This is a genomic window from Psychrobacter sp. JCM 18902 (assembly GCF_904846615.1).
Lineage (GTDB): Bacteria > Pseudomonadota > Gammaproteobacteria > Pseudomonadales > Moraxellaceae > Psychrobacter.
Window position 1 is genome coordinate 807401 of record NZ_CAJHBK010000001.1, and the last position, 57671, is coordinate 865071.

At 43.7% G+C, this 57671-nt stretch carries 43 protein-coding genes and 1 tRNA gene (2 of these 44 running past the window's edge); 19 read left to right on the top strand and 25 right to left on the bottom strand.

Annotated elements, in window-relative coordinates:
* The 4 genes from dld to JMY05_RS03365 all read left to right on the top strand — a co-directional run.
* Positions 1 to 1584, top strand: the 3' portion of a protein-coding gene (gene dld, locus JMY05_RS03350) for a D-lactate dehydrogenase (protein WP_201614164.1). Its footprint begins 234 nt before the window's first position; the window shows 1584 of its 1818 coding nt (coding positions 235–1818); the start codon falls outside the window, past its left edge; it ends in the stop codon at positions 1582 to 1584.
* Positions 1565 to 2971, top strand: coding sequence for a YjiH family protein (locus tag JMY05_RS03355; RefSeq protein WP_045445628.1), 1407 nt, complete (start codon positions 1565 to 1567; stop codon positions 2969 to 2971). The genes dld and JMY05_RS03355 overlap by 20 nt, the downstream gene beginning before the upstream one ends.
* Positions 2972 to 3164: 193 nt before the next feature.
* Positions 3165 to 4700: an aldehyde dehydrogenase family protein gene (locus JMY05_RS03360; RefSeq protein ID WP_227678089.1), complete on the top strand. Its 1536-nt coding sequence runs from the start codon at positions 3165 to 3167 to the stop codon at positions 4698 to 4700.
* Between the two features lie 185 nt (positions 4701 to 4885).
* Positions 4886 to 5497 (top strand): TetR/AcrR family transcriptional regulator, encoded by a 612-nt coding sequence (locus JMY05_RS03365; protein ID WP_201614165.1) that lies wholly within the window; start codon positions 4886 to 4888, stop codon positions 5495 to 5497.
* 193 nt (positions 5498 to 5690) lie between these two features.
* Here JMY05_RS03365 and JMY05_RS03370 read toward each other — a convergent pair whose 3' ends face one another.
* From JMY05_RS03370 to JMY05_RS03415, 10 genes are all read right to left on the bottom strand, one after another.
* Complete coding sequence (locus tag JMY05_RS03370) at positions 5691 to 6344, bottom strand: DsbA family protein (protein WP_045445634.1); 654 nt, start codon at positions 6342 to 6344, stop codon at positions 5691 to 5693.
* 200 nt (positions 6345 to 6544) lie between these two features.
* The gene (locus JMY05_RS03375) at positions 6545 to 7099 is read right to left on the bottom strand and encodes a carboxymuconolactone decarboxylase family protein (RefSeq protein ID WP_201614166.1); all 555 of its coding nucleotides are present in this window, start codon (positions 7097 to 7099) and stop codon (positions 6545 to 6547) included.
* Between the two features lie 239 nt (positions 7100 to 7338).
* Positions 7339 to 8148 carry a sterol desaturase family protein gene (locus tag JMY05_RS03380; RefSeq protein WP_045446270.1) on the bottom strand — a complete coding sequence of 270 codons (810 nt, stop codon included), beginning with the start codon at positions 8146 to 8148 and terminating at the stop codon, positions 7339 to 7341.
* Between the two features lie 24 nt (positions 8149 to 8172).
* On the bottom strand, positions 8173 to 8808 hold the full coding sequence (locus JMY05_RS03385; RefSeq protein WP_201614168.1) for a CDP-alcohol phosphatidyltransferase family protein: 636 nt from the start codon (positions 8806 to 8808) through the stop codon (positions 8173 to 8175).
* A 64-nt stretch (positions 8809 to 8872) separates the two neighbouring features.
* Positions 8873 to 9529 (bottom strand): ATP-binding cassette domain-containing protein, encoded by a 657-nt coding sequence (locus tag JMY05_RS03390; protein WP_201614169.1) that lies wholly within the window; start codon positions 9527 to 9529, stop codon positions 8873 to 8875.
* Between the two features lie 99 nt (positions 9530 to 9628).
* Positions 9629 to 11416, bottom strand: coding sequence for an ABC transporter permease (locus tag JMY05_RS03395; protein ID WP_227678090.1), 1788 nt, complete (start codon positions 11414 to 11416; stop codon positions 9629 to 9631).
* Complete coding sequence (locus tag JMY05_RS03400) at positions 11413 to 12732, bottom strand: ABC transporter substrate-binding protein (RefSeq protein ID WP_201614170.1); 1320 nt, start codon at positions 12730 to 12732, stop codon at positions 11413 to 11415. Before JMY05_RS03400 ends, JMY05_RS03395 begins: the two co-directional genes overlap by 4 nt.
* Before the next feature lie 51 nt (positions 12733 to 12783).
* The gene (locus JMY05_RS03405; protein WP_045446273.1) at positions 12784 to 14970 is read right to left on the bottom strand and encodes an FAD-dependent oxidoreductase; all 2187 of its coding nucleotides are present in this window, start codon (positions 14968 to 14970) and stop codon (positions 12784 to 12786) included.
* A gap of 260 nt (positions 14971 to 15230) precedes the next feature.
* A complete protein-coding gene (locus JMY05_RS03410) occupies positions 15231 to 15635 on the bottom strand; it encodes a hypothetical protein (RefSeq protein WP_055125000.1) in 405 nt (134 codons plus the stop codon).
* 377 nt (positions 15636 to 16012) lie between these two features.
* Positions 16013 to 16546 carry a DUF2058 domain-containing protein gene (locus JMY05_RS03415; protein WP_045446279.1) on the bottom strand — a complete coding sequence of 178 codons (534 nt, stop codon included), beginning with the start codon at positions 16544 to 16546 and terminating at the stop codon, positions 16013 to 16015.
* Between the two features lie 36 nt (positions 16547 to 16582).
* Between JMY05_RS03415 and JMY05_RS03420 the strand changes: the two genes are divergently transcribed.
* From JMY05_RS03420 to JMY05_RS03430, 3 genes are all read left to right on the top strand, one after another.
* Entirely contained in the window at positions 16583 to 16780 is a 198-nt protein-coding gene (locus JMY05_RS03420; RefSeq protein WP_045446282.1) for a hypothetical protein, read from the top strand.
* A gap of 62 nt (positions 16781 to 16842) precedes the next feature.
* Positions 16843 to 17706 (top strand): universal stress protein, encoded by an 864-nt coding sequence (locus JMY05_RS03425; RefSeq protein WP_045446285.1) that lies wholly within the window; start codon positions 16843 to 16845, stop codon positions 17704 to 17706.
* Positions 17707 to 17830: 124 nt separating this feature from the next.
* Positions 17831 to 18499, top strand: a complete 669-nt coding sequence (locus JMY05_RS03430) for a cupin domain-containing protein (RefSeq protein ID WP_045446288.1) — start codon at positions 17831 to 17833, stop codon at positions 18497 to 18499.
* A 194-nt stretch (positions 18500 to 18693) separates the two neighbouring features.
* On the opposite strand, the gene JMY05_RS03435 is transcribed toward JMY05_RS03430, so the two are convergent.
* Both JMY05_RS03435 and JMY05_RS03440 read right to left on the bottom strand, forming a co-directional pair.
* Positions 18694 to 19437: a siderophore-interacting protein gene (locus JMY05_RS03435; protein ID WP_045446292.1), complete on the bottom strand. Its 744-nt coding sequence runs from the start codon at positions 19435 to 19437 to the stop codon at positions 18694 to 18696.
* 105 nt (positions 19438 to 19542) lie between these two features.
* Positions 19543 to 21771, bottom strand: a complete 2229-nt coding sequence (locus tag JMY05_RS03440) for a TonB-dependent siderophore receptor (protein ID WP_227678091.1) — start codon at positions 21769 to 21771, stop codon at positions 19543 to 19545.
* A gap of 352 nt (positions 21772 to 22123) precedes the next feature.
* On the opposite strand from JMY05_RS03440, the gene JMY05_RS03445 reads away from it, so the two are divergent.
* Positions 22124 to 23638: a PepSY-associated TM helix domain-containing protein gene (locus tag JMY05_RS03445; RefSeq protein WP_201614171.1), complete on the top strand. Its 1515-nt coding sequence runs from the start codon at positions 22124 to 22126 to the stop codon at positions 23636 to 23638.
* A gap of 121 nt (positions 23639 to 23759) precedes the next feature.
* On the opposite strand, the gene JMY05_RS03450 is transcribed toward JMY05_RS03445, so the two are convergent.
* From JMY05_RS03450 to JMY05_RS03470, 5 genes are all read right to left on the bottom strand, one after another.
* Positions 23760 to 25472, bottom strand: coding sequence for a multidrug ABC transporter permease/ATP-binding protein (locus JMY05_RS03450; RefSeq protein ID WP_045446295.1), 1713 nt, complete (start codon positions 25470 to 25472; stop codon positions 23760 to 23762).
* Positions 25473 to 25584: 112 nt separating this feature from the next.
* Entirely contained in the window at positions 25585 to 27873 is a 2289-nt protein-coding gene (locus JMY05_RS03455) for a TonB-dependent receptor (protein WP_201614172.1), read from the bottom strand.
* A 322-nt stretch (positions 27874 to 28195) separates the two neighbouring features.
* Positions 28196 to 29335 carry a siderophore-interacting protein gene (locus tag JMY05_RS03460; protein WP_201614173.1) on the bottom strand — a complete coding sequence of 380 codons (1140 nt, stop codon included), beginning with the start codon at positions 29333 to 29335 and terminating at the stop codon, positions 28196 to 28198.
* A gap of 349 nt (positions 29336 to 29684) precedes the next feature.
* On the bottom strand, positions 29685 to 30959 hold the full coding sequence (locus JMY05_RS03465) for an HmuY family protein (protein ID WP_201614174.1): 1275 nt from the start codon (positions 30957 to 30959) through the stop codon (positions 29685 to 29687).
* Between the two features lie 102 nt (positions 30960 to 31061).
* Complete coding sequence (locus JMY05_RS03470) at positions 31062 to 33242, bottom strand: TonB-dependent receptor plug domain-containing protein (protein WP_201614176.1); 2181 nt, start codon at positions 33240 to 33242, stop codon at positions 31062 to 31064.
* Between the two features lie 477 nt (positions 33243 to 33719).
* Here JMY05_RS03470 and JMY05_RS03475 point away from each other — a divergent pair, with 477 nt between their 5' ends.
* From JMY05_RS03475 to JMY05_RS03510, 8 genes are all read left to right on the top strand, one after another.
* Positions 33720 to 34853, top strand: coding sequence for a ChuX/HutX family heme-like substrate-binding protein (locus tag JMY05_RS03475; protein WP_201614178.1), 1134 nt, complete (start codon positions 33720 to 33722; stop codon positions 34851 to 34853).
* 150 nt (positions 34854 to 35003) lie between these two features.
* The gene (locus JMY05_RS03480) at positions 35004 to 35861 is read left to right on the top strand and encodes a heme/hemin ABC transporter substrate-binding protein (RefSeq protein ID WP_265089048.1); all 858 of its coding nucleotides are present in this window, start codon (positions 35004 to 35006) and stop codon (positions 35859 to 35861) included.
* A 47-nt stretch (positions 35862 to 35908) separates the two neighbouring features.
* Positions 35909 to 36895: a FecCD family ABC transporter permease gene (locus JMY05_RS03485; protein WP_045446303.1), complete on the top strand. Its 987-nt coding sequence runs from the start codon at positions 35909 to 35911 to the stop codon at positions 36893 to 36895.
* Positions 36896 to 36910: 15 nt separating this feature from the next.
* Positions 36911 to 37768 (top strand): ABC transporter ATP-binding protein, encoded by an 858-nt coding sequence (locus tag JMY05_RS03490; RefSeq protein WP_201614180.1) that lies wholly within the window; start codon positions 36911 to 36913, stop codon positions 37766 to 37768.
* 331 nt (positions 37769 to 38099) lie between these two features.
* Positions 38100 to 39341 (top strand): efflux RND transporter periplasmic adaptor subunit, encoded by a 1242-nt coding sequence (locus JMY05_RS03495; RefSeq protein WP_201614181.1) that lies wholly within the window; start codon positions 38100 to 38102, stop codon positions 39339 to 39341.
* Positions 39338 to 40621, top strand: coding sequence for an ABC transporter permease (locus tag JMY05_RS03500; RefSeq protein ID WP_227678092.1), 1284 nt, complete (start codon positions 39338 to 39340; stop codon positions 40619 to 40621). The genes JMY05_RS03495 and JMY05_RS03500 overlap by 4 nt, the downstream gene beginning before the upstream one ends.
* 76 nt (positions 40622 to 40697) lie before the next feature.
* A complete protein-coding gene (locus tag JMY05_RS03505; protein WP_045446479.1) occupies positions 40698 to 41405 on the top strand; it encodes an ABC transporter ATP-binding protein in 708 nt (235 codons plus the stop codon).
* Between the two features lie 465 nt (positions 41406 to 41870).
* The gene (locus tag JMY05_RS03510) at positions 41871 to 43553 is read left to right on the top strand and encodes an NAD-dependent malic enzyme (protein WP_045446305.1); all 1683 of its coding nucleotides are present in this window, start codon (positions 41871 to 41873) and stop codon (positions 43551 to 43553) included.
* Positions 43554 to 43796: 243 nt separating this feature from the next.
* Here JMY05_RS03510 and JMY05_RS03515 read toward each other — a convergent pair.
* The 7 genes from JMY05_RS03515 to JMY05_RS03545 form a co-directional block, all read right to left on the bottom strand.
* Positions 43797 to 43873 (bottom strand) — tRNA-Ile (locus JMY05_RS03515).
* Between the two features lie 95 nt (positions 43874 to 43968).
* Entirely contained in the window at positions 43969 to 44154 is a 186-nt protein-coding gene (locus tag JMY05_RS03520) for an SDR family oxidoreductase (protein WP_045446308.1), read from the bottom strand.
* Positions 44148 to 45335: a tRNA nucleotidyltransferase gene (locus JMY05_RS03525; protein WP_201614182.1), complete on the bottom strand. Its 1188-nt coding sequence runs from the start codon at positions 45333 to 45335 to the stop codon at positions 44148 to 44150. The genes JMY05_RS03520 and JMY05_RS03525 overlap by 7 nt, the downstream gene beginning before the upstream one ends.
* Before the next feature lie 207 nt (positions 45336 to 45542).
* Positions 45543 to 47864 (bottom strand): NADP-dependent malic enzyme, encoded by a 2322-nt coding sequence (locus tag JMY05_RS03530; RefSeq protein WP_045446314.1) that lies wholly within the window; start codon positions 47862 to 47864, stop codon positions 45543 to 45545.
* A gap of 374 nt (positions 47865 to 48238) precedes the next feature.
* Positions 48239 to 49705, bottom strand: coding sequence for a protein adenylyltransferase SelO (locus JMY05_RS03535; RefSeq protein WP_045446317.1), 1467 nt, complete (start codon positions 49703 to 49705; stop codon positions 48239 to 48241).
* Between the two features lie 323 nt (positions 49706 to 50028).
* The gene (locus tag JMY05_RS03540; RefSeq protein WP_201615329.1) at positions 50029 to 51207 is read right to left on the bottom strand and encodes an acyl-CoA desaturase; all 1179 of its coding nucleotides are present in this window, start codon (positions 51205 to 51207) and stop codon (positions 50029 to 50031) included.
* Positions 51208 to 51656: 449 nt separating this feature from the next.
* Complete coding sequence (locus JMY05_RS03545) at positions 51657 to 52385, bottom strand: glycerophosphodiester phosphodiesterase (RefSeq protein WP_201614183.1); 729 nt, start codon at positions 52383 to 52385, stop codon at positions 51657 to 51659.
* Between the two features lie 438 nt (positions 52386 to 52823).
* On the opposite strand from JMY05_RS03545, the gene JMY05_RS03550 reads away from it, so the two are divergent.
* On the top strand, positions 52824 to 53759 hold the full coding sequence (locus JMY05_RS03550; protein ID WP_045446320.1) for a hypothetical protein: 936 nt from the start codon (positions 52824 to 52826) through the stop codon (positions 53757 to 53759).
* 169 nt (positions 53760 to 53928) lie between these two features.
* Here JMY05_RS03550 and JMY05_RS03555 read toward each other — a convergent pair whose 3' ends face one another.
* Positions 53929 to 54525, bottom strand: coding sequence for a cob(I)yrinic acid a,c-diamide adenosyltransferase (locus JMY05_RS03555; RefSeq protein WP_045446323.1), 597 nt, complete (start codon positions 54523 to 54525; stop codon positions 53929 to 53931).
* 226 nt (positions 54526 to 54751) lie between these two features.
* Between JMY05_RS03555 and cysS the strand changes: the two genes are divergently transcribed.
* Both cysS and JMY05_RS03565 read left to right on the top strand, forming a co-directional pair.
* Complete coding sequence (cysS, locus tag JMY05_RS03560) at positions 54752 to 56212, top strand: cysteine--tRNA ligase (RefSeq protein WP_201614184.1); 1461 nt, start codon at positions 54752 to 54754, stop codon at positions 56210 to 56212.
* Between the two features lie 239 nt (positions 56213 to 56451).
* A protein-coding gene (locus tag JMY05_RS03565; RefSeq protein ID WP_227678093.1) for a mechanosensitive ion channel family protein crosses the window boundary here: on the top strand, positions 56452 to 57671 show its 5' portion. It continues 793 nt past the right edge of the window; 1220 of the gene's 2013 nt are visible here — the first part of the coding sequence; the start codon lies at positions 56452 to 56454; its stop codon lies off the right edge, out of view.

Below are 57671 nucleotides of genomic sequence, written 5' to 3' on the forward strand. Positions count from 1 at the left end.
ATTATTATTGCACAGGCTGCTAACACAGGGTTGACCGGAGGCTCGACACCGTACGGAGAGTACGATCGAGCAGTCGTTGTGATTTCTATGCAACGATTGGGCGGTGTTCATCTGCTCAATGACGCAGCAGAGCTAGTTGCTTTGCCAGCGGCTAGCCTCCAGCAATTAGAATGCAAGCTTGCACCTTTGGGGCGTGAGCCGCATTCAGTGCTGGGCTCAAGTTGTGTTGGTGCTTCAGTGATTGGCGGTATTTGCAACAGCTCTGGCGGTATGTTGGTGCAGCGTGGTCCGGCGTATACCGAGATGTCGCTATTTGCCAAACGTAATGCCATGGGTGAGTTTGAATTAATCAATCACTTAGGCATTGATTTAGGCGCAGCTCCAGAAGAGATGCTTGGAAACCTACAAGCTGGCACGTTCAATAAAAATCCAGATAGTGCCAACAGCAAGTCCTGTACAAACCATCATTATCAACATAAGGTGCGTGATTGCGAGGCAGACACACCTGCTAGATTTAATAATGACCCTAACGGATTATATGAAGCCTCTGGTTCAGCAGGCAAAGTCATCGTCTTTGCGGTTCGAGTCGCGACATTTGCCAAACCGACGCAAGAGCAAACGTTTTATATCTCGACCAATGACGCCGATACTTTGACCACACTCAGGCAACAGTGGTTAAAAAGCGAGCTAAACCTGCCTATTTTGGCAGAATATATGCATCAAGATTACAACGATATTACCATGCGCTATGGCCGCGATACTTGCTTAAGTATGCGAAAACTGCCAGCCAGTAAGATAGGAGCATTGTATCGGTTACAAGCCAAGATTGGCTATTATTTGGATAAATGGCGACTGCCTCAGACTTTACCAGATCGTATGCTACAAATAGCTAGTACTTTTATGCCGCCGTCATTACCCAATTCTTTGGCTGAGCAGGCGTGCTCCTATCGTTATCATTTAATCATTAAAGTTGCGGATGGTAATAATACGGACGATGATAATAGAAATGGCAATAATAGCGGCAGTCATGGTCATATTGCCGCCGCTCAAGCATTTCTACAGTCCCATATGCAGCAGCATCAAGGCGTCGTGCATCTCTGTACAGCAGCAGAATCCCAAGCATTATTGGTGTTTCGTAGTGCGGCAACCGCTGCCATGTTTCGTTATCACAATCTTAACCACACAAGATTTGGCGAGCTGTTGTCTACCGACATTGCCTTACCAAGGAATGCCGTAGATTGGAATGAAGTGCTACCTATTAACTTACAAAAGCAAGTCAGTAAAACCTTTTATTTGGGACATTTTTTTTGCCATGTCATGCATCAAGATTATCTGCTACACCCCGAGGTGGATGCAAAAAAATTCAAGAATGAGCTATTGGCGTTTTATGATCGCCGCCGTATAGAGTACCCTGCTGAACACAACGTGGGTCATGTCTATACCGCAAAACCTGCACTACATACTTTTTATAAAAAACTAGATCCGACCAATTCGCTAAATCCAGGCATTGGTCAGACAGCAAAATGGAAAAATTGGCGATCGTCGCCCATCAAGGAGGAATTAAATGACGAATTATCTCGATAAGTCGCAGCAACCGATATTAGGAAATGATGTTGTCGATTCAGAAACGCCGCAAGGAGAGCAGTGGCGTGCGTCAATGTGGAAGTTTTTATTGTTTTCAGCATTGGGCATTGCACTATTTATAATACCGTTTCAATGGGACGGAAAGGTTACGATTTTATTGGGTGTGTTAACGGACGCTTTGCAAGCTTTGTTGGGTGGTTCTGTCGTTTATGTAGCAATGGCAATCGTGACGACATCCTTTCTTGGGGCATTGGCTGTGAAGGTGTTAAAGCCCAACCTACATGAAGAAGCTATGGTCAAAAAACTCTTCGATGTTGATTGGTTTTGGCTCACTGCCCGATTGTTAGGGATGGTGTTTGTCTGGATGATTTATCTGCAAGTCGGTCCTGAGTTTATTATTAATCGTAATACAGGCGGCGTCATTTTCGAAGATTTGATTCCGATTTTGATTCCTTTGTTTTTCTTCGCCATTTTATCGTTGCCGTTTTTGACAGATTTTGGTTTGATGGAGTTTTTGGGCACACTGGCGAGCAAAATATTTGTCAAGCTGTTTAAGTTGCCAGGACGCTCAGCGGTAGATGCGATGTCCTCTTGGTTTGGCGCGGCTTCTATCGGTCTACTGGTGACCATGCAGGAGTATGATAAAAGCTACTATAGCCAGCGTGAAGCGGCGATTATCGCGACGACTTTTTCGGTGACTTCGATCGCTTTTACTTATGTCGTCGCCAAAACCATCGGCGTGGACGATAACTTTGTTTATTTTTATCTGACCATTGCTTTAACAGGTTTTATCGCTGCGATTATTATGCCGCGTATACCGCCACTTTCCTTAAAGCCTGATACCTATCATTCTGGCAAAAGTATGCTTGATGAAGGGATTCCTGCTCAGTACACGACCTACCAATGGGCAGTCAATCGTGCTGTGACGCGCGCGCACTCAATGCCAAGTCTGGGTCAAGTGTTCAAACGTAGTGTAAAAAATCTATTCGATATCTATTTTGGGCTAATCCCCGTGATTTTCGCAATTGGTACGATTGGTCTAGGCTTAGCCGAGTACACGCCTGTGTTTAAATGGTTGTCTACACCGTTGGTACCGCTGCTTGATTTGTTACAGATTCCAGAGGCAGCAGAGGCGGCTCCAGCGATGATTATGGGCTTTGCGGATATGTATTTGCCAGCCTTGGTCGGCAAAAGTATTGAGAGTGAGATGACAAGATTTATCGTTGGTGCATGTTCTATTACTCAGATTATTTACATGTCTGAAGTGGGCGCGCTGATTTTGAAATCAAACATCAAGCTTAATGTGTTAGAGCTGTTTATGATTTTTATTCTTCGTACTCTGATCAGTTTGGTGGTGATTACCTCAGTGGCGCATCTACTTTATTAGCCATGTAGCCAATATCAACCCATCCTTATCAGCCCAGCCTCTAGCATCACGATAATGTGCCAAATAATAGGTTTATTCTTTAGTTAGATAAACCGATTATTTAACCAATGATTGACAGAGACACTTATAAATACAGTTAAAGACAATAGGTATAACAACAATTATATCAAACCATATAAGGTGATTGACCATCATGGAAATGACGAATGCTAACATTTTAACGAGAGAAAGCGCCATCCAAACGGTTCAAGATGAAGTGATGTTAAATGCAGCCTATATAGATGGCAAATGGATGACTATTGAAGCGCCTGCTACCGATACTGCTGATGCTGATAGCTATGATTCGAATCATGATTCAAGTTATGACTTATATGATTCAAATTCGGGAACAATCATCGCTACCACTCGATTGTGCACCAAGACACAGGTAGAAATGGCAGTCAATGCGGCTTCTGCGGCGTACCCATCTTGGTCGCAAACCGCCGTAAGCGAGCGCGCATCGTATCTCAATGCCATTGCCGAGACGATGGAGCAGCAGTTTGACAAATTGGTGGGATTGTCTGTATTAAATAATGGTAAGCCCATTGAAGAGGCAAAAATAGACGTGAGCGATGCCATTGCCTGCTATCGCTATTATGCCAATCTCATCACAGAACAAGCGACTTGGTCGGAGGTATCCACCAGCGAGTCAGGCATACGTTTGCTAAAAACGTATGCGCCTGTTGGTATTTGCGCCCTCATTGTCCCGTGGAATTTTCCAATGGTGACCACTGCTTGGAAGTTAGCCCCTGCATTGGCTGCAGGCTGTACGGTGCTATTAAAGCCCTCCGAGGTGACATTATTGCCAGAGTTGATGCTAGGCAATATATTGTCTGCTATTAAACTACCGAAAGGAGTCGTTAATATTTTATCGGGTGCGGCCGAAGTGGGCGCTGCCATGACCTGCCATCCATTAATCGACAAAATTTCTTTTACTGGTAGCAACGCCGTTGGTGAAAAGGTAATGAGCCAAGCGGCAAAAGGTATCAAAGATATCAGTCTAGAGCTGGGCGGTAAGTCAGCCATCGTCGTATGTGCAGATGCTGATATCGACCATGCTTGTGATTTAATCATCGGTGGCATATTTACCAATGCTGGTCAGATCTGTTCAGCCACCTCAAGACTGCTCGTTCATGAAAGCATTGCTCAGTCGTTGTTCGATACATTAAAAGTTAAGACAGAAAATTTGCAAATGGGTGATGGCTTTGACACTGACACGCAAATGGGCCCAATGGTTAGTGAGCAGCAGCTGAATCAAGTAAAAAAATATTTCGACATTGCTGCTGCCGAAAACCTGACTTGTCTCACAGGTGGTGAGGTCTTAAATCGGCAAGGGTATTTTGCGATGCCGACGATTTATACCAATGTTCCAGTGACCAGTCAGTTATGGACAGAAGAGGTTTTTGGGCCGGTCTTAGTGAGTCAAACGTTTACCGACCATGCAGAGGCGATTGCTTTAGCCAATGATAGCCAGTTTGCTTTGGCCGCGAGCATTGTCAGCGCTGATGAAACGGCGGCCGTAGAGATGGCGCTACAGATTCAAGCAGGTCACATCTGGATCAATGAGCAACAAATTGTACTGCCAGAGTCAGGGTGGGGCGGGTTTAAGCAAAGCGGTATCGGTCGTGAGCTGGGTGTAGATGGCTTGTCTGCGTATCAAAAAAGCAAGCATGTACTATTGAGTCATTAAACGTTGGGCGCTTTCATATCTTATTTAGCCATTAATATTGCTACCAATGGCTAAATAAGATATTTGCTTTGTAAACTAACTTTACTGGACTAAGAATGCCATTCGATATAAAATTGAGCAATCATTCAAATTTTATCGCTGTGCTTATTTTTATATGAGATTACAGCTTTTGGGATGGAAAAACTATGTCACGTACCGCACTTTATAACCGTCAGGATGCCTTAGAACGCGCGTTACAGCTTTTTTGGCAAAAAGGCTTTCATGCTACTTCGTTAAAAGACATAGAAGAGGCGCTCGATATGCGTCCAGGAAGCATTTATGCTGCGTTTGGCAGTAAAGATGGATTATTTCAAGAAGCGTTAGACTACTATGCTCGCCTAGGTTTGAGTGAGCTTGAGCGGGTAATGGGCGCTTATCAATCGCCGCTGTTGGGGTTAGCCGCTTTCGTGCGTCAGCTGGGCGGTATTCGTGATAAAGGGCTGCCGAGTCAGGCTTGCATGCTGGTCAAAAGCTTACTGGAGCTTGGTGCTCGTGAGCAGACAGCGCTACAAAAAGTTGAAATGCTGCTGGCAGGTATGGAGCTGCGTTTTATAAATTACTTTACCGAAGCACAGCGGCTGGGTGAGCTTGACACTGAGCTCGAGGCAACTAGGCTTGGACGACGACTACAGGCGGAAATCATGGGGCTGCGTGCTTTTGCGCAGCGTGATGTCGAGAGCGCAGCGGTGCAAGCGTTGGCTGAAGATATGGCGCTCTCTATAGAAGCGCTGCGTATTGATAAGCCTGTTGGCGTGTAGTTCATGTTGACTATTTGCAAATAAGCACTGCTAAAGGGTTATTGCCGATTAAGTAAGGCTGATTGCTAAGATATTTTTGGTATAAAAAAAAGGGTTTTAGAGTTACTGTATAGTCTCGGGCTATACAGAAACTCTAAAACCCTTAGCTTTTCTAAAACCCTTAGTCTTGAAAACTCAACCATCAATAGATGATTTAGTCTGGCATGTCAGCCAACTGCTGCAATATGCTTTTATAATTCTCAACACCTTGAGCACCGCTAATTAAATGACGCTCATTGAAAACCATAGAAGGCACACTTTGAATGCCTTGTTGCTGCCAATGCTGCTTTTCTTTTTCTACCGCTGCAGCAAATCGCTGATCTTTTAAGATCGCCAGTGCTTCGCTACGATCCAGTCCGATTTCTGCTGCCACATCTGCAAGTACGGTACTGTCAGCTACATTCTTATTATCAACGAAGTGCGCAATGAACAATGCTTGTTTTAGATCGTGCATACGTCCTTGCTGATCAACCCAATACAGCAACTGATGCGCATTAAAAGTATTGTAAGTACGAAAGTCATCGGTAAACTGAAAATTAAATCCAGCTTCAGCACCTGCTTCGGTCATTCTAGCTCGGTTCTCTTGAACGTCCTCAGCAGTCGTACCGTACTTCTCCATGATATGCTCACGATAGTTTCGTCCTTCGTGCGGCGTATTAGGATTTAACTCAAATGGATGCCAGTGAATCTCGTGCGGAGTGTTGGTTTGTTTTAATGCCTCGGCTAGTTGACTATAGCCGATAGCGCACCAAGGGCAGACCACGTCTGACACGATATCTATTCGTAATGGCTTTTTTAAATCACTCATAGTGGCTCCTTATTGTATGCTTAGATAAATGGTCTTCTTATATACTGTACTTACTTGTATATGACGTTTTCTTATAGGCCTTATACAATTAGTCAGCTTCAATTAGTCAGCTTCAATTAGTCAGCTTCAATTAGTCAGCTTCAATTAGTCAGCTTCAATTAGTCAGCTTCAATTAGACAGCTTCAATTAGACAGCTTCAATTAGACAGCTTTATGCCATTCAAACTTTTCGAAAGGCTTGTCGATTGGCGTGTTGGCCAAATGGTTGGTGTAGTTGCTCATCACTTTTTGAGCCGCTGCAAGAACCACTTCCAAAATCTGACGTTTAGTAAAGCCTGCATCTAAGAACGCTTGCACTGCGTCATCATTTACATTACCACGATCACGAACGACTGATAGCGTAAAGTCGCGTAATGCTTCTAGTTTTGCAGTTGGTAGAGGTGTCTCATTACGTAATGCTTCAGTAATGGCGTCATCCACTTTCATACTTTTTGCGATACCAGTATGAGCGGGTACACAGTAATGGCACTCATGTTCGACGTTGATGGTTTGCCATACGACCGTGACTTCCTCATCATCGAAACTGCTGTCTAAAAACAGTTGATGTAGCTGTTGGTAGCCTTCGAGCAAGCCAGGCGCTTCAGCCATGACGGCATGTAGATTAGGTACCATGCCAAACGCTTTGATAGAAACGTCAAGTAAGTCTTTGCTTGCTGCTGGGGCTGTGTCTTTGTCGTGTAGGGTAAATTCAGTCATGTGAAAGTCCTTAGGATAATTATTAGTGAATTGTTGTAAAAGTAAGTGTGTAGAAGCGACTTGAGAACCTATTATATAGTTGAGTGAGTACTCAATTTAATAAGTGAGATTTTTGTGAGTCGCTTAACAACTGCAGCCACTATAATCCATTTTGAGCAATCGTTCAAATAATACTTGAGTGAATACTCAAGTTGTTTGTAAATTTCGTTTACATTCAAAGCTAGGCGGCATCACGACAGTTATTTGTTTTTCTTAACCAAGTCATTGCGAAATGGCATGGTTAACAATCCCCATAGCGAGGCATTTTGTTTGGCTGCTGGGTATTCTTTTAGTCCAATATCTAGCTCATTATCAGACTGCTTTGCTTCACCCTTATAACTACCAAAAATCCAATCCCACCAGATGACACTAAAACCATAATTTGAGTTGGTCTCACTAACGCGTTGGCTATGGTGAATACGGTGCAAAATCTGCGTCATCAATATTAAGCGTAGCGGTTTTTCAAGCGCAGGTGGCAGGCGAATATTGGCATGGTTAAATATCGCTAAGCCATTTAACGCAATCTCAAATATCAATACGGCGATGGCAGGAACACCCAATAAGCTGACGGCAACGAGCTTTACTAGAATGCTTAAAACGATTTCAATGGGATGAAATCTAAGTCCTGTACTGGCATCGACATGTGCATCAGCGTGATGGACTTTATGTAAACGCCATAGAATAGGTACGCGGTGAAATAATCGATGCTGCCAGTAAATGATGATGTCGAGCAATATCAAGCTTAGTATGACGACGACGATGCTTGGCAAATTGATGATATTAAATAGACCAATCCCATGCTGCTGATTATAAAGCGCTACAGCCGTTAGACCGACAGGCACCGCTAGACGAGCAATAACTGACGAGATAAAAACCAAGCCAAAGTTAGCGAACCAGCGTTTGCTGCTTTTGATCGGTGCTTGACGTGCAGGCATGCGCCATTCTATCAGCATCATAATCACCAAAATGCTTAAAAAGAACCCAAGCCGCCACCATACTTCGTTAGTCATTAGCTGCCTCTTAACTTATTCTATTTATATACTGTTTTTATCTATTTCTAGCTGCTTAAGGGTATGGTAGCCGCCATGGATACGGGTAAAAATCGTAATCGCGCAGGCAGTGGCAAAAATGCTGGCGAGTAATACAAAGTGCTGTGGCCACAGGCAAAAAGCGACAAACAGCGCAATGGTTTCGGTGCCTTCCGTCAAACCATTTAAATAATAAAAGCTTTTATATTTAAACTGTGGTTTATCCAGTGTAAACTTTTCGGCAGCAATGGCAAACGCTAAAAAGCTAGAGCCTGTGCCAATAAAGGTCGCGAGTAATAAAGCGCCAGCAATGGCATTCTGTTCAGGATTTGCCAAGATAAAACCCAGCGGGATGGCGGCATAAAATAAAAAGTCGAGCGTAATATCTAAATAGCCGCCTGCGCTTGAGCTTTGCTTTGCGTGGCGCGCAAGCGCGCCATCAAGGCCATCAAAAATACGATTTAATGCAATGGCTACGAGTGCGCCATACCAAAGCTCAAATGCAATTAATGGCAAAGCTAACATGCCGATGAAAAAACCCATCACCGTGAGTTGATCAGCCGTAATGCCGCGTTTATGCAAGACAACGACGACAGGGCTTAGTATCGGCTTAATCATGGGCGTAATAAATTTGTCTAGCATGCGCTTGCCTTTTGGATTTCGCTTTGACGTTTAAGATTTTATATATAAAACGATAACTCTAAAACTACAGTTCTAAATGAATGATTTTACCGTTTGCGGCCTCGGCATCGCTATAATCGTGGGTGACCATGATGGCGGGGAGCTTATGAGTGCGGATTTGCTCAAACACCAGTTGCCGCGTATCTACTCGAAGTTGGGTATCAAGCTTGCTAAAAGGCTCATCGAGTAGTATCGCTTTTGGTGCGCTGAGCAAAGTTCGCAGCAGCGCCACGCGTGCTTGTTGTCCGCCTGATAAATTATCGGGATGGCGATTTTCCATACCTGCTAGACCAACTTGTTCAAGTGCCTGCTCTATTTTTTCACGGCGCTGTTTTTTATTGAGCTTCTCAGCGCTATTTTTATTGTCTTGAGGCATCGCAAAAGCAATATTACCTGCGACCGATAAATGCGAAAACAGTAGGGCATCTTGATACAATACCCCAATATGACGCAAGTGCGTCGGCAAATGACTTACATTTTTATCATTTAACCAAACCTCACCAGTAGCGGTGAAACCATTTGGCAATATACCTGTGAGCCAGTTCAACAAGCTCGATTTACCACTGCCAGATGGGCCCATGACAGTCAATATTTCACCACCAGTAATCTGCTCATCTAGGCTCAGCAATAGCTCGCCTTGTCGATATAACTGCAAGTTTTTTATCTGTAAAGAGGATTGCATCAAGAGCCCTTTATCTGCGTTTTTATAGTGAGTTGTTTTTCAAAATCAGTGCTATTTAGAGTCAGTGCTCTTCAAAACGAATGTATTTCAAAAAACGTTTTAACGGCTGCTATTTTTACCACTTTTAAAGAAGTACTTTGGCAATATCCACGCCAATATAAACCCAATTAACGGTAGCACCATTTGGATGATGGCATACACCGCACTGGTGCGCCTACTGGCACCATTGGCAAGGGTTACGGCTTCTGTGGTAATGGTGGCGATACGTCCGCCGCCTGCTAATAATGTCGGCAAATATTGACCGAAGCTAATCGCCAAACCAAGAGCGATAGCAATTAACAGTGGCGCAAACAGTTGTGGTAATTTCACCTGCAAAAATACTTTGGCTGGCGTCGCACCAAGGCTTGCCGCTACATGAGCAAAACGAGGGTCTAGACGTCGATAACTGCTAGCAAGCGATAAAAATACATAGGGCAGCACAAAGAGCAGATGGGTAAATGCCACATTAAAAAACGCCGTTTGGTTATTTACCAATTGTTGTAGCCACACCAAACCAAATAAAAAAGCAATACTGGGCACTAACAACGGCAAATAGATAATGAAACTGGTAAATTTTGAAAGCAATTTTTTACTTAATTGCTCAGCTTCCAAACATAATAAAGTCAGCACAATGGCAAATACGGTACTCACGATACCGATTGTAATGGTATTAAATAACGGCGTACTCATTTGCGTAAAAGCACTTTGAAAATGTAATAACACCAACTGCTCTGGCAATACGGCGGGAAAGCGCCAAAAACCAGCCACTGACCACATGACCAGACCAATGAGCGCCAACAATATAAAACCAATCACCACAGTGGTCAACGCAGCGGTGATTTTTTGCCATAGTGCATCGGCATAGTTGCGCTTGCCATTGACCAACGTACCATTAAAACAAGTTTTAAGGATTCTCTCAGCGCCTAGCCACAAGGCGATTAAACCACCCGTCAACGCCAATTGTAATAACGCGCCTGCCGAGGCTTTTATACGTAAGTTTAAATCTACATCGTTAAACCATTGCATGATAGTGACCGCCAGCGTTGGCGGTGTATTTGGACCAAGTATCAATGGCATCTCTACGCTGGCACTGGCATAGGCCAGCACGGCTAAGATAGGCAAACGTAAAAAAGGATAGAGAATTGGGAGGACGGCTTTAAAAAAGGCAGTGATGGGATAATATCCGAGATTTAGCGCAACTTTATATTGCTGACGTAATTTTTTACCAAGCTCAGGTTGTGCCAAAGCGCCTAATGCCATGAGTAGTAAAAACGGCAGCTCTTTTAAGGTTAAACCCAAAATGATACTGATGCCGTAGGGGTCATGTGGAAATATACCATCTGGAGCCAATTCCCAGCCACTTAGCCATGGTGATATAAGGCGTGAAAACATACCAGAAGGCGCAATTAAAAAACCAACTGCAATGGCTGCTGCTGCATGAGGAATGACCAAGATTGGACTAAGCAAACGCTCAATACGAGTCAGCCAAACGCTATTAAAAAAAGCCGCCAAAATCATTAAGGTCATGACAAAAGCGAGTAACGTACTTATCAATCCAGTAGCGATACTTAAAGCGACCATTTGAGTAAGACCAGGCGTCTGCCAAAGATCATGAAAGCCTTGTAGACTAACAGTCGTTTGCTCAAGTGCAGGCACCCAGCTAAAGGCAGGTAACAGCACGCACACCAAACCACCGAGTACCGGTAATATCAGTAGCAGCAGTAAAAATATCGGACTCAAGGAGACGATACGCGTAAATAGATCTGTTTTATCAGGCGCGGTTATGCCAGTAATTGTTGCAGAATGGACTTTTTCTTTTGCCGTTTTATTATTAGTATTTTTACTCATGGGCTGACCCCATAACGCGCTTGCCAGCCTTGCATAATGGCATCAACCCAGCTTGGATGTGGTTCACTCACAGTACGTTTGATGCTATCAAAGGGCAGGGAGCTAGGGTGTGGTTTATTGTCTTTGAATAGCGCTTGTTGTTCAGGATTGAGCGTAGAGGGAACGAGTACGGTTTTATCACCCCATATATCAGGGGTTTGCTTTTTGGCTTGTGCTTCTGGGCTCAGCAAAAAGTTTGCCACTAGCTGTGCGGCTTGCGGATGGCTGGCGTTATAAGGAATGGCCACAAAATGGGTGTTGCTTAAGCTGCCATCACTCATTGCATAGCTACGAATACTCTCGGGTAAATCATAACGTTGCACGGCTGCTGGCACTTCAGGTGCAGAAAAAGTAAAGGCCAAGCTCAGCTCGGTATCATCGACCAAACGCCGCATGTGCGCGCCCGTTTGCACAAATTGCTCACCCTTACGCCATAGAGTGGGATGCAAGTCATCTAAAAATGCCCATAAAGGGGCTAATACCATTTCTGTATTTTGCTCAGTGGCTGGCAGGTTTAGCTGTGCCTTGATGTTTTTGCCTGTCTTAGCATCATTTTGCTCGTGCAGCATGACTAAGGCGTATTTTAAAAAGCTCATGCCTAAAAAGTCAGGCGGCTTTGGATAGCTAAAACGCCCAGAATTTTGCGCGGTCCAATTGACTAGCTCATTCAGGGTCTTTGGTGGCTTGTCAGTTGATAAACTGTCGTAATAAAAGGTCAGCGAGGCTTGACCCCATGGTGCTTCCATGCCGTTGGTCGGTACACCAAAATCAAAGTTAACGGCAGGATTATTCTCTGGATCAGTCAAGGGAAAGTTAGGCAGCTTGTTCGCCCATTGTTTCAGTAATAATGAATTCTCACTCATGGTGGCAAAGTTTGCGCCATTTATCCAGATGAGATCAACGCTGCCTTTATCGTTGTTATTGGCAGATTTTTCTGCAAGTACACGGCTAACGGCTTCACTGGTGTCGCTCAATTTCACATGAACTAAATTAATATTATATTTATCATCGACTTGTTCGGCTGCCCACTGTAGATAGGCGTTGATCTGTGGATCACCGCCCCATGCATAAAAGTAGACGTCTTGATTGCTACCTTGCGCCTCTATTTGCTGCCAAGATGATAAATTTTGATTAAGGTTACCAGTAGTGGGTGAGGCAGTGCTTGCTGATATGCTTGAAGAAATAACTGCACAAACGCTAAGCGCTATAGCATAGGCGCTACAGCGGCTTAGGTTTTTTAACGTGGTCAAAGCGGGCGGAGATTTGATAACGTACATTTAAGTTTCCGTTATGATGATATATTTTTAGCGCAGTGAATAAAAAACCAGCTAACCTCGACGCCATGTATGGTATTTCTCAAGCCAGTTTAATACCGTTTCGGGCGCATGATTACGTTTCCATTCACCAGCAGCGTACTTATTCCCCTCTGCCCATGTTGGATACATATGGATAGTGCCAAGTATTTTATTCAGCCCTAAGCCATGCTTCATCGCCAGTATAAATTCTGGCATTAAATCCCCAGCATGCTCAGCGACGATGGTCACGCCAAGTATTTTATCTTTGCCTTTAGGCGTAATGACTTTGATAAAACCATGATTGGCACTTTCCGTCACCGCGCGATCTAAATCTTTAAAGTCGTAGCGGGTAATCTCAAAATCGATACCTTTTTCGATAGCTTCTTGCTCATTTAAGCCCACGCGTGCGACTTCTGGATCGATAAAGGTTGTCCACGGAATCACGCGGTAATCTACTTTAAACTTCTTTAGATGTCCAAATAAACCGTTTACGGCAGCGTACCATGCCTGATGGGAAGCCACATGAGTAAATTGATAAGGGCCGACGACATCACCTGCGGCGTATATATTGGGGTAGAGAGTTTCTAAATAGTCATCCGTATCGATGGTACGTTCCGTTTCGATGCCCAAATCTTCAAGACCATAACCTTCTAAGCGAGCACTACGTCCAACGGCACAAAGCAATTCGTCATATTCAATCGCGATTTCTTGCTTGTTTTGACGGTCTTGCTTAACGGTACTGCTGCCTTCCGCTTCAACGATAATGAACTTTTTACCATCGCGCACTTCACAACGAATCGCTTGATGCGAGGTTAAGACATTTACGCCGCTCTCAACGAGGACTTTCTGTGCAAATTCAGAGACTTCCACGTCTTCTTTTTTCATAAGACGCGCGCCTCTTTCGATCTGGGTCACATCGGAGCCTAAGCGGGCAAAGGCTTGCGCCAGCTCAGAGCCGATTGGCCCGCCGCCAAGGACCACCAGCTTTTTCGGTGCTGCTTCTAATTCGGTAAATTTATTCCATATAGTATCGCTAGTCACATAACCCGTTTCTTCCAAACCCGGCAAGTCTGGGATAAATGGGCGCGCACCAGTAGCGATAACGATGGAACGCGCAGTTAGTGTTTGCGTGCCGCCATCGTTTAGCGCAATTTCTACTGTCCACGGGTCGATGAATTTGGCATAACCTTTTAACACTTCAACACCCAAGTCTGTATAGCGCTCGACGCTGTCATTTGGGGCGATGTCAGCGATGACTTTATGGATGCGGGTCATGACGTTCTTAAATGAAAACTCTGGTGGGGTGTTTTCCAAGCCATAACGCTCACCATTGCGCATTTGTTCTGCGACTTTTGCGCTTTTAATCAGGGCTTTACTGGGTACACAGCCATAGTTTAAACAGTCGCCACCCATTTCACCCGCTTCGATTAAGGTCACTTTTGCTCGGACGGTCGCCGCGATATAGCTAGTGACTAGCCCGCCAGCACCTGCGCCAATCACGATCATGTTCCGATCGAATTTTTTAGGTTTGCTATAGTTTTTATAGACGCGGCGTTTTTTTAGCATATTTAATATGCCTTTTGCTATTAATGGGAAGAAACCTAACAACGCAAATGAGACAATTAAATTAAACGATAAAATTCCTGACAAACTGTCAATTTGCGCCAATTGCGTACCAGCATTAACGAATACAAAAGTACCCGCGAGCATACCGATTTGGCTTACCCAGTAGAATGTCCTTGCTTTAATCGCAGTGACACCCATCAATAAATTAATCAAAAAGAAAGGAAATATTGGCACTAAGCGTAGGGTAAATAAGTAAAACCCGCCTTCTTTTTCAACGCCAGCATCAATGGCTGCTAAGCGCTCAGGAAAGCGCTGCTTAATCGTATCACGCAGTAAATAACGTGAGGTTAAAAAGGCGAGTGTTGCGCCAATACTGGAGGCAAATGAGGCGACCAATAAGCCTTGCCATAAACCAAATAATGCACCAGCTGCCAAGGTTAAAATAGCGGCACCTGGTAAGGATAGGGCGGTGACAACGATATAAAGTAAAAAGAACCCACCGATAATCAATAATGGTGATTGCGCTTTGTAGTCGTTAAATTGCGCCATCGACCCTTTTAAGCCGTCAAGCGTCAGTAATTGATTGAGGTCAAAGTAGAAAAAGCTTGCTGCTAATATTAATATTAACAGTATTAACAATATTCTTTTAATCATAAAATATCCGTCTAAGTAGTCGAGCGAAGGCTAAAGTCATCGTCATTCTTTTATGATTAAGAACCTTGACCATGTTAGTGGTAATGACAAGTTAGTGGTAACGATAATTGCGTTAAGTTTTTTGCATGGTTTGTGCATTTATATACAATAAAACAGCTAACTCAGTAGTCTTCATAGTATAGAGCTTGAGTTTCGGAGGCTAGTATTTATATTTTTGCATGTTCAACCCAGCCCAATCTAACGATAAATATGACTGATGTTTAAGCTAAAGAAACTTTTTTGCCCAAGGTTAATGTATCCCAATCTCTCATTAAGAAAAGCGCCAAACACGCAGCCAACATCGGCCATGCTGCAAAGAACAACAAGTTATCAAAAGGCTTGAGATATAAGCCAAAGGTTGAGAACGTCGAAATCGCATGAAGTAGCAAGATGATGCCGTAAGTCCAAGTTTTGAATAATCCTGTGACAAACAACAGAATGAGGATGAATTGAGCCGCGCCAATGACATAAAACACGGTGTCGCCTATACTTTCAAAACCATAAAAACTAGAAAAAACGCCTGCGGCATGATCAGGATTAATAAGCTTATCTAAAGTCCAGACTAAAAAAACAATGAAAATACCCAGTCGAAGCAATAACAGTGAAAGAGGCAGATGTTTTGGCATAAGTTATTTCTTCTTAATAAGCGTTAAAAGTGAGTGCAAAAGAGTTTGGCAAGTCTAATCAATGAAATATATGGCAATGACTACTATTGTCAGGCAGTAAGCATGAATAAAGTGTTTATTTTGAGTGATTACTCAAAATTAGACAAAATATTACCGCTCAGTAAGTCAATAAACCGCATTGTAGTTGTTATTGAATGGTTGTTCAAGTTCGTAGCCTCAAGCATGCTACCGTTCCAGAGTATCGTTACGTTTTTCAACCAAAGCAGCAATGCTGGGTTAAAGGTGGTCGCTTTTCGTACAATAAAAAGCCCTTCATGGACTGATACAGTCCATGAAAGGCTTTTCGCTTACATCATAATTATGATGAAATTAAGCGGTTACCACATCAAATCATCTGGAATCACATAGGCGGCATAAGGATCATCTTCTGCCAGTAATTCTTCTGATGTATCGTTAGACACGACCATGAAGCCTTCCATTTTTGCATCGATGCGATCTGCCAACGGACGAGGAAGGAGTGCATAGCCTTCTTCTAAGCGTGCAATCACCACATGACCGGCGACGATTTGCTCATATAGTTTTTGAGTGACAAAGATTTTTTTAACCTTAGAATTATCGACAAATTGATAATTGACATCGCCATTGGTATCGGCAATCTGATGCTGCTTAATCATTTGGACGATATTAGCCTTGAGCATCTTCTCTTCTAAAATACGTTGTTTTTCTTGATTGAGCTTTTGATCTTTCTCTAGTTTTTTCGCTTGGGCTTCTGCCAACGCTTTTTTCGCTTCCATGCTTTCTGAGTCACCAGTACGCTTGGCATGCTGAGTCTGCTTGCTGATTTTCTTGGCTTTTTTGCTATCCACCAATCCCGCTTTTAATAACTGAGCCTGTAGGGCATTTTTTGCCATAATTCCATCACCTAGATAAGGATACTTAAATCATAAATGCTAAAAAACCATTGTAGCAAAATTCGCTACGGCATGTTGTTAGACGATGACAAGACTTTTTTAATTACGGTAGAAGTGGGCACACATCGCTGGCTGAAGCCGTTTAAATTGGTTATTATCAAGGCAATGGATATGCTTTTTTTGCCGCTATGTTCTTTGGTAACCATGTTCTTTGGTAACTATGTTTTTCGGTGACCATATTTATAGTGGGTATAGAAAGCTGTATAGGATTAAATCGTTAAATTTAAGGATGGAATATGACAACATCACAGCACATTTTAGCCTGTATAGACGGCTCGGCAGTGACTGAATCGGTTTGTGACTATGCAGCATGGTATGCCAGAAAGTTAAATTTACCCGTAGCATTGTTGCATGTGAGTGAGGTTCCAGCCTCCACCAGACGCGATTTGTCAGGCGCAATAGGAGTCAATAGCCGCCAGTTTTTATTGGAGGAATTGACACAGTTAGACGAGCAAAGAGCGAAGGTGGTGAACAGTTATAGCAATGCTTTGGTGCAAGATGCAAAAAGCCATATTCAAGGTAACTTTACTCAGGTCGGTATTCGTATCTATCAACGTCGCGGCAAGCTGTTACCTGCCATTGAGCATTTTAAAGCAGAAAATCGTGCCATCGTCATGGGACGCCGAGGTGAAGATCACAAAAGCAGCCGTATTAATATCGGTAGCCAAATCGAAACCGTTGCCCGCGCATCTGACGTTCCTATATTGATTTGCTCAGAGACGTTCAAAGAACCCAGCTCATACATGATAGCTTTTGATGGTAGCAAAACCGCTATTAAAGCAGCATGGATGGTTGCGAGGAGTCCTGTGCTAAAAGGATTACAAGGTCATATCGTCATGATAGGCAATCATAACGACGCGTCAAAACAAAGTTTAAGCGCCGCAGCGGCACAATTGGAGGACGCAGGTTTTAGCGTCGCGGCACATCATTTATTTGCCTCCGATGCCGTCGACGGCTTGTTAAGGTTTCAGGTAGAAAACCACATTGATATGATGGTGGTGGGTGCTTACGGGCATTCGAAATTGCAACAATTATTTCTTGGTAGTACCACGACAGAAATTATCGCCAGCACGCTATCTCCTGTGATTTTAGTACGTTGAAAACTCGGTAAGGTTTATAATAGCGAGGTGCAATCATTGCGCCTTTAGCTGTCGATAACGTTCAATAATCATATCTGACGTTTGCTAAAGGATCATCTCATCATACTATTTTTGGACATGGTTTATGCTTATTCATGCAGACTTTACTCGCCGCGCTGCCCTTATACCTGAGCAACACCAGTGGATTAAGTCACCACAAAATGGGGTAGAGCGCGTGATGCTTGACCGTGTGGGTGCAGAAAAAGCACGTGCCACTAGCCTTGTACGCTATGCGCCCAATTCTTATTTTCCGCATCATCTACATCCGGGTGGTGAAGAGATTTTAGTATTGTCAGGTACTTTTTCTGCAGATGACAAACATTACCCAGCAGGTTGGTATTTGCGCAATCCACCGACCTCAGGACACAAGCCTTATAGTGATGAAGGCGCAGTGATTTTCGTCAAGCTACGTCAAATGCCAGCTGATGAACCTCATTATGTGGCTATCGATACTAAAGATAAGGCTCATTGGCAACAGCAGGGCAGCCGTGATGTTTGTCCTCTATTCTCAGGTAATAATGAGCAAGTGAGTTTGCAGCGTATCAAGGCAGGCGAGTTACTGTTTAATGAGGCAGTCTATGGCGGTGCAGAAATACTGGTGTTAGCAGGCGAGTTGATAGATGATGGTCAAGTTTATCAGCGCGGCGGCTGGATACGTCTGCCAGCAGGTGAGCATGCGCAAATACAGGCAGGATCTGAAGGAGCTACATTGTATCTCAAGACAGGTCATTTAATGCAAGTGATAGGGTTGTAAGGAGTAGTGATCACAGTTTATGAGCAACTCACCAGCTGCTCATATTCTACAATGTCACTATATTTTGTCACCATACTTTTATTTAGCCAATAGAAGTATATAAGTAGTAGGGTAATGATTAGTAACACAAAATTTATCAATCATTACTCAAACCGCTTTCAAAACAGTTCAAAAATACAAAACGTCATTGCTTATCATTCTATGCTTTGGGCATCCTCTCGTTTGACAATTTTATGCTGGTCTTCTGTGCTATCGACTTTCCAATAGCTAGATATGTACAAATGCGTTTTGGGTATTGGGCGATCTACCTTAAAATAATGGCGTAGGGCGCGCATACTATGGAACTCGCAAGCTACCCAAACAGCAGGTTGTCCTGTTAGCCACGTAAGCGTTTTAACGCGATCTAGCAAGGGGCTAGTTTCTGCATTTGGATGCGCGTTTATCACCCAATGAATGTCAAGGTTGTCTGGCTTTTCGAGTAGTTGCTTATCTGCTTCAGTGGTAATCTCAAGGACTGCATAGCCGTGTGCGTCAGCAGGTAGCTGGGCAAGATTGACGGTAATCGCCGGCAGCGCTGTCATATCACCGATCAATAAAAACCAGTCAGCCTCATTGTTAATCAGCTTCTTTGGTCCAGGGCCGCCTACCAATATTTGCTCGCCCACTTGAGCGTTACGTGCCCATGCTGAAGAAGGGCCTTCTGTCTCATGCAACGCAAAATCGACATCTATCTCATTATCTCGTTGAACGCTGACGGTATAGGTACGCATCAATGGTCGAGCCTCATCGCCTTGAGGGAATATCAGCTTAATGTACGCGCTTTCTTGATCTGCCGGAAAATCAGTTAGTCCAGCACCGCCAAGCGTGACACGGCACATATGTGGCGTGAGGTATTTACTGCCAATCACATCTAGCATTCTTGGGGTAGGTTTTCCCATATTAATACTTTCCTTCATTTAACTATTTGATAGTTTAGGTCATCATTTGAGATGATACCACTCTATAAGATTGATATTCTCTAGTAATCGTAAGTTCTACATTGCCTAAAAATTGGCTTTTAGGCTGACGGACATTTGGCGCTCAGGTCCCATCCAGCAATTGTTAATATCATAACAAGCGCCGACGTAGGTTTTATCAAAAAGATTGTTGATACTGGCACCGACAGTGAGCATCGGATTGATTTGATAATTACCGCCCATGTCTACCAACGTCACGTTTGGTAATTCGTCTGAGTTTTGCTTATCAAGTTGCATACCGCCTTCATAGCGTACGCCAGCATTGAGACTGAGCTTGTCAGTAGCATAATAATCTGCCCACAATGTTGCCTTGTGCTTAGCCGTTTGCGCAGGGGTATTGCCAACCACATCAGGGTTAAATTCATCTTCTGTAATTTCAGCATCGGTATAGCTATAACTGGCGGCAATATCTACCCAGTCGTTAAGCATGTGGCTGCCTGAAACTTCAAAGCCTTTGGAGGTGATTTCACCCGTTTGAACTTTTTGTTGATAATTAGATGGGTTTGTCACTATGACATTTTTTTGAGTGATATCAAATACCGCAAGCGTGCCTTGTGTGGCGCGATTGGCAGAGAGATATTTGACACCAGCCTCTAGCTGATCGGCAGTCGTTGGCTTAAATGGCGCATTGGTAATAAAGTTACTACCGACCACTGGCTGAAACGACTGCGAGTAGCTTGCATAAGGCGATAGTCCATTATCAAAGTCGTAAATGGCTGCGAGACGACCACTGGTTTCTGACGCATCGTTGTTAATTGTTTTTTTATTATAAATGACGCCTTTAGTAGCTTCGGTTTGCTCAGTACTACTGTCAAAATTATCGTGACGTAAGCCTGCTACCACTGTCAAATCTTGCCATTTCATCTCATCTTGTACATAAAAACCAAGTTGGCTTTGCTCGATATCTTCATTTTGACGATAAGCCTCTAAAGGCAACGTATCGGCATTGATTTGCGAAAAATCTGGATTGGATAAGTCAAGATTTGGTGTGCCATCTGCCCCAGCATCATAATAAATGGCAGTACTGTCTGTCTCTTGATACTCAATACCAAATAATAAATTGTGCGAGGTATTGGTAGTATCTAGCTGATAAGCAAGCTGGTTGTCCGTGGTCCAGTTGCTCATGCTCTCATCGGTGGTGTAGGCCACGCGATTTAGTATCTTATCACTACCACTTACAAACCCGCTGTTGTACATATTACGCTGCTGCGCGTCGGCGTCGGTATAGCGCAGAATGTGCTTGAACGTCAACTTATCATTGATGTCCCAGTTTATGGTAACACTTGGCATAAATACTTCTTTACTAAACTTATTCCATTCATCGCCTGCATAGGCATCACTGCCCAGTTTGCCATAGCTGGCATGGTAGACAGTGCCAAAGGCAGGCAGTGGGGTGGAAGGTACCATTTTCGGATCATCTTGATAAAACAGATTGGCAAGAACGGACACATCTTCTGTCGGTTGCCATTCCAGTGACGGATTGATCAGGGTGCGCTCTTCTTCTGTGGTCTGCATCTGCCCGTCTTTTTGTCGTTTTAACGCCACCAGTCGATAATTGAGCGTGTCTGAGATAGGTCCTGTCGTATCGACCGCCACTTCTTTTAGGTTTTGATTACCCACTCGCAACTGTACCTCAGATGCTTGAGTGCTTTTTGGGGTTTTGGCGACTTGATTGACCATGCCACCTGGAGATGCATAGCCATAGAGTGAGGATGCTGGCCCTTTGACCACTTCCACTGCTTCTGTTGCGTAGATATCGACTTGCGGCATCAGATTCCAAGCCCCATCGTAGGGCAGTCTTAATCCATCGTAAAAATTGGAGTAAGTTTTAAAACCGCGAATATTGTATTCATCAAAGATGGACACCGTACCGCGACTCTCAGTGCTCACCCCTGGCTCATAACGTAACGCTGAATTGACACTGTCTGCTTGACGTTTTTGTAACAGCGCTTGATCGATTCTCGTATAGCTCATGGGCGCATCATTAGGATCTAACGCTGTTTTGGTGCCCGTACTACGATAGTTGTCGGCATAGACAGTAATGGTATCCAAGGTGGTCGATGGTGTCACGGTCTCATTATTATTAACATCATTATCAACATCACTATCAACGTCGTTCTCAACACTATTTTCGATGTTATTCGGCATTGTCTCAGCATAAGCTGCATGGCTCAAACCCATTGCCAATCCCAGTTGCACCGCGAGAGTTAAACGTTTTTGACGAATGGATGTAGACGTTGAGATAAAACGCATCATATTTCCTTGTAAGTTATCAAATGCCGAAAGCGAAAGAAAAGGAATAATAACATTAATGATTATCATTATCATTAAAAATTTACAAACAAAGCGTTCTTAGTAAGATGTCGAGTGAAGTAGCCTCATTTTTAGCCATTAAGATGATTATGATGCAAACATGAAAATTGAAGAGACGCTCTAATATGACGATAATTTTTGGCTATAAGTAATGGTGTTTACAAGGCTTTTCTCGTATGATGCAGCCGTCTATTTGGAATCAACTTTTAGATCAACAGGCAGACAGGATTTATTACTACTATTAATAGGTCTAGGTCGTTCATTGAGCAACCAAAGATTGTTAAAGGTCATCTTTATGAGCAAACACACAAGTCAATCAACCAATACTCAACGCTATTTTACGGTATGGCGTTGGCATTTTTATGCAGGAATGTTTATAGCACCTTTCTTAATTATCCTAGCTTGCAGCGCACTTGGCATGCTGTTGATGTCTAACATTGCAGGTCGTGATGACGATCGCCTCACTATTATCATCCCAGATTCAGCGATGACAGCACTAATTACCGCCCCTATTTCTACGCAAGCTAAAAACGCGTTGAACACTTTACCTAACAGCACGCTGGTGAAATATATCGCGCCTCGTGATACGGACACCGTTGCCTTGTTTCAAGTTAAGTCAGCCAGTCATGAGAATATGGTGGCGGTGAATCCTTATACGGCTGATATCGTTAAAAGCACACCGACTAATAGTGGTCTGTACTATACCTTTAATGATATTCATGCCGATTTACTATTGGGCAAAGTCGGTGATTATATCCAAGAAACCACTGCCTCATTGACGATTTTAATGATTCTAACGGGTTGGTATTTGTGGTGGCAAAAACGCAAATCACTCAAAGCCATGCTTATACCCAATGATGCTGTAAATAATAAGAAAAAACGCTCATTCATACGTACCATTCATGCGACATTGGGCAGTTGGATATCTGTGTTGCTACTGTTTTTCTGTATTTCAGGAATGGCATGGGCAGGCATCTGGGGCGAGCGTATGGTACAGGCATGGAGTCAGTTTCCTGCGGGCAAATGGGGCGTTGCGCCAATGCCGCTTTCTATTGATCACAGTCAACATCATGTTGGTATGGATATGAATAACGCTGAAGCCACGCCGCACGTTCATGGAGCAACACCAGCCACAGCACCCACGCATGGTGATGCACTAAATACGGGTAGTACCAAAGATGTGCCTTGGGTGCTTGAATTGACACCAATGCCAGCATCTGGCACTGTCGCTGGCAAGAATGGTATCGAGTCCAATATACCGAGTATGATCGATACTGTAGATCGATTTGCCCGTGAGATTGGTGTTGTCGGACGTTACCAATTAAATCTGCCACAGGGTAATACGGGCGTCTGGACGATTAGCCAAGACTCAATGAGCTATGATATGAAAAATCCAATGGCTGATCGTACGGTACATATCGATCGTTATTCGGGCAATATTTTGGCAGATATCCGCTTTGATGATTACAATGCTTTTGGTAAATTTATGGCGGCGGGCATTGCGATTCATATGGGGACGCTTGGATGGTGGAGCGTATTGGCCAATATCTTGTTTTGCTTATCGGTTATTGCTATTTGTGTGAGCGGTTACATCATGTGGTGGCAACGCCGTCCACGTCATGCCAGTGAAAAGGTTGGACTGAATCCACCAGCGCGTGGTCTCAGTTTTTCTATCTGGTGGCCGTTTGCCATTCCTTTGTTAGCAGTGGCAATCATATTCCCGACCGCCATCATCGCGATTGTCGCTATCGGATTACTAGATTTCTTAGTCATTTCACGGGTTGGTTTTTTACAGAAATTATTATTTTAAAATTAAATAAAATAAGAGAGCCATTCAAAAAGTCATTCTTATTTACACAAAATCGGGGCAACTTTCTAAAAGATGCCCCGATTTTTTATTGTTCGCCATTAACTTTTTACTAAGCCAGTATTTACGCCAACATAGCAATGGCATCGGCACTGGCACGTTGCCGTTCTTCAGCATTTAACTCAATGAGTCTGCCTTCTTTCATCAGTAATAATCGATCTGCATGCTCAAAGTAACCATCATCATGACTGATGATAAACAGCGTTTTACCCAAGGCTTTGAGTTCAGGTATCAGTGTTTGATAAAACACTCGGCGAAAGGCAGGATCTTGGTCAGCCGCCCATTCATCGAGTAGCAGTATGTCTTTTTGTTCAGCCACGGCAATGAGCATGGCCAAGCGCTTGCGTTGTCCTTGTGATAGCTTGTCGGTCGATAATTGGTTTTCAGTCACGCTGACTTTATCTTGTAAATTCAATTTATGCAGCCATGTATTCACGAGCGCTTCATCGGGTTGCTGTCCCTCTCTACCAATCAGCTGTTTAAAAAGATGCTGATCGCTAAAAATGGCAGAAAAAAGCTGTCGATAATCGGCGTTGTTTTTTGAGTCAACGAGCTGGCTGTCTATTTTTACAGCACCTATGCTAGGGGTGAAAATGCCTGTAATAATCTTGGCAAGCGTAGATTTACCGCTACCATTTGCCCCGATTAAAAACACCACATCGCCACGTTTCAAAGTCAGATTAACCGATTTTAGGATATCGGTAGAATTTTCATTTTCTTTGACCACTACCTCGTTTGCAGTGGTATCGTTACTTGCATAACGATAGCCAATATCATTGAATGATATGGACTGCCAGTTGTTTACCACAATATCCGTCGTAAAGGTTGATTGGTACTCCGCCAATTCTAAAGATTGTATTTTATCCAGCGCCACTTGTGCCGTTTGTAAGGTCGGATACGCACCAACGGCATGAAGGATGGGTGATTGCATGAATAGAATGGTTAAAGAGAAAGTGGTGGCAATACCCATCGGTATAGCAAGATAATTTGACACGGCAAACACCACACCAATGGCTGCGAACATCATAATGTTCGACCAATTCACGGCGGATAAATGATATGTATCTGATTTAATCACTCGATTTTGATAAGACTTGGCATGATTTAAGAAATCATTTTTATAGAGTTTTTCAGCGCGGTATTGATTAAGCGCCAGCTCTTTGCGACCATCTATAATGGATTGATAGTCCTCATATAAAAGATCATTAATCTCTCTGAGCTCTCTTAAATGAGTATAGACATGCTTCACTAAAATGGTGCTTATCCAAATCGTCATCGCAATCCAAAACATGACAATCAATAATAATGGCAGCGACAACCAGCCTAAATAAAGGGCGACACCAACCGATAAAATAACGCCTTGCACCAGCTCTGGCATACGCACAAAGGCGACAGTAATCGATTGAATATCTGAGGATAAGCTGGCGAGTAACCGTGCGCTACCCAAATGATCTATTTGCGGAACTTTAGTGTCGATGATTTGTTTGACCAGCTTGGTTCTGAGCTCATAGACAAACTTGTGACCGAGACGGGTTAAGGCATATTGTGATAAAAAAGTAGTGACCAATAGCAGGACAACCAAAGCTGAAAATTGACCCAAGCTCGCCCACGATAAGGTATTAAAAACAGGCTGACTGATAAAGGTGTGATTGATATAGGCAATGATGCCCACACTGACCGCCGCATTCACCAAATTAAGGAAAATAACTTTAAGAAAAGGCAGGCGATAGTGTGCCCAAATCATCTGATATAAAGAAACGGTGGCGCGAGAGGACATAATGGCTCAATAATAGAATGGTTTTTTGCGTATTTTTGATGGCATAAAAGGGAGTAGGTTGTGCCTAATCCCTTTTATCTAAGTCTTATAAATGTGGCTTAACCCGCATGTCTTAAAAGTCGAAAGTCGCTGACACTTTTAGGGCAGTAGGCTCACTGGCATTTAAGTATCCAGCACCCGCATAACCACCCACTGATTGCCAATAGTCTTCACCAGTAATATTAGTAACTACTCCTTTTAGCGTCACGTCTTGTCCAGCGAGCATGGTTTTATAGCGAGCACCTAGATCTAATGTGGTATAACCGTCAACTTTTAAGCTGTTGGCGGCATCGGCATAACGTGCGCCTGTGTGAATGATATCGCCGGTCACCGTTAATCCTTCAACTGCTGCTAAATCATATTCTAGGTTGACGTTGCTTTGTAGCGTGGGCAGTCCGATGACTCGGTTGCCGTCTAACGCCACATCGCCCGTATCTTTTTGCTCAGCATTTAAGTAAGTAACACCAGCATTGAAGCGCATGTTTTCGCTCGGGCTACCAAATACAGTCAATTCTACCCCTTGATGGCGATTTTCTCCAGCAGCGGTAAACGTATTTGAGTCATTGATATAAGCGCGCGGCTCATTAGTGCGGAATATCGCCAAACTACTGCCAATCAAACCGTTGTCATACTTAACGCCAACCTCAGTTTGCTCACTCACATAAGGGTCTAAATTTTGACCACCATTGGTGACAGCGCCACCATTATTAGTCAGAGGTGCTCTTGCACCTGGCGCTAGGCTTTCGATATAGTTGCCATAAACAGACCAGTCCATGCTCGGTTGATAGACAATTCCAACGCTTGGTGTCCACTCGCTTTTATCGTAATCAGCCGTTTTAGCCTGAGTGTTAGGATCATAGCTGGTGGTTTTTAAATTCTGATGACGCACGCCTAAAGTGGTTTTTAGTTTGTTATCGAACAGTGATATGGTATCGGCTAGCGCAAAGCTTTGGAATTGCTTCTCGTTGGTTAGTTTTGGATCGTCTAAGTTACCACCGAAGATTGCTGTGCTTGTAAAAGGGACCTCAGCGTAGTCAATAGGGCGATATAAATTGGTTGCGGGTTGATTACCAAAATCATAGGCGAACGCCCCTTTTTCTTCTTGGTCATAGAGATCCGCTGCTAGTACCCAATTATGAGCCACTTCACCTGTTTGCCATTTACCACGCAGACCGAACTCAGCACTTTGTACCAAATCTTTTCTAGAATTATCAAAGCGATAAACCGTACCTGCACCATCAACATTGTTGACGGTTAGATTGGCCAGTGAGTTTTCTTCCTCACCACTTCGCACACCGTAAGCACCATAAGCGGTAACGTTATCATTAAAATCGTACTCGCCTCTAATGGTACCAAAGACATCTTCTTCATCTGAATACGTCCAAGGCTGCGCCCAATTCTTTGAGCCGTCTGGTGCTTTTGGTACTCTAGAAACACCAGCAAGTGTGACACTAGGACGGGTCTTTTTGAGTTTGTTGTCTTGCCAGCCCAAATCAGCTGATAGTCGATACTGATCGCCTCTATAATCTAATCCTAACGCTGCCAGACCCAGTGTTGAAGATTCATCATCAATCGCGCTGTCGCCATCTTGATAAGCGGCATTAAAGCGAACGCCAAACGCATCATCAGTACCAAAGCGATCACTGACGTCTACGGCAACTTTGCCTTGATCGCCCTGACCATAACCGAGTGTCACCTTACGTAGCGGGTCATTGCCAGCTCGTTTGGGCAGCAGGTTAATGGTGCCACCAGCATTGCCACCACTGGGCGCTGCGCCATTGAGCATGGCGGATGCCCCGCGCTGAACCTCAACACGCTCGAACAATTCCGTTGCGATATACTGCCTTGGCAATATGCCGTATAGACCATTGTACATCGTGTCGTCAGAGGTTGTGACAAAGCCGCGCATAAAGTACGCTTCTTGAAAGTTGCCAAAGCCTCTAGCGACACGAACAGTCGGGTCTTTTTTGAGCAGGTCACCCACACTTTGGGCTTGTTGATTGCCGATATACTCATTGGTATATGAGGTAGTGGAGAACGGCGTGTCCATGATGTCTTGATTGCCCAAGATTCCGACACGGCTTCCTGTCGCTACTTGACCACCTGCATAGGCATCTGGCAACCCATCGGCTGATGCATCAGCACTACTGGTCACGACAATCTCATCGAGTACCACGCTTGGGGTATCGGATTGAGCGTCAGCATTTAAATCTGTTTGTGCCCACGCGGCTTGGCTTGCACCCAGTAGTATTACCGATGTGGACAGACAAGATGAGCACAGTGATTTCAATGACAAGGGATGGCGAGACAGATTCAATAGAGTAGGGCGAAATAAAGCAGAGTATAAGCGAGACAGTTGCATGAATATTTCCAGCACATAGATTAAATGCTTATTATAATGATAATCATTTTCATTACAATATATTACTGGATTAAATCTCAATATATTTTTATCGTATTAAGTGTACGTTTTCGTTAGGCAAAGTAGTAAGTCGTCTAAAGTTGATTAATTACAATATGTTGATTAGTCGCGCTACACCAGCAGCAACGATTGTTATTAGCTCAATTTAGCAGTCAGCACAAGTGGTTGGTAAGTGTCTAAATACCTATTATTTACTAAATGCTTACTATTTATTAAATGTCTGCTGTTTACAGAGATATGCCACTTATAAAAAACATAATGCTTATTGCGCACGCCAATAGACTTTAATGACCATATCCTGACGTGATAGCCCAAGGTTTGTTTTTAGTTGCTGTCGTAATGATTTGATATCCGCTGCTTCCAGCGCGCCCCATACTTTGTCAATTTTGACAGGCAGTCGCGCAAATTGTGTATTTAATAATGTCATTATTTGCTCAGTAATATCAGTTGTTGGGGCATTAACCAGCTGGCACACATTATCTTGCAAAAAATGCGCCTCATGGCGTAGTTGATTACTGAGCGTTAGGGTGTGTAGATAACTGATATCCTCTGGATCATTAGTGATGGCAATGACGAGGGGCGGCAATGGATTCTGCCAGTTTTCCAATAGATTGGCCACCGTAGGCAAGGAGGTTTCATCACAGATGAGTAAGCACTGACCAGTGCTAAGATGTTCTATTTTCTCTGGATATTCACGTACTGTTTTGATTTGACTGCCACAGTTAAGTGCGCGCGCCCAACTGCCCCCTGCCGTGTCGCCGTGAATGTAGACATCTATCCACGCTTGGACGGACGAGCTGCTCGAATCTCGCCATGCTTTTCGCAAGGTATAGTAGCGCTGCAAAGGTTTGTCGCTATCTCTTGAATGGTCTTTTGACTGGTGTTTTGTAGCAGATAGACCGTCCGCATCCAGCTCAAACAAATACGCGTAGCCCGGATGAGAGAGTGGCGTACTATCGGGTGCGGTTACCAGCAGTCGATACATATTGGGGCTGGCATAATAGCCATTAATGACCGTAAAACGCTGTTCTTGGAGCTTGATCGTGCGCTTGCCAAGCTTATTGGCAGATGTTTGCAATAGCGTTATATATTGCTCCTGTAGCGTCATAGAGTCACTAATAGGAACTGTAAAATCAATAAAATATTGACGGCTGAGCTTGCTGCTGTTTGTTAAGGTATCGTCGTCATGATGGGCGGTTGTGACATCCATTAATATCCCATCAGTATACGGCTCTGCTATCGAGGCGATCTCGTGCTCACTCACTGCCGTGGTAGTAAAGGCATTGATAAACATCGCGAGTTCATCTTGATGCTCTTCATTGACATGACTCATAAACTGGGCTTTGTCAGCCATGTCGAGCGGCGTTTTATCGAAATCGTACTGAGTAAGTGGTTGAGCCATAAAATGTCATCCAAGCCAAAATTCAAATAATTATTCAGCAAAATTTTAATTAATAAATGATTGGCTGCTGATTAAGGGCAAGATGGAAATATAATAGTTAATAAGCATAAAACATTCAAATGTTAATGATTATTAATATCACCTAGATTTTTATTACGATAATATACCATAGGTTAATTTATTTACAATCATAAACGGTCTAGTATCAGCGAATGACTGATATTTTTCTTGTAATGCTTGGCAGTGGTGACTCTTAAACTGTGTATAAACGTTATCGCCCAACCCGTTTTTGGAAGGTTTGATAGCTTACAAAAATGGGTTGGGCGAGCTAAAGTCGAACAGTAGAGTGTTAAGAAGCAGGTTGAATGTCTATTTTAAATTCCCATGAGGTCGCAGTCGTCGCTGAGCTATCAGGGTAATTGATTTTATCCAAACGTACGCGGGCATAGCTATTGCCTTCAGCAGATCTAATAAGCGCGCCTTGAGCGCTGTCAACCGCTTTGGCATTTAGTTGATGCGTCATGCCATTGTAGGTATACCAGCCAAAGTCTAGGTTTGGGAAATTACCTGTATAAGCAGGATTGAGATCCGAGCCTTTACTATCAATGACCCAGCTTCTGGCACTCATCGGTTTATCGTACACAGCGGTGTTGGTAAGGTCGGTTAAAGTCGCCGCACTACCATCGGTTATAAACTTGCTGACAATGGGCTCACCTTTATCATCATAATACCCTATTGGTGTTTTTGATAAGAAACCACCAACTTTGCCTTTATTAGTGCCAATCGCAGAATCGCCACCATTTAAAATGACGCTATTACGCTTAAAACCAATCTGCCAAGTACTGTTTTTATCGGCGCTACTTTGTCCTGTGGTTAGATCAAAATAGACCCAGTTATCATTGTTTGAGGCATCGATAGTTTTCGTCTGTACCTTGTTCGGTAGCGCCGTATCAATCCAGCGCAGAGTAGGGTAGCCCGAGGTTCCAGCATCATTATAATAGTTGGTAATCTGCATGTCATAAATAGGCTGCTGGACGCTGCTGTCTGTCATGGCACTGCTATTATCTGTGGTAACAAGGTAGACACGATTGTTCGGGTAGAGTTGATGGTTGTCTTTTAAATTGTATTCAAACCAAGGCTGTGCATCAAAAATACCGCCACTACGGTCTTCATTGTAGTGCATGGTAATATCACGACTGGTATCAGGATCTTGAGTTGCATTGCTATAACGACTCAGATCTGACCAATCGATTAAACCAAAAACGCCGCCTTTACCTGCGCCAGAATCACCGCTATTTGACCAAAGCTTGACCGAACGCGCTTGGTTATCAAACTTGATATCCCACTTATCCTCAGTACACGAGCTTTCAGCTTTGGCATCAAAGTCATAACAAGTCGCAGTATTAGGCGCTAGATTGGTGACTTGCCAAGTAGCCGTTTCGCTAAAGCTGGCAGTGCTAACAGGCGGCGTGTTACCACCATTATCGCCATTTCCGGTATTGCCACTACTCGAGCCATCACTGCCGCCACCGCAGCCAGTCATGCTGAGTGCTAAAATACTGCTACTAAACAGTAATGCCAATTTGGTCGGCTTGGTGTGAACTGCTGGGAGAATGGGGGTCATATCAGCTTCCTTGAAGGTTGTTGTTTCAAATAGAGGGTACAAAATAAGGGTAAAAATAGCGGTACAAATACACTTGCTTTAGAATGATTGTGAATCAAAGGCTTACCAGTGGTAGCTGGCGCCAAGTAACCACTCGCGATTATCAATGGGACGGTAGTCACTGGTATCGGTGACATCACGCTGCACATCAAAGATATTATTAATCGCTGCATACAAGCTCAAGTTTGCGGTGGCGTCATAATTGAGCTTGCTATCGAGTGTCCACCAAGACGGTGAATACGCCTGCTCGCTGGTACTAATCAGCTGTTTGGATTCATAGTTAAGGCGCGGGATCAGCTGTAATTTGTCATTGATTTGATAATCTAGTGCTAGCATCGCTTTGTGATTGGGCTTATAAGTCAGCTCGGTATCCGTCACATTGTTATGCGTTTTTAAATAAGCATAGCTGGCTTGTAGTTTGGCGCGCTCGTCCACTTGCCAGTCAAGGCCAATATCGCCGCCATAGGTTTTGGCACTATCGACGTTCATATATTTATAAATGGCGATATTTCCCTCAAAGCTTGCATTGTCTTCATCGGTTTGGATCAGGTCATCTATCTCGTTATAAAAACCATTGACCGTCAAATTCACGGTGTCGCTCAGTTGACCTTGATAGCCGATCTGGTAACTGGTTGAGGTTTCAGGCTGCAATTCAGGATTGCCCATGACTTTATAACCCAAATTGCTGTGGTCAAAGACGTAGTAGCGTTCTTTTAGATTGGGCACGCGATAACCACCGCCAATACTGCTACGAAAAACATGGTCGCGCCCGCTTGCATCCAAATGGTTGTATTTGAGTGATACTTTTGGCGCCGTATGACCACCAAAGTCTTCATCGTTTTGATAGCGAATACCGCTCAACACTTCCCAGTTATCGCCAATCAGCCAATCATCTTGTAGATATAGCTCACCGACATCACGGCTGACGTCATCGCTGATGAGCTCGCTGACTTGGTTTTTCGTTTGGCTTAACTTGTCTTGCTGAACCTGACCGCCGACTTGGATAAGATGAAGGTGCTTATCGGATAGCAATAGCTCAGGTAGATCGAGCTGGGCTTGTGCCAACGTCGTACTAATCTCTGTATCACGGGCACTAGTGATGGCTTGCTGTGTTTTAGTATTGGATTCGCTTTGATATTCCTCATGCAGCGCTTGAGCGGACAATCGATAAGTCTTGCTGCGATCATCGACATGCGGTGCGATATCAGCGCGTGCACCGATACTAAAGCGCTGCTTGCTGATGTGCTCATCTCTTTGCTGTGCCAAATAGCGCGGCGCGACATAATAATTAAAGCGACTAATATCGTCTTCTTTATAGTGGCTGGCTTCTAGCCAATATTGAGAGTTTTTGACCAGTCGGCTATCGTTATTACTATTGTTGTCGTCCGATATACCTTTACCGTCAGGGCGGTAGCTGAGGCGGGCACTGACTTGTGATTGCTCGCTGGCATCTTTTAATCTGGGCCATGCTTCATGGTCTAAGCTTAAGCCATCATTGTTCAGATACGAGCCTGATAGACGCGCGTGAAAGCGTTGGTTTTTATCCAATGCCCCTTCCACGCTGGCCTCTACATAGCGCTTATTGGCGTCTAGCTTTTTACCAGATGGATTTTGCTGCCCATTGCTGGCAATCTCGGTGGTGATATGTCCTGTTGCCGCGCCAATGGGTTTGGTGATGATATTAATGACGCCGCCCATCGCCGCGCTACCAAACTGCGCTGACGCCGCTCCTTGCACCACTTCTATTTGCTCAATATCCATATTCATATATTGATTCAAATTTACTGTCGAGCCAGTGCTTGCTGTGATCGGTAAACCGTCAATCAACACCAATACTTGATCACCTGTGAAGCCTTGCATGCTGACCTCGTAACCTGTCTTGCCGTGGACTTCACGTAAGTAGACATTGGGCAACAAGGCCAGCGCTTCTTTTAAAGTATGAGCATGGTTGTCATCGAGCTGCTGGCGACTGAGTACTTGCAGGGCAACTGGCGAATCACTTAAAGCGCGCTCAGAGCGAGTCGCCGTTACCACGATAGGGTCTAAACGTGTGCTCGGCATGGCTGCATCGTCGGTCATATCACCATTCGTCTCTGCGAAAATTGGCGCTGCTTGGGCTGAAACTGACGCGAATGCAAACAATGCTAATGCCACACTTATGGCTAATGGGCTACGACGCAGCAGTGAGGGATGGGTGTTTAGTCCCGTATGAGTCAACGATAAATCAAACGCTAAAATTGACATAAATAAAACAGCCATCGTAAAAAGAGAAAGTAAGAAAGTCGCGCTGCTTAAAGACCTTTTTCTACAAAAAGAGCGATCTAAAGCGACCTTTTCATAGTATTAATTATTAAAGGTTTGGTTACTTGATTCACTAGATTAAGTAACAAAGCCCAGACATAGTATTTCAAACGATAATAACTATCAAGATGTAAATGATAATTATTATTATTTACAAAGTGAGAAAATGTTGCCATAATGATTTTGTCCGAAGCCTAAAGACAGAATTATAAATGATGAACTAGAAGCGATAATTGCTAAAAGTCTGCTTGATAAATACACCCTTGCATCATCATTGCAAGCCCTGTAGTACAGCAGGCATTGGTTTTATCAAACATCAATCATCATCGTCGCTGCTATTTTCTGAAGATATTCATATCTCAATACTACATAGCCAAGATCATTGGCTTTTTTACTGCTATTTATTTTATGGAGACCATCATGAGTCAACCGTTATCGTTAACCAAAAAAAATACTGAGCTGTGGCAACAGTACCAAGCATTAAAAGCAAAAACGCCGATGTTATTTCCCACAGAAGGAGCGGCTGCGCTAGGCATCAGCGAGTTTGAACTGATGTTAGCATCCCCTTATAGCCAGTATATGGGTGATCAGTGCAAAGCTGTATTAAAGCAATTTGAGAACTTTGGTGAAATGGAAAGCATCGTCAGAAACGAGCTGGCCGTGCATGAAAAAACCGCGCCATATCATAATCTTAAGCTTGGCGAAAAGATGGGATTAGCGCTCAATGTGGGTGGTCTAGATTTGCGATTCTTTATGTGGCAATGGCAGCATATGCTGGCGGTAACGGATACGAGCCGCGCTGATAATCCCTCTTATAGTATTCAGTTCTATAACGCGCAAGGTGCTGCTATCGATAAAGTGTATCTACGAGAGTTAAGCGCTGAGACTATTGCGCGCTGGCAAGCGATGATTCAGGAGCAGCAGCAAACGGTGAATAATGAGACGCTGACGTTAGAGGCACAAGAGCCACTGAATGACTGGCGTTACAAGGCATTAAGTGAAGAGGAGCGTACGCAGTTACAACAAGGCTGGCAGGCGATGACAGACGTGCATCAATTCCACTCATTATTAAAAAATCTCGATATTGATCGTGCTAGTAGCTACCGTCAAGCACCAGAGCAGATGACGCAGCAGCTTGATATTAGCGCGGTCGAAGCGGTTTTCGAGCAAGCGCGCGATGCCAAATGCCCAATCATGATATTTGTCGGTAATAGTGGACTGGTACAGATTCAGACTGGCACCGTGCAGACACTCAAGCGCATGGGCGATTGGTTAAATATTTTAGATAAAGACCATAATGACTTTACGCTGCATTTAAAAGACAAAGCATTGGCGCAAGTGTGGAGCGTTAAGCGCCCAACCAAAGACGGCATCGTGACTTGTATCGAAGGTTTTGATGATCATGGTGTCAGTATCTTTAGTGTGTTCGGTCAGCGAATTGAAGGCACGCCTGAGCTTGAAGCATGGCAGCAAATTGTCTCGACGGTCATCGAAGCGCATTCATATGCAGAAGCCTTAGCACCAGTGGTTATGGCTGAAGAAGAGAGCGTGTAAACCCGTCATAAAAAATCAGCAAATTTTGCGATATTGACACTCACATAACGGATAAGTCATAGCTGTTGTGTGAGTTATTTGGGATGCTTCATACACGTTAATGGTTCTGTTAATAGTGTCGTTTTTTACGTTAGCAAATTAGGAATGCTTATGTCTTCTGCATTATCAAAAACAGTAATCACTCACGCAGTGATAAATAAAAAATTGATGAGTCGGGCTATCAGCACTGCTGCCATTATTGGCGCATTTGCCGTGCCCTCACTTTCTGCCCAAGCTTATGAGCGTATTGTCGCGATGAGCCCCGATGTTGCAGACGTCGTGGTGGCACTAGGAGCGACCGATAAATTGGTCGGTAAAGATGCGACCAATCATAATCCAGCGTTAAAGAATGTACCAGCCGTGGGTATGCACCGTAATATCACTGCCGAGTCAGTGTTGGCGGTCAAGCCAGATTTGGTGCTTGGTAGTTATATGGTGCAGCCTGCGAGTATTTATCAGCGCTTAAATGGTCTAAAGGTTAAAGCCGTTAATGTCGCGCCCAAAGAAGAGGTAAGCACCTTTGCCAATAGTATTAAATCAATCGGCAGTTACGTTGATAGAAAAGCTGAAGGGTCGCAGCTTGCGAAGCGTTGGAATACAGGGATGAGTCCAATGGCAAAGACGGGTAAGCGTTATTTATTAAGTTACGATGGTCGTATCGTTGCAGGTAAAGACACGGTAGGGGATGAGTTGATTCGCCGTGCGGGTGGGATAAATGCTGCCAATGTATCTGGGTTAAAACCCATGTCACGTGAAGGCTGGCTGGCAGCCAAGCCCGATGTAATCATTATTGCCGATCATAATCAGGCAGTGGTTGGCGGGATCAGTAAATTTAGTAAACGTCCAGAGATTGCAGCAAGTGTCGCAGGCAAGAAGGGCGGCGTACACTTTTGGCCAGCTGATGATTTTCTGCGTTACGGCTTGCATTCGCCTGACGTCTTAAAAAAGCTGAACGCTGTAGCAAAATAGCCTAAGTAAAAAAAATTTATCTCATATTCAACAAAATGACATCTCACATGGTAAATACGATTTCTGCTTCTATCCCTACACAAACTAGAAAACATAAACCTAGCATCTACTATATTGCTGCCGCTGTCACATCTGTATTGCTAATTTGGTTGGCGCTTGGTATTGGCTTTGGCGAATGGTCAAGTCCCAATTATCTTGATAACACCATCTGGCAGCTGCGTTATCCGCGTGTGGTGACGGCATTACTGGTTGGTATGGCGTTGTCAGTTAGTGGTGCAGCATTACAGGCTTTATTTGAGAATCCTTTAGCGGACCCAAGTTTAATCGGTACATCAGGTGGCGCGGCGCTTGGTGTTGTTTTGGTTCTGGCGTTGGGGTTTGGTGGCATTGGGATACCGCTTGCGGCGTTTACTGGAAGCGTATTGGTCTGTTTATTTATTCTCGCTTGTCATCGGTTTTTGGGCGGTGGGCAAATGGGCTTGCTGATATTGGGATTTGTCATTAGTGCTTTTTGTGCCGCTGTCGTCAGCCTGATTTTATTCATGTCTGATGACATGGTGCTGCGCTCCGCGACCAATTGGCTGTCAGGCAGTATGGCGGAAGCGGGTTTTGTGCCGCTGCGATATTCAATTATTTCTATAGTTTTAGGCTTAGCGATTTTATTACCGTTAGGTCGTCAGTTGGATGGACTGATGCTTGGTGAGGCAGCCGCTAAGTCCTTGGGCATCAAAGTGGGTGTGGTTCGTTGTTTGGTCGTGATTGCCTCGGCATTATTGACGGGAGCGGCAGTGTCTTTAGCAGGCGTCATTGGTTTTATTGGCATGATGGTGCCAAACCTGCTGGCTATTCTGTTTGGCGGTGGACGTATGCGGCTCATGATTTGGTCTGGCTGGCTTGGGGCGATATTATTACTCGTCATTGATGGCGCGGCGCGGCATGTTGCTTATCCAGTGGATGTGCCCGTTGGCATCGTTTTAGCGTTGCTTGGCGGTCCATTCTTTATTTGGCTGTTTGTGCGTAGTAGCCGCCGTTAATTGGAGAGAGTGTTTATGTTTCATTCGTATTTTACGGCTACATCAAAGACATCATTAGCGAGTCGAGACAGTCGTATAGATGGTAGTGATATCAAGAGTAGTGATGAAGGCGAGCTGTTGTCGATGCAAGATATTCATATCTCGCATGGTCATAAAACATTGTTAAAGATAGACAAATTAACCGTGCCAAGCCAAAAGCTGGTCGCCTTTATCGGACCAAATGGCGCGGGTAAAAGCACGTTGTTGCATACGGTTTTGGGTCAACACACAGGAACCGCGCTTAAAACGGATGGTCACATTACGATTTACGGTCAGCCGATCAACGAGGTCATGAATGATGGTCATATCGCTTGGGTTGGACAACATGAGCGTTTTGAGCTGCCGTTAACGGTATTGGATTATGCGCTGTTAGGAGTCTCGCCAAATCTTGCATGGTATCAGCGCCCAAATAGTAATCATGTTGAGCGCGCGCAACGTTTACTACAAGACTTTGAGTTATCAAGTTTGGTCAGTGCCCGCGTGCAAACCTTATCAGGCGGTGAAAAACAGCGCTTGGCTATCGTGCGTGCGCTAATGCAAGACACTAAAATCATGATGTTTGATGAACCGACCAATCACCTCGATATTCGCCATCAGCGTTTTTTACTTCATTATTTGCATAATTTGGTACGACAGCAGCGCAAAAGTATCTTGGTTGTGTTGCATGATTTGACCCATGCGCATCGCTATACTGATGAAGTGGTGCTATTAAACGGTGGACAAATTGTTGCGCAAGGAACGCCTAGTGAAGTGATGACACGCTCGCAATTAAGCGATGTTTATGATGTCGATATTAAGGTGCATCAGACTGAAGATGGCTTGGTGTTTGTATGATTCTGAGCACTTGAGCTATTATTTTGACTTTACGATAGGCATTTGATGATCAACTTGGCTTTTTAATCTGTATCTATCGCACTGATTTATTCGGCAATAAAAAACCCTTCATACTAATAAATAATAGCATGAAGGGTTTTTTTACATCTTAACTATTGTAGTGAATCAAATATTTTTAATATAACCATGCAAAATATAACCATACCAACAGGATGATTTTCAGTTAATAAATAATTTTAAACCTAAAAAATTTTGCAGTAAACTCGCATAACGATCGAATTTAGTAGAAACTGTAAACCACTAGGTATTTGTTCTGAACGGGAGAAAATCATTGCGCGCTATTCCTTATAAACTGATTGTTAGCGCACTACTGCTCATCATTGTTGCGGGCTTTTTTGCCTTTCGCTGGTGGCAAGGACCACTATTACCAAGCTATAGAATATCTTCGATGCCTTTGGTGCAGACGGTCGTAGCGACTGGACGGGTCGTTGCCGTATCAAATACTGACATTGGTAGCGAGATATCAGGTGTCGTATTAGAGCGACGGGTAGCAGAAGGCGAACAAGTCGCTGCAGGAGATTTATTGTTGGTACTAAGCTCCGATGACGTTGCAGCCCAAGTGCGGCAAGCAGAAGCCGAGTTGGCGGAATTGATTAGTAGCACTCGTCCACAGGCAGCAGTAGATTTGGCAAATGCCGAAGTAGCGTTGGCGCAAGCTGACCGTAATGTCGAGCGTAGGCGCGAATTGGCTGCTATCTCGGCCATCTCTGATGAGGAAATGGAGCAAGCGATTCAAGCCCAAGCCCAAGCACGCAATGACCTTGAAAATGCACGCCTGAGAGCGAATGCACTCTCCTCTGGTGGTGTTGAAGAAGATTTATTACGTGCTCGTATCGCTGCATTGCAGGCTCAGCTCAATAAAGCGCAAGTACGTAGCAAAGTATCAGGCACTATTCTGACCCGAAATGTAGAAATAGGCGATTTGGTACAGCCAGGTCAGAGCTTGTTTACTATTGCCCTCGATGGTAAAACTGAAATAAGAGTACCGCTTGATGAACGTAATTTATCTCGATTGGCTTTGCAGCAACCAGCTGTCGCTATTGCTGATGCCTATCCGGATAAACCGTTCCCCGTACGTATTAGTTTCATTGCACCAAGTATAGATCCGCAACGCGGTACGGTAGAGGTGAGATTGTCCGTCGATCCTGTACCTGATTTTTTGCGTCAAGATATGACGGTATCAGTGAATATCGAAACGGATCAACGCGCAAAAGCCTTAGTCATTCCTAATGATGCACTAGCCAATGTTAAAGAAGACAGCGCCGAAGTATTATTATTGCGTGATGGTAAAACACAACGTCAAGTAGTGAAATTAGGGTTACGCGGGCTATCAGCATCAGAGGTGCTCTCAGGACTGAGCGCAGGTGATGAGATATTGGTTGATGCGACAGTCTCACTGGCTGATGGAAAAAGAGTGAGAACTGCGCTTCAAGCAGCACCTTTTGCCGCTCCTGATGCTGACAAGATAACAACGGCAAGTGATAAGAGCCAAGCAGCGGAGACAGTCAATTGACGGCTTTTTTCGGTAGACTATGGATTGATGCCACCATTGCCATCAGTTTTTTACGCGAGGGACGCATACAGTCGTTGATGATTACTCTGGGAGTAGCGATAGGTGTTGCCGTTATTATATTTATCACCGCACTCATTCAAGGATTACAGACCAACCTTATTGAAAGTACCCTCGGCAGTCAGGCACATATTCGCTTAGTAGCGCCAGACGAAGTCAACCTAATAGCGCCATCTGCTGATGATACGCTGCAACTGATACAAGAAGACAAGCGTCCACAGCGGCTACGTTCTATTAATAATTGGCAGCAAATCACTGACACGCTAGATCAACTGCCCTTATTAACTGCCGTATCGCCAAACGTGTCTGGGCCTGGGTTTGTCCGGCGTGGTGAGGCATTAGAGTCGGTAATACTAGTAGGTACTGACTTGGCGCGTTATCAGAATATAATCCCACTTGATGAATACTTAAACAGTGGTGAGCTGCGAGTGGGCGCAGATAATGTATTGATTGGTAGCGAACTGGCTAAAGATTTGGGTGTAGAGGTCGGTAGTAAACTGCGCTTAGATACTGGTCAAGACGATGGTGATAGTAGTCCCAGCAATAATCTGAGTAACAACTTTGGTAGCAACCTTAGTAGCAACAGCGCTGTAGTCAATATCGCTGGTGTATTTGAGCTCGGCGTACGAGAGCTTGATGCGCGCTACGTGTATCTAGACCTAAAACAAGCGCAGTCATTACTCAACCTACCGGGCGGTATCACAGTCATTGATTTGACGGTTGAAGATATCTTTGAGGCGGAGGAAATCGCTGCACAAGTGGGTCGTTTGACCTCATTGCAAGCAGAAAGCTGGATTGAAACCAACGCCCAACTGCTGAGTGGTCTCACTGCTCAAAGTTTATCTAGCAATATGATTGTCGTTTTTGTGGCGATCTCGGTGGCTTTTGGTATTGCCAGTGTGCTATCGGTCAGTGTGGTTCAGCGTACGCGCGAGATTGGTATTCTACGAGCCATGGGTGCAACTCGTCAGCAAATCCTACGAATATTCTTAATTCAAGGGGCTATATTTGGCTTGCTAGGCTCGATTGTCGGTAGTGGTGTCAGTTATGTATTGGTCTGGTCTTTTAATACTTTTGGGCCCGACATATTTACAATTCCCATATCGATAAACCTGATCTTAGTGACTATGTCGTTAGCAACGCTAACTGGTGTGATAGCAGCCGCTATTCCAGCGCGGCGCGCAGCAGCACTTGATCCAGTGGTGGCTATTCGTTATGTCTAATCATGATTCTAGCGACACTTTTAATAATGACTTTAACAATGTTTCTGCCAATCCTTTTAATAAGACGTCAACTCCTATGTCCAGTCAATCTCACGAAGTTCTGCGTCTAGAGGCACTAAAAAAGTCTTATAACATCGGTCAACCTAATGAGATTGAGGTGCTGCACGGTATTGACTTAACCATCAGCACTAACGACTTTGCCGCCCTGATTGGTCCTTCTGGTTCAGGTAAAAGCACTTTGCTAAATGTACTAGGATTACTAGATCAGCCGACCAGCGGTGAGCTATATCTGTTGGGTCAAGCGACCAGTGCTATGAATGATGCTGGTCGCACCGCTTTACGGGGCAGTAGTATTGGCTTTGTCTTTCAGTTCCATCATCTGATTCAAGCGTTTAGCGCATTAGACAATATCTTAATGCCGCTAACATTGACAAGGGGTCGTCCAAATAAGCTTACTATCCAAAAAGCGCGCGAGCTACTGGCAGCGGTTGGGTTAGAGCGCTTTGCTGACAGTAAACCTAACGAGCTATCAGGTGGTCAGCAACAGCGTGTCGCCATTGCACGCGCCTTGATAACCGAACCGGCATTGCTATTGGCTGATGAACCTACAGGTAATCTGGATACCGTGACGGCTGGAGAAGTGTTTGAGTTGTTCCGCAAAGTCAATCAGGAACGTGATTGCGCGGTATTGCTGGTCACCCATGATCCACGCTTGTCAGCATCTTGCGATCGAACGATTAATTTGGTTGATGGTCGTATTGATAGTGATACGTTGAATAATTGAAAAATATCGTAGTGATAATAAAAGTCATATTGGCGGATTACTTATCTGCTTAACAAAGATTTCTATCAATACCGCCGTCAATATAGTCATTCCACTATAAAAGCATTACAGCGTTAGCCTCGCTTGAAGTATTTAATATACATCTACACTCGGTTGCCTTGTACTACTTTTAAATTGAATCGACTATAGTGACATCAATAAAGGTAGCGGCTTTGATTGTATGAAATCTCATAGAAAACACCCAATAATAAAAAACCCTTTTTTATAAAAAATTAAGGTAAAAGCTAAATATATCTATATTTCTAGGTCAATGTATCCGTGCCATCACCTTTAGAGCCATGTTCATTCAAAATGATTTTGTTATCTATTGTTAAATACCAGTCGATGCTATGTATAATGCAGCACTAGCATAGCTTTCACTCAGTATGGCTTTCACTCATATGCCTTTAATAAGAAGATTACATTATGTCAAACAAGCGTCCTTTATATATTCCCGTTGCAGGGCCCGCTCTTTTAGAGACTCCTTTACTCAATAAAGGCAGTGCTTTTTCATCAGAAGAGCGTGATAGCTTTAATTTAACTGGGCTATTACCTCATAACATTGAGACAATTGAAGAGCAATCACTACGCGCTTATCATCAACTGCGCTCATTCACTAATGATATGGATAAGCATATTTACTTGCGTAACATCCAAGATACCAATGAAACCTTATTTCACCATCTAATTGAGCAGCACATTGAGGAAGTCATGCCGCTCATTTACACCCCAACTGTGGGTCAAGCATGTGAAAAATTCTCGCAAATTTATCGCCGTAAACGCGGTTTGTTTATCTCATATCCTGAGCGTCATAAAATCGATGACATGCTGCAAAATGCCACCAAACAAAACGTCAAAGTGATCGTTGTCACTGACGGCGAACGTATATTAGGTCTAGGGGATCAAGGTATTGGTGGTATGGGTATTCCTATTGGTAAATTGGCTTTGTACACCGCTTGTGGTGGTATTAGCCCTGCTTATTGCTTACCAATTTTGTTGGATGTTGGTACCAATAATCAACAGCTACTCGACGATCCTATGTACATGGGCTGGAGAAACCCACGCATTTCTGGTGATGAGTATAATGAGTTTGTCGACTTATTTATTCAAGCCGTTAAACGTCGTTGGCCTGAAGCATTATTACAATTTGAAGATTTTGCCCAAGAGAATGCGACACCATTATTGAATAAATATCGTGACCAATTATGCTGCTTCAATGATGACATTCAGGGCACTGCTGCGGTTTCAGTTGGTACCTTGATTGCAGCGTGCTTAAATAAGGGTCAGAAGCTTAGCCAACAAAAAATAGCATTTTTAGGCGCAGGGTCTGCTGGTTGCGGTATTGCTGAACATATCATTCGCCAAATGCAGCGTGAAGGGTTAACGGAGGCGCAGGCTCGCAGCCAAGTATTTATGGTTGACCGCTATGGCCTGCTTACTGATAACATGACGGAGCTACAAAAATTCCAAGAACCGTTAGTACAAAAAGAATCCGCTATTGAAAGCTGGGATAAAAGTAAGAAACTCGGTTTAGCGCAAGTGGTTAAACAAGCAAAAATAACCGTATTATTCGGCGTCAGTGGACAAAAAGGTCTGTTCACCCAAGAGGTGATCGAATCCTTGTGTGTTAATACTGAACATCCTATTGTATTACCACTTTCAAACCCCACGTCTCGTGTGGAAGCGACACCGCAAGAAGTGACTAATTGGAGCAAGGGTAAGGCAATTGTTGCAACAGGTAGCCCTTTCCCTCATACCACTTTTGAAGGTCAGTCTTTCGAGGTTTCTCAGTGTAATAACAGCTATATTTTCCCCGGTATTGGTCTGGGTGTTTTAGCAGCACGGGCGACGGGTATCAGCGATAATATGCTCATGGCGGCAAGCCAAGCCCTTGCAGATATATCAATGGAATACGAAAAAGCACCTGGTGCCATCCTACCGCCGATTAAAGTTATCAGAGAGATTAGTGAAAAAATAGCGTATGCAGTGGCATTGCAAGCGGCTCAAGATAAGCTAGCACTACCTATCACAGCGGAGAATTTACAACGTCGATTAAAAGCGAATTTTTGGTTACCTGAATATCGTAATTATCGCCGTACTTCTTTCTAATGTTAGAAATTAGATATAACAAATTCTAATATTAAGCACATTATCTAAGTAAAACACTAAATGAAAAAAGGTTGCTAACGCTATATTGCATATAGTGTTGGCAACCTTTTTTTACTGCTATTCAATCCATTAGTTTACCAAGTTTACTTTTACCGATTCTTCAGCATAGTTCAATGATTGTTTTCTATTAAATTCTAGACAATAAAAAACCCTTACAAGTTAATGACTGTAAGGGTTTGAATTTGGTGGGCCCAGTAGGACTTGAACCTACGACCAAAGGATTATGAGTCCTCTGCTCTAACCAACTGAGCTATGGGCCCTAACGCTAGACGGACAATGATACCTGAATTTTTTAATTTTTCAAGTAAAAGATAGGTAGTAATCAAGATATTTTTTATGATGCTCTGCTTTTCTATCAAATATGACCATCAGCCAATGTCAGACTGCGACCACCATCAACAGTAATAATCTCAGCAGTAACATAATTGACCTGTACTAGGTACAACACACTATGGACAATCTCGTCAGGTCGACCTATACGCTGCATAGGAATTGAGTCAATGATATCGCGCTGCTGCATCTTTTTAAATTTTCTTAACATTGGTTTCGTGCTTGCAAGTGCTCAATTCTGGCTTGTCTGAGTGCTACGCCAATCGCAGGGCCTGTTAGTGCTGAGTCAATATCCTGCATGTTAATGGCATGAAAGCTATTCAATGCTATCATCATCTGACGGTGCTGTGTTGCCAATTGCAACACGTGGCTGGTCACTAATAGCTGCGATAACTTATCAGGCTCTTTATGAGCGCCGCAAGTTTGTATGAGGTCAATTTTTTCAGCCACGCTTAAATGGCTTATTGTGCTTAGCTTTGTGGCTTGCTGAGCGAAGAGAGTCGAAAATTGAGTGTGTGCCTTTGGTACCTTAGCGGCGTTGCCTATATCATTGATACCTTTTATATTGGCTGCTTTATTCACGTTTTCATTTTTATTTTCTGAGGTAAATAAAAATGAATTAAGGCTACTCATTAATAGTGCCCAGCGCTGTGATAGATTCAATCGCATTTGCCCTGCGAAATATAGCGCCGTCTGTACCGTTTCACGTATCTGAGTATTAGTCCAATCTTCATGTAGTGGGGCAAAATATTCTATGAGCGCACCAATCTCAAACAGTTGTTGCCAGTATACCTGCGGCGATAGCTGCATGGTTGCACGGCTAGATTCTTGCCAAATACGCTCTGCACTTAAATGTGCAAGCTCTCCAGAGTCAACCAATTGGCGCATCAACGTCAAAGTTTCATCAGCAATGACAAAACCTAGGTCATAATAACGGCTATAGAAGCGAGCGGTTCGAAGCACTCGTAGAGGGTCTTCGCTAAATGCATCGGAGACATGACGCAAGGTTTTGCTTTCTATATCAGCCATGCCACCATAATAGTCAATGACGTCACCGTTGATAGGCGTATCATCAGTTAAGCTGGTGACTTCTATCGCCATGGCATTAATCGTCAAGTCTCGACGTTGTAGATCCTCTTTTAAGCTGACGTCAGGACTGGCATGTACGCTAAAGCCTTTATACCCCAAGCCTTCTTTGCGTTCAGTGCGTGCCAGTGCGTATTCTTCATGGCTACTAGGATGCAAAAATACAGGGAAATCTGCACCCACTTGCTGGAACCCTGCATCAAGCATTTCTGCAACAGTTGCACCAACGACGACAAAATCTTTATCTTTAATAGGACGTGCTAACAGTTGATCGCGTACCGCGCCGCCGACAAGGTAAATTTGCATGAATGCCTCTATCTTTTATTTTTATTGAGCAAGTGATGACTGATATTGAATAAGGCTACGTTGCGTCTTAGCCAATGTATAACAAGCAAAAAAAACCAGTCAACGCTATTTAATAGCATTGACTGGTTTTAGTATAGCAGACGGTCTCTATAAATGAATAATAGAGACCATCTGGATAATACATACTACTAGGTAGCGCAGGATGAATTACTGATTTTCGCTCGCCAAATCTTGAGCTTCAGTAACGGAAAGAGCGGTCATATTGACGATACCACGTGCAGTTGCTGATGGTGTGAGAATATGTACTGGTTTGCTAGTACCTAATAAAATAGGACCAATAGAGGCGCTACCAGTTGCTGTCTTGAGTAAGTTAAAGGCAATATTTGAGGCGTCAAGTGTTGGCAAGATGAGCAGATTTGCAGCACCTTTTAATGGACTTGATGGCATGTTGTTTAAACGAATATGTTCATTCAACGCGGCGTCACCTTGCATCTCGCCGTCGAATTCAAAGTCTACATTCATATCTGTCAGCAGTTCATGGACCTTGCGCATTTTTACAGCACTGGTGCGATTTGAAGCGCCAAAGTTAGAGTGAGAAACGAGCGCGACACGCGGTGTAATACCAAAGCGACGTAACTGATCAACTGCCAAGACAGTCATTTCAGCCAATTGTTCAGCCGTTGGATCTTCGTGGATATAAGTATCAGCGATGAAAATATTACGATCTTGCATGAGTACCGCATTCATAGCATAGAAGTCGTTCACACCTTCTTTTTTGCCAATAACGCTTTGTACATATTTTAAGTGCAACTGATAATGGCTAAACGTACCACATACCATACCATCTGCAGCGCCATTTTCGACCAATAGTGAGCCGATCAATGTGGTCTTACGACGAACATCACGACGAGCAAGTTCAATACTCACACCAAGACGTTTGTTCTTCTCGTAGTAACCCTGCCAGTAGTCTTTATAACGAGGATCGTCATCGATATTGACGATAGAGATGTTCACACCATCTTTTAGACGTAACCCTAGTTTTTCGATATTGGCTTCGATGACTGAAGGACGACCAATTAAAATAGGTTGGGCTAGCTTTTCATCAACGACCACTTGCACAGCAAGTAAGATATTATTGTCTTCACCTTCACAGTAAACGATACGCTTTGGATCGGCTTTAGCGCGAGCAAAGATTGGTTTCATCACGAATGCAGAGTTATAGACAAACTCAGACAGACGCTGACGATAAGCTTGCATATCAGCGATAGGTAAGGTTGCAACGCCTGAGTCCATCGCAGCTTGAGCGACCGCAGACGCGATCTCGATGATTAGGTTTGGCTCTAAAGGTCCTGGAATCAGGTAATCACGACCGAAACTTTGCATTTTTTCGATGTTTCTAGCGCTGGTGGTCGGCGTTGCTTCAACGTGTGCCATCGCAGCGATAGCTCTTACACAAGCAACTTTCATCTCTTCGTTAACAGTCGTGGCACCAACATCTAATGCGCCGCGGAAGATATAAGGGAAGCATAAAGCGTTGTTTACTTGGTTTGGATAGTCTGAGCGACCCGTTGCCATGATGACATCTGGACGTACGGCGTGCGCCAATTCTGGCATGATCTCAGGCGTTGGGTTAGCAAGTGCAAATACGATAGGGTCTTTTGCCATACGGCGAACCATATCTTCAGATAACGTGCCAGGCATCGATAGACCAAGGAACATATCGACATCATCCATCACTTCGTCGATAGTGGTCGCAGTCGTCTCACGCGCATAGCGCTGTTTGGTTTCGTCAAGATTTTCACGGATAGTCGTAATGATACCGCGTGAATCTGAAACAAAGATATTATTTTTGTTTACACCAAGTGCGCAAATAATATCTAAACAAGAAATGGCGGCGGCACCGGCACCTGAACAGACGATTTTAATCTCTTCGATTTTTTTGCCAGTAATCAATAGCGCGTTGAGCATCGCTGCTGCAACAATGATTGACGTACCATGTTGGTCATCATGAAAGACTGGAATGTTCATACGCTTACGTAATTCACGCTCAATTTTGAAACATTCTGGTGCTTTGATGTCTTCTAGATTGATGCCACCGAAAGTAGGCTCAAGAGAAGCAACTGCCTCGATGAATTTGTCTGGATCATTTTGTGCAATTTCAATATCAAAAACGTCGATACCTGCGAATTTTTTGAATAGAACCCCTTTACCTTCCATTACAGGCTTCGATGCCAATGGCCCGATATTACCTAGACCCAGTACCGCAGTACCGTTGGTGATAACACCAACCAAGTTGCTACGGGCGGTATATTTAGCCGCTAGTGTTGGATCTCTTTGAATCTCAAGACAAGGAACTGCCACACCTGGTGAATAGGCAAGTGCTAAGTCACGTTGGTTTGCTAACTGCTTAATAGGGGTGACAGAGATTTTACCTGGACGTGGGAACTCATGATAATGTAAGGCAGCTTGTTCAAACTGCTCTTTTTCTGTACTAAGGTTATCCGTATTCAAAGTGGTATCGTCATTCATAATAATTGCCATGGTTAGAATAAATTGGAATAAATTGGAATAAAGTAAATGGAGATAAAAGTAACGTTTTACCCTCAAAAAATCATGGAATAATAATCCTCTAAGGGTAACGTGACGCTAAACAGTTAATAATTTAAAGTGTCAGGATTAGCGATTAAGCATTGAACCAAAAAAGTAATCTAGTGGAATAGTTATTCTAGCACTATTGCCAATTCACTGCCTAGTCAGCTGCCGTGAACGGCGAGAATAATATAGTAAAATGATATTCATTATTTAGCCAATTAATAATGCCAAAAAATAGGGTTAAATATCAACCTTAATCTTATAATGTTTCAAAATATTACAGAATAGCAGTTTAATTTAATAACCTATCATTAAGACGAGCAACTAATCGGCATTTGCGGCGCATGTGGGGTAGGCGGCACCGTATCGAGAAGGATAGCGATTGCTTGTACCTGATAAGGGTTAGCCAGTAAATCGAATACTCGACTCACTTCTTCGAACTGTCCTTGTTCTGCTGCAGTAATGGCACGCTGCGCCATACTATTACGCAGTACATAAACAGGATTGTTGGCTGTCATATCGTCGATAACTTGCTCAAGTGGCAGCTGCTGTATTTGAGCCACATAACGAGTCGACCAATCTTGCCAGACTTGTTGGGCATCATCGCTAAGCTCATTTATCATGGTTGACAATAGCTGCTCTTCATAATGGTGCTCATCCGGCGCGACCAAACCGAGTAGCGCACGGAAGCTATTGGTATAGTCCAGCAAGTTGTCTTCTAACAAGGTTAACCATTCGAAAGCTAAGGTTAAGCTCTCTTTTGCATGCGGCAACCCAAGTTTACGGCACAGTCCTTGCTGATAATGCTGCATAAAGGTAGCCTCATAAGGCGCTAGACAGTCTGCTAACGCCTCACGTGTTACGCCTTCTAAGCGCATAAAATGTGGCAGCCAAGCATTGAGATTCCAGTGACCAATAGCAGGTTGATTCTGATAAGCGTAGCGACCAGTATGATCAGAGTGGTTGTTGATCCAAGCAGGATTAAAACGCTCCATAAAACCAAATGGACCAAAGTCTAAGGTGCTACCAGTGATAGAGAGGTTGTCAGTATTCATTACGCCATGCGCAAAGCCAATCAGTTGCCAGTCAGCGATCATTCGTGCGGTTCGCTCAATCACCGTGGTTAAAAATGTCAGTATGGGAGCGTCACTATCACGGCACTCTGGATAATAAGTATCGATCATATAATCGGTGAACTCAGCGAGCAAATCAGGAGCAAAGCTGGCAATCCACTCGATATGACCCAAACGAATGTGACTATCAGCCACGCGCATCAATGCCGCACCTGCTTCCATGCGCTCACGGCGCACCCTCGTGTCGGAGACAACAAATCCCAAAGCATTAGAGGAAGGAACACCTAATTGTGTAAGGGCATGACCACATAAATACTCGCGAATAGTGCTGCGCAAGACAGCACGCCCATCACCCATCCGCGAGTAAGGCGTCAGACCAATGCCCTTAAGGTGCAAGTCTTGCAATTGATTATTGTTATCGAGCACTTGTGCCATCAGCAAGCCGCGCCCATCACCCAATTGACCTGCCCATTGCCCAAATTGGTGACCCGCATAAACCATGGCCAATGGCTTAAAATCCGCTGGCACGTATTGACCACCGAGTATCTCTACCCAATGTGTCATTAAATCTTCATCATCTGTCCAGCCTAACTGCTGCGCAACGTGCATGTTGAAATGTCCAGCACGTGGATTGTCCAGCGGCGTCGGCGGTTGCTCATGATAAAGGCGTGTGTCTAGATTGATATAGGTATTTTGATAGCGCATACAAGCCGTTCCTGCTTTTGAAGTATAAGTAAAGTGTAGGGGCGATAAAAGCACTATAGCATAGCCTTGATATTACATCGTTTCACTCTGTCCATCTCTTGTAATAGCGCACCCAAAAACCATGAGTAATATTGAATGCATTTAGCCTATCAAACAAAGATATTGCTTCCACTTATCCTTTTGATTTCTATAAATCAATGTTCGACACGATCTATAAAAGATGAGCAAAAAAATCCCTCTATCTGCTACAGATAGAGGGAAGGAGAAGCTTTACAATTATCGTTCATCACAAAAGTAATAAAATACAGTTTAATAATCAGCGATTATGCTGCCTTTTTACTGATACCAATCGAGCGAAACGCGGTTTTTAAATTGCTATTATGCTCAAGAATTTTTTGTTCAATTTTGGCATAGTCATGCTTTAGCTCATCTTCCACTTCATGCAAGCGATCGGCATATTCTGTCTTTTTCAGCTCAATCGTTTTGGCTTTGAGTGCTTGCCATTCTTCAACAGTCTGCATAAAGGCATCATATTCAAACTTAATACGGTCTTGGAAGCTCTTCATCGCATGAGGAAGATCAATGCCGCTTACTGCTGCTGTATCGATTTGCTGCTGAGCCGCTTTAAATTGCATTTGTACTTCTGCATGCTTGATAGTGGTGTCATCAACGGTACGTAGCTCACTGGTTAAGCCCAGCTTCGATAAGCCAGCAATCAACCATTTAGTAGGATCATACTGCCACCATTTTACGCCGTTACGATAATCGTATTGGAAGAAGTGATGGTAGTTATGATAACCCTCACCCCACGTAAAGATAGCTAAGAAGAAGTTATCGCGAGCAGTATTGGTATCCGTATAAGGACGCGTGCCAAACATATGACATAGCGAGTTAATAAAGAAGGTAAAGTGGTGCGTCAGTACCAGACGTAGTAAGCCTACGATGACCAAAGTACCCCAAACATCACCCAATAACCAACCGATCGCAGCGACTGCACCGATGTTCAATGCCGCAACCCAGAGACCGTAATATTTATGCTGAATCTGTAAGGTTCTATCTTTGGTTAGGTCAGGGATATTTTTATAGTCAAATTTACCACTAGGATAATTGCGTAGCATCCAGCCCATGTGACTGAAGAAAAAGCCACGCTTTGCTGAGTACGGGTCTTCTAAGCGATCATCGACATGACGATGATGCGTACGGTGACCAGAAACCCAATCAAATGCTGAACCTTGTACGGCAAAGGTAGAACCTAGCAATAAAAAGTTTTTGACGATCGGGTGCGCTTTATAAGCACGATGCGATAGCAGGCGATGATAACCAGCGGTAATACTAATGCCTGTCCATACCATAAAGGCACCAAATACGCCCCAAACTGGCGCGCTAACATCATGAGTAAATAAATACCATGGTGTAATGATCGCAGCAGCAATAGGTGTTGCTACTAGAATAGTCGCTGGAATCCAGTTGATCGGCGCTTTTGTAAACTCAAACTCGCGCATATCAATGCTGTCTTCTTTAGTAGCGACATCTTGCTCTCCCGCAACATGAGCGTAGTTGCGTTTGGCAACAGGCTGCTCATTAAGCGAGCTTGCAGTTTTACTCTCGTCAAAACGTGTCTTAAAACGTGTGGCTTGAGTGCTGGCGGCTTTGATAAGCGTATCACCAGATTTGATAGCGAAACGTAAGCCTTTAAGCGGTAAGCCAAGTGCTTTTTTTGCAATCATATAATATCCCTAGCGGTATTAATTTAAGCCTATATGATACCTTAAAAAATCAATAAAGTGAACAGTTATACACTGTAAAAATATTGCTAAATAACAATAACTTGTATTGATTATGGAATGTATTAACGAAAATAATGGATGACTTATCAGGCATTGAGGAGAAGTGTAAGTAACACCGTAGATATGTAGATGATTTTAAATAAATCAAATAAAGGCGATGCTTATTAACCCAGCAGTAAATGACTTGGATAATCAGTGATGATGACGTCAGCTTGCCACGCGATCAGCTGTTTAATCGTGTCAATATCATTAACCGTCCACGCACTAACTGGCAAGCCATAACGGTGGCTATGTTCAATGACTGCTCGACTAATCAGCGGATAATGAATACCTATCTGAACACAGCCAAGTTGCAAGGCGGCATTCGGTGCAGTCATTAAGACTTCAGGTGTGCGAATGAGCAAGCCGCGAGAGATATGCTTTAGTAATGGATGACGTTGTAAGCGAACATGTAGCTCTACATCAAAGCTGGTCAGCACAATGGGTAGTTTGGCAAGTGGGCTATCGATGAGGTTGCGTGTCAATGCTTTTACCAATTTAGCATAATCAGTACGGTCATGCGTTTTAATCTCCAGTTCAATATCAGTAAAGCCCTTTAGCAACGGCGCTACCTGCCCTAATGTGATAATCTGATGACCAAACTGCGAATGGCGTTGAATCTCAGTAAGATTTAACTGATCAACACGCGCTTGCTGACCACACATGCGTTGCAGCGTGTCATCATGAAACACGATTAAATGACCATCCGCACTCAGTTGTACATCAAACTCAACCCCTGCTAGACCCTGAATGTTAAGACGTTGAGCGTACTCAAAGCCTGAAAAGGTATTTTCTAATGCTTCGCCGCGCGCACCGCGATGACCCAATAAAAGCGTGTTTTCGAAATTTATCATAATTTATATGGTTGGTTAGTGATACGCGCAATCATATAGTGCTAAAACAACAGCGTCTAATAAAATTTGCTCGATAGAGCAATATTAATATGTGGTTCCTTTTATCCAAAAACTTTATAGAGATGAGCTGAGCGAAATCTTAGAATATGTTTACTGTCTGTCAAACATTCAACAGACCCTAGTTGATCGCGGTAGTCTAAAAGCGTATTTACAGCGAATTCATAAGTATGTATTTGTTATGTTTTTGCAACTAAATACAGGTTTTACCTATAATGAGGGGCGTTATTTGTATATCCATGAGCTACACTAATGAACATTTTATTTAAACACCGTATAATAATCTGGTTTTCAAACCTAGGGCAGCTAGGGTTGCGGTTTGAACATCAATCACTGTCCGTCAGTGGCGGTACGTATTAGTAAATTGGGAGCAAAAGAAATATGAGCGTAGCAAATAAAAACGTGAGCAAGTGGTATAAAGTGGCTGGTATTGGCATGGTATGTGGTTTAGCGCTTGCTGGCTGTGATCGCTCAGAGAAGGAAGATACCACCGAGACGGCAGAGCTCACAGAGCAAGAGTCTGCGTCTACTGAAAACACCGCAGCTACTGCGGTGAGCTGTGATGACCCAATGGTACAAGATCGTCTCAAAACGGCTCTGAAAAACACGCTTAATCAACAAGCACAAACGCTGGCTGCCAACTACGCAAATGATGCAGAGATCAGTCTCGCTAGCGGCGCTATCACTAATAAAACCAACGGCATTGTGATTGATGTACAAAATGCTGCAGTTTTACAAGCAGCCAATGACAATGGTATGACGACTTGTCAGGCAAGCGTGAGCATGACGTTACCAAGCGAAGATTTATATCAAGCCAGTCAAGTACAAGCAGCCAACAATCTGCCGAGCCTACAATCACGTTTAGCGCAAAATAACATTCGTATCAATAATAACATGTTGGTTGATGATGCCTTTACCTATGTCGTTGGTACTCAAGGCGGTCAAGTACGCACACGTATTGCTGGGCAGCCAGCATTGATTACTGTGGTCGCCGATGTGATGGCAGGCTCTGTATTTAAATCAGCGATGGATGAGCAGCGCGCCCAACGTAGCACTGAGCGCCGTGCAGCACAAAACGATGACAGTCAGTCAGCACCCGTTCGTCAGCCTCAAGTAGTCAAGCCAGTTGAGCCGATTCGTCCTACTCAGCCTGCCACGCCGCCGACTATTAACAATCCAAGCAGTAGTAATACGGATAGCAGCGCGTCAGCCACTCCTGAGGTTAAAACCCCAGCCACCCCAGCCGTACCGAAATCAGTACCTAAAGATGAAAGTATCGATATGGTCATTATTGAAGATAACAGCGCTACTTACTAATTGGTAAGATTTAAGCTGTTATCGAACCATATTGTCGTGACTGAATAGTATCGATTAGTCAATAAAAAGCCCGCAGTGTTAAGGTTGCGGGCTTTTTTATATTTTATGCTAGGGCTTGATTCTAGGGTGTTATTTTAGCGTTTTAGTCCACTGAAGTAGTCCTGCGCAATCATTTTTTATCAGCGAATTTTTGTAATACCTGACTGTCCCATAAGACTTCAGAGACTTTGTTGGGATCTGTACAAAAGCGAGCAGCGACAAACAACCAATCCGATAAGCGATTGATAAAGCTCACGGCCGTACTGCGAATCGCTTGTGGTCGCTCTTGCTGTAATAGCACTGCTTGGCGCTCAGCACGGCGACAGACTGTACGCGCAACGTGTAGTTGGCTGACCAATACCGAACCTGTGGGCAAGATAAAATCTTTTAGCGGCGGCAAGGTCGTATTCATCGCATCAATTTGCTGTTCTAACCATGTAATGTGAGTGGCATTGACGCCTTCATATTCTGGCATAGCCAGCTCACCACCGATATTAAACAATAAATGCTGAATGATGACTAACGCTTGAGAAAACTCTTTCTCTATAGATTGCCCTTTATTATGCTGTAACTGAGCACGTACCAGACCAATGTGTGAGTTAAGCTCGTCGATATCACCCATTACGCTAAATAGGTTGTCTGCTTTGCTGACGCGGCTGCCGTCTGCCATGCCAGTGCTACCGTCATCTCCAGTACGCGTATATATTTTGCTTAAACGATTGCCCATATCTAAATCCTTAACAGTTTTTATGATTGAATGATGTTAGTTGCGGGCTCATTGTAGTATTTTATGGCTGTTTTCGCTAAGATAATGGGTTAGGTTTTATGTTGCCGTTGTTTTTACAGTTATAACGACCATAGTCAGTGCTGTTTAATATCCAAACATTGATTATATTTTTGTTTTTATTTTATCTATTTTATCTATTTTATTTATATTAAAAGGCTTTTTAACCATGACCACACCACTTGCCGATGCGATGTCTCAGCTTGCTATTCATGACTCACTGACTGGCGGAAAACGTCAGTTTGTACCACTCAAATCAGGGCAAGTAGGCATGTATGTGTGCGGTATGACAGTTTATGATTATTGTCATATTGGGCATGCGCGGGTGATGGTTGGTTTTGACATGGTAGTGCGCTGGTTGGCTCAGTTAGGCTATGACGTTAATTATGTGCGCAATATCACCGATATTGATGACAAGATCATCACTCGTGCCGCTGAGAACGGTGAAGAGATTGGTACGTTAACGCAGCGTTTTATTGAAGCCATGCACGAAGATGCAACCGCTCTTGGTTGCGAGATGCCAGACGCTGAGCCGCGCGCGACTGATCATATCGATGATATGCAGCAAATGATTGAGACCTTGGTCACAGGCGACTATGCGTACGCAGGCGACAATGGTGATGTCTACTATGCCGTCGATAATTTTGCAGATTATGGTAAATTATCTAAGCGTAATCTCGATGAGATGCAAGCAGGTTCACGTGTCGATGTCGAAAATGACAAACGCAATCCGTTTGATTTTGTCTTATGGAAGGCAGCAAAGCCTAATGAGCCGCAATGGGCGTCGCCATGGGGCAAAGGGCGTCCAGGTTGGCATATCGAATGCTCAGCGATGTCGACCAAGTGCTTGGGTAGCACCTTTGATATTCATGGCGGTGGTCATGACTTGCAATTTCCGCATCACGAAAACGAGATAGCGCAGTCTGAAGCCGCGACTGGCTGTGAATACGCGCGTAACTGGATGCATGTCGGTTTCATTAATGTCGATGGTGAAAAAATGTCCAAATCGTTGGGTAACTTTTTTACCATTCGTGACGTGATGACAAAATATCTGCCTGAAACGGTGCGCTTTTTTTTATTATCAAGCCATTATCGCAGCCAAGTCAATTTTTCTGACAACGCATTGGATGAAGCACATAATAGCCTAAGTAGATTATATAATGCGTTAAAATTGGCCGAACAACAAAAAGGGCAGACGCTCGTAGTCAGTGATACGCTGATAAATGATGCTTATAGTAGCAGTGCCGGACAAGACTTTATCAAAGCCATGAACGATGATTTTAATAGTTCAACGGCAATTAGTGTACTGTTTGGGCTGGCGCGCGACATTAATAAAGCCATTAAAGCCGAAGAGGTAGACACTGCATGGCAATTAGCAGAGCAGCTCAAAGCGTTGGCACAGGTACTCAATATTTTACAGCAGCCAGTTCAACAGTTTTTGCAAGCAATAATTGGTGAACAGGCAGATGATGGTTTAACCGATGACACTATCGATGGTTTAATCATTGAGCGTGCGGATGCCAAAACCAACAAAAACTTTGCGCGTGCTGATGAGATACGTGAGCAACTAAAAGATGCTGGTATTGAGCTTGAAGACAGCCGTGCTGGCACAACATGGCGCCGCGCTTAAGGCAATCATGTTACAGAACACCCATATAGATAGTCATAAACTAAGTCAGCTTTGAGCTGGCTTTTTTTATAGACTAAACTAGGGTGTGTCATCATTCTAAAAATGGTGCTAAGAACAAGATAAATTGCAGTCAAACCATAAAGATGAAGCTAAATTGGCTATGCAATATATGTAAGAATAAGCTTTGTAGGCAAACTTCAAGAGATGCAAACATCAAGTGAATTAATGGCTTTTAAAATATGAATATTCTCAAAAAAAGCATTGTTGGCGGTCATCGTATAGCAACTGATACCGACGGTGACCACTATCCTAACGCCCAGCGTTGGAATGTGCGCGCCAGTACTTTGTCATTACTATTGGTTTTTTTCATAGTCAGCATGAGTGCTGTGTTTGCACCCGCTAATGCCGCAAGCACTAGTGATATGCAAAGCGATAGCAAACAAGCTGCGGATGAGCAGTCCATCTCGTCATCAACTTCAATTAGCAAGCCCGATAATCTGGCTGAATATGCCACTCAAAAAATCAATACAATTAAAGACGAAAGCCTCAGCATCTCTGGCGTTGCAGAAGAGATATTTGATCCTACCGAGCGCAATGCAGTAGAGCAAGCGGGTAATTTGCAAGGCGATTCTGGACTGACGGGTGAATACAATGAAAGTTATTATTTGCTAGACAAGCTCAATGTAGGCTTGCCGCTATTATCGGAGCCGCCAAATTTAACCACGCCACTAGCGACTTTAGAGTTTTTTCAGTCAGCGGTCATGAAGCAACAATACGACTTGGCTGCTTATGCACTTAACATGAATTTAATCGATCAGAAAATTCAGCGTAACCACGCGCTCGAGTTATCAAAACGGTTGGATTTTTTGTTAACGGAAAAAGAGCTTTACGTTTTTGATGATCTGCCAGATCGCCCAGATGGTTTAATCGAGCCGCCACTTGGCAATACCAGTAGTATCATGGGCATCCCTAGACGTTCGATTCAGCTAGGCTATATCGACTATCGTGAGCGCCGTGTCCCCATTTATTTGCAACGAGTACGGGTTGGTGAGGCTGCGCCTATTTGGGTGTTTTCTGCACAGACAGTTGATAATATCGACAATCTCTATGAGCAATATCATCCAGCGGAATTTGAGCGTTATTTACCTGGATGGTTAAAACTTAAGATTTTCAGTATCGCACTATGGGAGTTTTTGGCATTAGCACTGTTTTTCTTAGTGACCATGGGAGTAGGATGGTTACTCAGTAAAGGCACGGAAAAAATCATCAGCCGTTATATCGACGATGAAAAATACAGCAATTATGTTGGTAGTACTAATGGCGTGGCAGATTTGGTTAATAAGCTGACCGTGCCGTTGACTTTTACCATCAGTTTTTTGCTCGTCTTTACTTTGGTGTCAGGCGGCTTTCCTTATTTGGATGCAGTAGCTTCATCGACTCGTCCGCTTATCTGGATTGG

Bases quoted from the DNA above. Each gene is read 5' to 3' on its own strand.
- JMY05_RS03355 (WP_045445628.1), top strand. From the start codon at position 1,565: ATGACGAATTATCTCGATAAGTCGCAGCAACCGATATTAGGAAATGAT.
- JMY05_RS03360 (WP_227678089.1), top strand. From the start codon at position 3,165: ATGGAAATGACGAATGCTAACATTTTAACGAGAGAAAGCGCCATCCAA.
- JMY05_RS03365 (WP_201614165.1), top strand. From the start codon at position 4,886: ATGTCACGTACCGCACTTTATAACCGTCAGGATGCCTTAGAACGCGCG.
- JMY05_RS03370 (WP_045445634.1), bottom strand. From the start codon at position 6,344: ATGAGTGATTTAAAAAAGCCATTACGAATAGATATCGTGTCAGACGTG.
- JMY05_RS03375 (WP_201614166.1), bottom strand. From the start codon at position 7,099: ATGACTGAATTTACCCTACACGACAAAGACACAGCCCCAGCAGCAAGC.
- JMY05_RS03380 (WP_045446270.1), bottom strand. From the start codon at position 8,148: ATGACTAACGAAGTATGGTGGCGGCTTGGGTTCTTTTTAAGCATTTTG.
- JMY05_RS03385 (WP_201614168.1), bottom strand. From the start codon at position 8,808: ATGCTAGACAAATTTATTACGCCCATGATTAAGCCGATACTAAGCCCT.
- JMY05_RS03390 (WP_201614169.1), bottom strand. From the start codon at position 9,529: ATGCAATCCTCTTTACAGATAAAAAACTTGCAGTTATATCGACAAGGC.
- JMY05_RS03395 (WP_227678090.1), bottom strand. From the start codon at position 11,416: ATGAGTAAAAATACTAATAATAAAACGGCAAAAGAAAAAGTCCATTCT.
- JMY05_RS03400 (WP_201614170.1), bottom strand. From the start codon at position 12,732: ATGTACGTTATCAAATCTCCGCCCGCTTTGACCACGTTAAAAAACCTA.
- JMY05_RS03405 (WP_045446273.1), bottom strand. From the start codon at position 14,970: ATGATTAAAAGAATATTGTTAATACTGTTAATATTAATATTAGCAGCA.
- JMY05_RS03410 (WP_055125000.1), bottom strand. From the start codon at position 15,635: ATGCCAAAACATCTGCCTCTTTCACTGTTATTGCTTCGACTGGGTATT.
- JMY05_RS03415 (WP_045446279.1), bottom strand. From the start codon at position 16,546: ATGGCAAAAAATGCCCTACAGGCTCAGTTATTAAAAGCGGGATTGGTG.
- JMY05_RS03420 (WP_045446282.1), top strand. From the start codon at position 16,583: ATGCTAAAAAACCATTGTAGCAAAATTCGCTACGGCATGTTGTTAGAC.
- JMY05_RS03425 (WP_045446285.1), top strand. From the start codon at position 16,843: ATGACAACATCACAGCACATTTTAGCCTGTATAGACGGCTCGGCAGTG.
- JMY05_RS03430 (WP_045446288.1), top strand. From the start codon at position 17,831: ATGCTTATTCATGCAGACTTTACTCGCCGCGCTGCCCTTATACCTGAG.
- JMY05_RS03435 (WP_045446292.1), bottom strand. From the start codon at position 19,437: ATGGGAAAACCTACCCCAAGAATGCTAGATGTGATTGGCAGTAAATAC.
- JMY05_RS03440 (WP_227678091.1), bottom strand. From the start codon at position 21,771: ATGATGCGTTTTATCTCAACGTCTACATCCATTCGTCAAAAACGTTTA.
- JMY05_RS03445 (WP_201614171.1), top strand. From the start codon at position 22,124: ATGAGCAAACACACAAGTCAATCAACCAATACTCAACGCTATTTTACG.
- JMY05_RS03450 (WP_045446295.1), bottom strand. From the start codon at position 25,472: ATGTCCTCTCGCGCCACCGTTTCTTTATATCAGATGATTTGGGCACAC.
- JMY05_RS03455 (WP_201614172.1), bottom strand. From the start codon at position 27,873: ATGCAACTGTCTCGCTTATACTCTGCTTTATTTCGCCCTACTCTATTG.
- JMY05_RS03460 (WP_201614173.1), bottom strand. From the start codon at position 29,335: ATGGCTCAACCACTTACTCAGTACGATTTCGATAAAACGCCGCTCGAC.
- JMY05_RS03465 (WP_201614174.1), bottom strand. From the start codon at position 30,959: ATGACCCCCATTCTCCCAGCAGTTCACACCAAGCCGACCAAATTGGCA.
- JMY05_RS03470 (WP_201614176.1), bottom strand. From the start codon at position 33,242: ATGTCAATTTTAGCGTTTGATTTATCGTTGACTCATACGGGACTAAAC.
- JMY05_RS03475 (WP_201614178.1), top strand. From the start codon at position 33,720: ATGAGTCAACCGTTATCGTTAACCAAAAAAAATACTGAGCTGTGGCAA.
- JMY05_RS03480 (WP_265089048.1), top strand. From the start codon at position 35,004: ATGTCTTCTGCATTATCAAAAACAGTAATCACTCACGCAGTGATAAAT.
- JMY05_RS03485 (WP_045446303.1), top strand. From the start codon at position 35,909: ATGGTAAATACGATTTCTGCTTCTATCCCTACACAAACTAGAAAACAT.
- JMY05_RS03490 (WP_201614180.1), top strand. From the start codon at position 36,911: ATGTTTCATTCGTATTTTACGGCTACATCAAAGACATCATTAGCGAGT.
- JMY05_RS03505 (WP_045446479.1), top strand. From the start codon at position 40,698: ATGTCCAGTCAATCTCACGAAGTTCTGCGTCTAGAGGCACTAAAAAAG.
- JMY05_RS03510 (WP_045446305.1), top strand. From the start codon at position 41,871: ATGTCAAACAAGCGTCCTTTATATATTCCCGTTGCAGGGCCCGCTCTT.
- JMY05_RS03520 (WP_045446308.1), bottom strand. From the start codon at position 44,154: ATGTTAAGAAAATTTAAAAAGATGCAGCAGCGCGATATCATTGACTCA.
- JMY05_RS03525 (WP_201614182.1), bottom strand. From the start codon at position 45,335: ATGCAAATTTACCTTGTCGGCGGCGCGGTACGCGATCAACTGTTAGCA.
- JMY05_RS03530 (WP_045446314.1), bottom strand. From the start codon at position 47,864: ATGAATGACGATACCACTTTGAATACGGATAACCTTAGTACAGAAAAA.
- JMY05_RS03535 (WP_045446317.1), bottom strand. From the start codon at position 49,705: ATGCGCTATCAAAATACCTATATCAATCTAGACACACGCCTTTATCAT.
- JMY05_RS03540 (WP_201615329.1), bottom strand. From the start codon at position 51,207: ATGCGCGAGTTTGAGTTTACAAAAGCGCCGATCAACTGGATTCCAGCG.
- JMY05_RS03545 (WP_201614183.1), bottom strand. From the start codon at position 52,385: ATGATAAATTTCGAAAACACGCTTTTATTGGGTCATCGCGGTGCGCGC.
- JMY05_RS03550 (WP_045446320.1), top strand. From the start codon at position 52,824: ATGAGCGTAGCAAATAAAAACGTGAGCAAGTGGTATAAAGTGGCTGGT.
- JMY05_RS03555 (WP_045446323.1), bottom strand. From the start codon at position 54,525: ATGGGCAATCGTTTAAGCAAAATATATACGCGTACTGGAGATGACGGT.
- cysS (WP_201614184.1), top strand. From the start codon at position 54,752: ATGACCACACCACTTGCCGATGCGATGTCTCAGCTTGCTATTCATGAC.